Below are 49004 nucleotides of genomic sequence, written 5' to 3' on the forward strand. Positions count from 1 at the left end.
CCGCCGGAGGATCCGGCTCCGGCCACGGCCGCGGCTGCACCGACACCACACACTCCGATCCACCCAGAAGCAGGAAGACCGCCATGATCTCACCACGACAGAAGCCAACTCGCTTACCAAGAAGCTAACTTCGAATCAGCCACCAAGATCCCACACCTCCGGCGCTCCGGGCATGGTGGTGTCGTGAAGCGCTTGGGGACGATACCCACGTCCAGACGAGGTATCAGCAGATCGAGGTGTCACCGGGCCCGAACGACGGCTGGGAGCCTGTCCCGATCGTCTTCCAGGACTATCCCAACCTCGACCGTCAGGCCGAGGCCGCGCAGCGACAGCATTCCCTTGGAGAGTGGATCACATATCTCACCTCACCGGACTGCCATTGAGATCCGAGTAGGTGGACAACTCCGCGTCAGGCCTCGATGGTCTCATCCTCCACTGCCAGTTCGTCGGGGTCCACGCCGAGAGCCTCGGCGATGGCTGCGAACTCGGCCAAGGCGGCCTTCAGGTCCTCGACGATCTCCTGGGCGATGACGCCCGGCGGCAACTGGCTGTCCGCATCGTCCAGCGCAGGGTCCTTCATCCACGTGATGTCGAGGTTGATCTTGTCCCGGGCAATCAGCTCTTCGTAGCTGTACGCCTTGAACCGGCCCGAGTCGACCTCCGTCCGCTCGCCGTGCGGTTTTCCCGGCAGGTAGGCTTCCACGAACTCCTGGAGATCCGCACGGCGCAGCGGGCGTGCCTTCAACGTGAAGTGCTTGGCGGTGCGTAGGTCGTAGACCCAGGTGGTGGACGTGTGGGGCTTCCCGTCTGCGCGCGGCGCCTTCTTGTCAAAGAACAACACGTTGGCCTTAACCCCGCCGGCATAGAAGATGCCAGTGGGCAGCCGCAGGATGGTGTGAAGGTCGAAGTCCTGTAGCAGGCGCCGCCGGATCTTTTCGCCGGCCCCACCTTCAAAGAGGACGTTGTCGGGCAAGACCACCGCAGCACGACCGTTGATGGCCATCAGTGACATGATGTGCTGCAGGAAGTTGAGCTGCTTGTTGGTGGTCGTGACGCGGAAGTCATCGCGGTCGTAGGAGATGTCTTCACGCTCGGCCTTGCCGTCGGTGCCGACGATGGTGATTGCGGACTTCTTGCCGAACGGTGGATTGGCTAGGACGAGGGAAGCATGCCGCAACGGCTTCTTCGCGAGTGCGTCGCCGACCTCGATCAGGGAGTCCCCGTCACTGTGCCCGATGCCGTGAAGAAGCATGTTCATCGCGGCGAGACGGGCAGTGCCGGGCACCAACTCGGTGCCGAAAATCTGCTGCTCCAGCTCCAGTCGCTGCTCACGGCTCATGCTGTCGCCATAGTGCTTGCGGATGTACTGGCGAGCGGCAATGAGGAAGCCGCCAGTGCCGCAGGCAGGGTCGGTGATGGTGTCTCGGAGGGTGGGCTGGGTCACCTCGACCATCGCGTCGATCAGCGCGCGGGGCGTGAAGTACTGGCCAGCACCGGTCTTGGTGTCCTCGGCGCCCTTGGCCAGGAGCCCCTCGTACGCGTCTCCCTTGAGGTCGGTCCCGGTGCCAGTCCAATCCTGGGCGCCGATGAGGTCGACGGCGAGCTTCTGCAGCAGCGCGGGCTCGGTGATCCGGTTCTGCGCCTTCGCGAAGATCGTGCCGAGGGTGGTGCCCGGGTGCTTGGCTAGCTCGGTGAGAGTGCGGCGGTACTGCTCCTCCAGGGCAGTGCCCGTCTTGGAGACGAGCGCCTGCCAGTCGTACTCGGTGGGGACAATGCGTGCCGCGGAGGGGTCGTCGGCAAAGGGGTCGTTGGCGATCTCGTCGGCCATCTTGAGGAACAACAGATACGAGAGCTGCTCAACGTACTCGATGGTGGACAGGCCATTGTCCCGCAGGACGTTGCAGTAGTTCCACAGCTTGGCGACCAGTGCGTTGGTCTGGGAGAAGGTGGCTGTGCTCATGCGTCGAACTCCTGCGAGGCGGTCATGGTGCGGGGTTGCTTCACTGCCCGTCGCCGTGTCGGCTTGGCAAGGGCCTTGCGCTCAGACTCGACTCTAGCGAGGAGCGCTGACGCAGGTTCGTCGGAAGGGTCTTGAGGTACGAGCCGGCCAGCAAAGGCTCGCGACAAGATTGACCGCCTAAGGTGACGGGCCCTTGACTGCGCCTTCGCGCATGATGTCCCCAGCCTCATCGAAGCCGTCATTGAGTTCTCGAATTCGCCCAGAGTCTCTTCCTGCACCCCAATGGGCGGGAGCGGGATTTCGATATCCTTAATCAGCCTGAGATTGAGATTTGGCTGGACGCCCCCCGCTGCCATGCGCCGGAGATCGTTATACTTGACTTCGAGGGCGACTTTCAGCCAATCTTTTCGATTGACATGCTCCTCGTTCAGAACAATTGCAGCGCACGCCTGATTAATGGCCGCTGGGATAGCCAACTCTGAGGACTTGCCTCGCGTCCTCCCCTCCCCGTACATCGCGACGAGGAGGCTACCCGCCGGGAAGATTCGGATCGAGGTCTCGCTTGCAGCAAGTTCCGTGATGAACTTTTCGGAGGCAGTGATCACTGACTCATTAATTAGCGAGCTGGTAACCCAGGGAATTACTCCATCTTCGTAGTAGTCCTTTCGGGATCTACTTGGAGTCGATCCGGTGCCGACTGCTGCGATGTCTTTGATCTGCGCAGTCGTCCATCCTTCCGGGAGAACTTCATGGACGATTACGCCCTGCGGCAGTGCCATGCGAAGCGACTCAAGAAGTCCCATAGCGTGAGAAACGGAACCTTCCGCCGCATCAAGGCGAGACAGGTAATCTTCGAGAGCTTCGACGATGCGCTGCTGCTCCGCGAGTGGAGGGATGTCGATCGGCGCGTCCAAGAGTCCAACTTGGGAGATGTTGCGCATCGAATCCTTGGTGCCTGTCGCCGTATTTGAGATGTATTCGCGGACTTGAGGAGATGACAGAATGTAGAGCAACCATTTGCGGTTGACACCCGCTCCGGGGATCAAGCGGAGACTCTTGTCCGAGAGCAGAAGTCGGGGACGACACTCCCTGACCAAGACAGGCGCTCCGACATACTCCCGCGTGTTGGCTCGACTGATCAGGATGTCCCCAGCGCGGATCTCGTGCTTCTCATTGAAGGCCTTCCCCGCTGGCACAGCTTTGTTCTCGCTAGCGCGAAACGTCCCCCACGTCATGGCGCTCACCTTGATGACTCCCCACTCGTCATCTTCGGCCGGGCGCGGCTCACAGGTAAAGGATTTTCCAGCCTCGATCGTGAGGAGGACATCCCTCAGGTGGCCTCTGACCCAGCCCCCCGGGAGCGGCTGCCCTTCGTCGTTCTTGCTCAAGCGAGTTCCTGGTTCAGTTCCGTCAAAAGTTCCCGTGCCGCCTTGGCGTCTCCACCGAAGGCGGCGATGAAGCCGCGGCTGCCGCCACGCTCGATGAAGGGCTCCTCTCGCAGCGCCTCCACCTCCACGCCGACGTCGCTGGCGACCCTGTGGCAGATCCGCTCCAGCCACCACAGCTGCTCGTCACTGTAGTCGGCCCCGGCCTGCCGCTGGCGCTGCAACCATCCGGCGAACCGCTCCTCCACCGTAGTGCGGTAGGGCCGGAGCTCAGATTCCGCGCCGAGCTCGAACCGGATAAGCGAGATCAGGTCGGGGATACCCGCGGTCTGCCCGCGACGGGACGCAGCGCGGCCAAGATCCTCGTACGCCTGCCACAGGGTCTGCGGGGTCCACTCATACTGGGGGCGCTTGATGTAGGCCGCCAGCTCCTTCAGCGCTGCGTACGCCGCCTTCGGTGCCACCCTCTGTTGCCCAAGCGCAATCTCGACCGCCGTCAGTTCGTCTCGCTTGGTTTCAAGTAGTGCGTGCCAGTCGGCGACGTACTGTCGTGCCCGCTCCTCGCGCGGGACCTCGCGGAAGGTAGTGAGTGTCGCTTCGCTCACCTCGTCGATCGTGAGGTCGTGGTCCTTGTGCAGGTCAAGGATGGTCTTGCGGAGGTCGGCATCGGCCAGCGGCTTGATGGCCTCGCGGATGAGCTTGCGCGCCGCCGCGAGCCCCTGCGCGTCCGCGGTGTCCTGCTGGCGATCCGGGTCGGACGCGTCAACCAGGTCGCGAGTAATCTCCCGAAGCGGAGCACCCCCGGAAGCCTGTTCAACCGTCGCGTGTTGGTCCTCCGTGAGCTGCTTGGCCAAGCGGCCGAGCCGCCGCGCCAACACGGCGGTCTCCTCCGCGCTGATGGCTCCGGACCCGGCCTTGTCCAGGAGTTTGTGCAGAGAGAGGCCCCGGCTCCTGGGCAACGGCTTGGCGTCCACGAGCGGCGAGAGAGTTACTCCGGCAGCGTCGATGAGGACAAAGCGGTCCTTGGTCACCGGCGGCACGGATTCCTCCGCACCGGGGGTGCGCTCGCGCAATTCCTCGTCGTCGATCGACCGGGCGCCGCGCCCCTTCATCTGCTCGAACAGGACCGCGCTGCGCACCGCCCGCAGGAAGATGACGCACTCGAGTGCGCGGACGTCAGTGCCAGTGGCGATCATGTCCACTGTTACGGCGATCCGCAGCTGCGGCGAGTTGCGCAGGTTATTGATCAGCTCATCCGGGTTCTTGCCGCTCTGCCGGCTCTTGTAGGTGATCTTCGTGGCGAAGTCATCGCCGCGCCCGAAGACCTCCTTGGCCTGCTTGACGACCTCTTCTGCGTGCGCCTCGCTGACCGCGAAGATCAGCGTCTTTGGCAGGGCCAAGCGGCCGGGGAACCAACGCTGCCAGTTGTCCCGGTAGGTCTGGAGTACCGTGCGGACCTCGTCCTCAGCGATGACGTTGCGCCCGATCTGCTGACCCGTGTAGGAGAAGTCATCCTCCAACTCCTGCAGCCGCCGCTGCCGGGTCTCCCGGTCGAGTATCGGCACAGTCGTGCCCGCCTCGATAGTGGAGCCCTGCTCGCGGATGTCGGTCAGCAACTCCACCACATCGAAATCGACGTTCACCCCGTCCGCCACAGCCTTGGCGAAGGAGTAGCGCGACACGAGGTTTTGGTGGAAGAAGCCACGGGTCTGCGGAGTCGGCGTCGCGGTCAAACCCACCAGGTGGGCATCGAAGTACTCCAGCACTCCCCGCCACAGCCCGTAGATCGAGCGGTGGCATTCGTCGACCACAATCAGGTCGAACGACTCGATGGGCACGTCGGGGTTGTAAGCGACCTCCACCGGCCGCTCACGCCGGTATGCCGTTTCCGATTCCGAATCGTCTGCCTGCTCATCGGCCGCGTCGTCGTCGACCAGCGCCTCGCCCCGCAGTAGTGCATACATCTTCTGGACCGTGCAGATGACCACCGAAGAGGTTTCCTGAAGCCCGGCCGCGCCAAGCCGGTCCACGCCGTACAGCTCCGACAGTTTCCGGCCGTCATCCGGAGTGGTGTAATTGCGGAACTCGGCCAATGCCTGCTTGGCGAGGTTGTTCCGGTCCACCAAGAACAACACGCGCTTGGCCTGCCCGTACTTCAGCAGCCGGTAGGTCTCCGTAACGGCGGTAAACGTCTTGCCCGCCCCAGTAGCCATCTGGATCAGCGCGCGGGGCTGGTCCTGCGCCAGTGAGTCCTCGAGACCTCGGATCGCCTCGACCTGGGCATCGCGCAGGCCACCCGTCTCCAGACTCGGCAGCGCACGCAGGGCCGCACGGAACGTTGACGCCTGCTTCGAGTCATCTGCCCGCTGCATCCACGCAGCCAGGGTATCTGGCTTATGAAAGGTGAAGACCTCACGCGAGCGAGCGTCGGGATCGATGCGATTCAGGAAGTACGTCTCCGCGCCAGTCGTTGCGTATCGGAACGCGAAGGGCTCCTCCTCGCGCCACACGGCGAGGCGGAACTCCTTGAGCACCCCGCGCGCGTAGCGGTCATTCTGGGTGAGGGCGTGGCTGAGTACCTCTCCCTCTCGCTTGGCCTCAACCACTCCAACGATCATGCCGTCCACGTAGAGCACGTAGTCCGCACGCCCGGTGGCAAGGGTGAACTCCCGTACCGCTACGCCGACACCCGCCCGCGGGTTCAGGTCGTCGCGATCCTGAACCAGCCAGCCGGCCTCTACCAGCATCTGGTCGATGACCTCGCGCGCCTGCACCTCGCTGAGTGGCTTGGGGCGCTGCGCCCGCTCAACGATCGCTTCGCGTGCCGCGCGCCCCACCGGAGCCGGCTGCTTGCGGGCCAGCTGGTAGTCCTGCTGCTGGACCGCGCGCAGCGCGACGATCTCGGCTTCCATCTGTTCAAGCCGGGCCGCCAACTCGGCGCGAGCCGCCTCGGCGCTCTCGACCATCTGCGCAGCTTCGGCCTGGGCACGTCGCTCCGCTTCGGCCTGTTGCTGCCGGGTCTCCGCTAGCCGGGTGCGCGAAAGGGCCAGCGCCCGCCGGTGGCTTTCCAGCGCTTCATGGAGTTCCGCAACTTCCGCCGGATCCGTGACCACCTGCTCCATGGCCGGCGGTGTCGGCGGCACGAAGGCACTGACTGTCCGCTTGCCGGAGATCGCCAGGTGAAACCAGTTGCCCAGCTCGAAGCAGGTCTCGACAGCCTTCAGAGCCCGCGTGGTGTCGAAGAGATGGCGATGAGCGGCTCTGTTCCGCTCCACGCGCAGTTCGTCGAACGCGTCCCTGACGCTCGGGGTGAGCGCACCGATACCGGTCAGAGCTCGGAGCCGGTCGATCTGACGGTCGCCCTCGACCCGCAGGCCCACACGCTGGACCAGCTCTTCCGCCAGGACCTCGCCGAACTGGCCAGCCTGCACCAGCGCCGCGTTCGGGTTCGTGAAAACCATTGTCTCGGCCTGCGCCCCATAGAGGGCAAGCAGCGGCTCGTATTGGAAGAGCACGCCGAAGTTCGCCGAACTCTTGGCCAGATCCCGCAGTGCCTCGTCCACGCGCCCCCGCCATCTACCGCTCGTTCACATCGCCACCGCTGCTTCACGTGCAGCGACTCAGACTACGCAACAGATGCAACTGCGCGCACGATCAACGCCCAACCGAGCGAACGGACCTGACCCCAGGCCAGGTCCACTTGGCGATTGGATGCTCAGCTGGCTTTCAGATCCTCCAGGCGTGCCAGAAGGCCAGCGGCTACGGCGACTGCGGCAACCGCATCGGCCCGAGTCCAGGTGAAGTGCTCGGTACTACCAGCATCGTCGTGCGGTGCCCCGCTGAAGAGTTGGAAGGCCGCCTGAATCAATATCGCCCAGCGCTCCAACTGGTCCCGCTCCTCCGGCTTCTTCTTCACGGCGCGGGCGAACACGACCTTGTTGTCGCAGGCGTCTCGGACGGCATCAAGTGCCGCACGTGAGAGCGTCACGGCGTGTTCGTACTGACCGTTGGTGATCGCCAGCTTGGCCTCACGGATGCGCCTCGCTGCGGTGGCACGGCCCTCCACCAACGTGATCGGCACCAGGACGTCCACGTAGGCTCCCAGGTCGATCTGGCTCAGTGCCTTGCCCCACTCGGCATGCGGGATCGTGATCGTCTCCTGATCCTCGGCGGCCGGCCACCCGAGGTCGCCGCCCAGTGCTACTGCATGGAAGTCCAGCGAGACCTGAAGGTCGCGGCCAGCCCGTCCCTTCTCCAGCCGCCGGAGCTGCTCCTCAGTGATCGGCAGCACCATAGTGATGGTCGTCTCGAACTCGCGCCCCGGCTGCGGCCGGTCGATCTGCGCCGTGCCGAGCCACCCAGACACACCCGGGACGTCACGAACCCACACCTCGGCGCCGATCTGGTGAAGCACACCCTTGGGATAGTCGCCGATCGCAGAGAGCTCGAACCGCACGCCGAGCCGATGCACCCCGAAGCCGGACAAGAGGTTGGCCGCCTCGCGGGCGGGCTTCAGGTTCAGGCTGTACCGCCGGTTGTCGAATGACAGCTGTGCCATGGGTTCCTCCTCGTTCAGGCACGAAGCCAACCTTCGATCTTGCCACTCCGGACTGACAAGGGGGAGCGAATTTTGCAGCATCGGGCTGCGCGAGGGGCTGAAACTCCAACCCAGGGTCTTGCGATGTCGTAGACGACACCGTACTTTCGGTATGAAGTCGTCTACGAGTTCGGAGGTCGGCATGGATCGGTCGGGGCTACGTGCAGCCGTAGTCGGCGCGCTGGCTGATGCGGAGGCGCTCCAGAGGAAGCTGACAGACCTGCTCGCGTCGATCGACGGGACCGGCGAGCTGGTGGCCGTCCCGAGGCAGGGCGAGTGGACCAAGGAACAGGTTGAGCTGCTGTGGACACAGGCCAAGCACCTCGACGGCGTGCGGGCGCTCTTCGAGCTCACGGCCAGCACGCCGGGCGAGACGATCACCTACGCACAGCTGCTCGCCCGATCCGGCTTGGATGAGGGCCAGCAGCGGACCGAGCACGCGCGCCTGAGTCGGATCTCGACACAACTCTTCGGCGAAAAGCGCTGGCCGATTGAAAACTGGCAAGGCACCTTGAATCAGAAGACCGGAAAGGAAGAGATGGTCTACCGGATGGACCCAACGATCGCCAAGTGGTGGACCGAACTCCAAGGCTAGGCCGCGCGATGGCGGCCCACCGCTGGGCGTTGCACCCGCCCACCAAGGGCACGGTAATCTGCCCGTGCCATCAGACGCATTACCCGCCCTCTTGGGGCGAAAGCTGAAAGGTAGAACAAGTGGCTCAGAAAGTGACCGTCCAGCTCCTGGACGACCTGGACGGCTCCGAGGCCGCAGAGACGGTCAGCTTCGCACTGGACGGTCGGTCGTACGAGATCGACCTCAACGAGGCGAACGCCGCGAAGCTGCGCGATGCGGTAGCCAGCTTCGTTAAGGCCGCGCGCCGCCAGGGCGCGACAAGTGCCCGCAAGACGGCCTCAGTGCGCGCAACCTCGGGCGATGGACCCAGCGGTGCCGAGGTCCGCAAGTGGGCCGCTTCGCACGGCATCGAGGTCGCGGCCCGCGGCCGGGTGCCGGCCGAGATCGTCGAGCAGTACCAGAAGGCTACCGGCAAGTAAGGCGCGCCCCTTGGGAAGCGCCCGATGGCTGGGAGGGTATTAGCACCTGCGTGCCCCCGGCGGGAACCAGGTGCTAGACCGTCCGCCTATGGCTTCCTACGCTGGGTGAGTGTAGACAACCCAGGCCGACAGACCGTTGGCTAGCAATCCAAGGTACGTGACCGGTGTGATTCCCACTGGACTCAAGCGATCATAAAGCACGGGATGGGGTCCTGCAGCAACCATGAGCAGACACAGCAGTGCCCCAACCAATGGCGCAGCCAAGAGTACGAGAAGTTGCCAGCTCGAGAAGACGTATTGGTGACTTGCCAGGACTGCGGCCACGCCAACGGTCGGCAGGAGGGTCGCAGCGAACACCTGGTATGCATCAAGCTGATACAGAACGAAGGTGGCAATTCTGTCTGGGTGGAATTCGTCTTCGAGCCTCAACGCGTCATCGGAACCCTCTAGCCCGAGCTTTTTGTCACTTTTTGCGTCCGCCTTGCGATAGAAATTGTTGACGGTGACCTCGAACTTCCGTTCAGTATCACGATAAAAGGCCTCGATTTGATGCCTCAAGATGCGTGAAAGGAGCGGCGTTAGAAGCAAAAGGCCCCCTGTCGCAATGAAGGGGGCAATGTCAGCGAAACTTCCTTCTTTGGTCACAAGAAATTCCACTAGGGTCGCAGGTCAACGTCCACGGAGAGCTGCAGGGGATTGAAGGCACCCTTTCTATTGATGCCATCGATACGATAGTACGTGAGGTCGAAGCACAGGGCAGCCGTGTCATTCAGATTGGGCGGAATAGCCTTGACTGCCCACGGACCGGCTTGGTGCTTGTTGCTAACAAAGAAGCCTCTCCTGCGCCTGGGCAAGGTAACAGTCTTATGCGGCGGATTCGGGCCGTCAATCCGTCCAGCCCGATCGGACGACCAATGAATCTCGACGGCAACTCGGTAGTTGTCCAGGTTTAGGAGCTCCAGTTCCTGATCTTGTGGGTGCCGAAATCCCTGTCCGGGCAGGTCAAGCGGCATGCCGGTACTCGTGGAGGACCCCGCCGAGTCGGTCCCTCCGGCGTATGTCCAGGTGTTCGACCTGGCGCGGTTCGAGCCGCCCTGGCAGGGCCCGCAGGGGTGCGGCGCCGACCAAGGTCCGGTGGGGACGGTGCTGGTTGTAGTGCCGCTCATAGATCCGCAGCACTCGACGCAGGTGGGCCTCGTTCCAAATGAGGGTCCGGTCGAGGAGCTCGGCCCGGAGCGTCCTGACCCAACGTTCCATGACCGCGTTCATCCGGGGCACCTGCACGCCCGTCAGAACCGTCGCAATGCCCGAACCCTGCAGGATCTGGTCCATCAAGGCGGGGTACTTGGCGTCACGGTCCCGGATCAGGAACCGCACGGTGGCGAGCTGGCCGGCGTCCTCGAGGTCCATGAGCAGGTTCCGCACCGCCTGAGTGACCCAGGCGTGAGTCGGATGGGCGGTGGTACCGACGATCCGGATCCTGCGGCTCGCGTGGTGGATGACGGCGAGAACGTACTGGCGCTCCCCGGTGAGCGTGACGGTCTCGATGAAGTCCATCGCCAAGATCGCCTCGGCCTGCGAGCGCAGGAAGTCCGCCCACGTGACGCTGGACCGCTGGGGCGCGGGGTCGATGCCCTCGGCCTTGAGAAGCTCCCAGACCGTGGACGGTGCCACCCAGATTCCGAGGACGGCGAGCTCGCCATGGATGCGGCGGTAGCCCCACGACGGGTTCTCCCGCGCCAACCGCAGGACCAGGCGGCGGACCGAGACGACCGTGCGCGGACGCCCCGGACAGCGGCGGGCGCTCGCGCGAGCGTGTCGCCCCCGTAGCAGGTCACGGTGCCAGCGCAGGACCGTGTCTGGGCTGACCAGCAGCCGAAGTTGCCGGAGCGTCTGCCGTGGCAGCCCCGACAGCAGCGCTGCCAAGAACGCCCGGTCCTCCGCCCGGAACCTCGGACGCTCGTCACCGAGCTGCCGGTGCAGGACCGAGAGTTGGTGACGCAGGGCCAGGATCTCGACATCCTTCTCGCGGTCGCCCATCGGAAGCAAACGCAGGGCCGCGAAGGCCTGGGAGACCGCGAGATACGCGAAACGCATGAGCACGAAAGGCGATCATGCCGGATCGGAACTCTCCGAGCGCAGGACGGTCCTGACCTGCTTGGACGAAATAATCGGCACCCACAGGGTCAGGCCCGGAGCACAAAAGCACTCTGAGCTGCATGGACGCAATATTCGGCACCCACAACTGCCGCGAGCGTGCCGGCGCTTGATCAGGTCGCGATGCCAGCGCAGGACCGTGTCCGGGCTGACCAGGAGCCGAATCCGACGCAGCGCCTGCCGCGGCAGCCCTGACAGCAACGCTGCCAGGAACACCCGGTCCTCTGGCCGGAACCTCGGACGCTCGCCGCCGAGTTGCCGCTGCAGGACCGTGAGCTGGTGACGCAGGGCCAGGATCTCGACATCCTTCTCGCGGTCTCCCATCGGAAGCAGGCGCATGGCCGCGAAGGCCTGGGAGACCGCGAGATACGCGAAGCGCACGAGCACGAAAGGCGATCATGCCGGATCGGGACAGCCCCGAGCGCAGGACGGTCCTGACCTGCCTGGACGCAATTATCGGCACCCACACGGTCCGGGTCATGGTTGGCGTCGGCCGTGTCCAGGGCAGGGCCGGGTTGTAGGGAAGCCGCCGCGCGCGGACCGCAGCCTGCAGTGCAGCGCGCAGCGTTGATCCGGCGCGGTACACGATGGGCTGGCCCCTGAGCGCGAGCTGGCCCTGCTGCCACTCCTGGATGTGGCGGGAGCGCAGGTTGACCAGGCGAATCCCCGCGAAGGCCGGCAGCAGGAAACGCTGCACGCTGTCGCGGGAGCCCGCCCAGGTCGTGGGCTGGAGCGAGCTGCGCCGGCCAGCGAGCCACTCCTCCAGATAGTCACCGGTGCGCAGATGCGGGTCGGCGTACACACCCGTGCTCTCGCCGGTCAGCAACAGGCCCAGCGCTTCTTCAGCCGCCTCGCGCGTCGGGTGGCCGGTACGGCGGCAGGTAGAGCGCTTGCCATCAGGGCTGGGGAGGTCGACAGCGAAGGCCCATGAACCGTGCTCGGGGTCGGTGGCCAGGAGCGGGCATCGCGGCCCGTACAGCGCCGCACACTGTCCCGGCAGCCACAGGCCCGGTAGATGCGCCCCCGGGCCGAGGACGACGGGACGACTGGGAGACGGGTTGGGAGACTCACGACAACCTCCAGATGTGGAGCTGAAGTTGATGTCTCTCCCAGGCTCGGGGCGTGGTGGGCTGCCCGGCAGGGCGTGGCGGCCAGCGCCTGGAGCATGGACAGGCCGATCGCCCAAGCAGGTGGCGCACCGAATGTCCTCGTACTCCCGCTGCCAGGCCGCCCGACCTCGCGCTACGCCGGGCGTGGCAGCGCCAGGAATTGGCGGCCCCGTTATTCGGCTGCGCCGTCGCTGACTTGCCGTAGCGAGCGCGTCCAGCGGCGGGCTTGCATCTCGCTCCGTCCGGCCGCAGACCACCCTGACACAGCGAGCCTGATCCCGGGCGTCGATGATGGCATCTACGTGGTGGGCGACCGCTCCTGGTCGATCGACATGCAGCGCTACAACTTCCAGTTCACCGGCCAGCGCGCCTACCGGATCCGCGGCGGCAAGCTGGCCGGGCAGGTCAAGGACGTCGCCTACCAGGCCACCACCACGGACTTCCGGGGTTCCATGGAAGCAGTTGGCTGACCGTCAACTTACGTACCGGGTGGTGCCTTTAACTGCGGAAAGGCTCAGCCCGGCCAGGTCGCAGCCGTCTCCCATGGCTGCCCCTCGGCGCTGTTCCGCGGGGTCAACGTCCTCAATACCGTCCAAGAGACCGGCCGCTCCTGAGGCAAGATCGGGCCATCCAGTTCTGCACGATGTTCACTGGTTAGACAGCAAAACACACCTGGCCAGAACCCCTCACAGGCCGGGCGGCACAAGGGTTCCGCCGTTCACGGCCTGCACCGGCCGGACCCGCGAAGTCGCCACCAGGTCACCACCGCATCACGCCGTCCCAGCCGCGGTCCACATGAACCGGCTCCGACGACTCGACAGCACTCGGAAGGAGTCCATCCCACCAACCGCGTAACCGCAGCATTGGCCCTCCAAGGAACCCGGAACGGTTCACTTCCGCGAGGACGCCTCGAAGATCCGCACCGGCTACAGCCCCGAGAACATGGCCGCCCTGCGCGACCTGGCCATCAACACCCTCCGTGACGCAGGGCACCAGAACGTCGCCGCCGGCCTCCGACACGCCTCCTACGAACCGTTCACGACGCCGCCCGCCCAGGCCGGAATCTCCGCTCGCTCACAATGCAAATGGCCGATACTCACGGGCCCGCCGGACAACGTCCTCATCTGAAAGCACTGGCTTCTCATGGAACATGAGATCAACCAGCCCAGGATCTATCAGGTTCTTGCGCAGCTCAACGAGTTTCTCATCAGATTCGAGCTCCGAGAACGCGCCTGACCAAATCTCGGCCACGAGTCGCACAGCGATCTGATCTTCGTCGCTCAACTGTGACATATCCCATCACCTCTGGTAGTGATAGTTCGGATCTAGGATCTCGGCATGGTATCGAGGCCGGCCACAGCGACCTAATTCCAGGCCTCGGTCAAGGACCGGGCCGACACCTCACAAGCCGTTCGTGGCACCAGCTCACCGCACGGGTCCCGGTCTATTTGGGAGCTCAGGGCTCGGGCTCTTCCTGGTGACTACCGGGACTACGTGGCTGCCTACGGGATGGGCACGATCAACGAGACACTGACCATCGTCACCCCACCGCCCAGTGACTACCCCTTCGTCCATCACCTGCTCTACGAACGCACCTACCCGCCGGCCGACGGCCTACTGTTATGGGGTGCGACGGACTACGCCGACGACTTCTACTGGCGCTGCACGGACAGCGATCCGGACCGATGGACCATAGCTGTCCACTCCCGCACCCACGGCTGGCACGACTACCCGCTCGGAATGGCCGACTTCCTCGTCAACCCGCTGACCGGCCAGATCAAGCCCGCGCTGCACGCCGGCCTCGGCATCGAGCAGCCAGCGGCCTTCGAGTCGTGGCGCGAGGAAGCCCGACAGGCGCGCGAGTCCGACGACTGGGGCTCCAGGCAGCACCCGGCAGGTGCCGACCGACCCCCCAGAACCGCCCCTGAGTAACTCCTCAAAGCGCAGATCACAGGCGTCTTGGTCATGCGGAACAGCGATCCGGCTGCCCAAGTCATGAAATGCCGAGACTAAAGCCCCCAAGCCTTGTCGACCGGGGACCGAGGTGCGGTCAGCCGCCGCGGGCGCGGGTCGTGATCCCGGGCTGCAGCAACCTGCCATCGCCAAAGCGTGGGGCACCCGTGAGCCCTTTGCAGCTTGGTGCCACCTGGATCCCTTGTTCTGCGGGAACGCCGACCGGAGGATGTTGACCACTCCGGGCTCCGGAGCTTCCTGCCGTCAGTTCGCCGTACTTCCGGGGGCTCCACCGGGTGTTCTCCGGAGGAGTCGTGCTCCGGACCGTGCGGCCCGGACCGCGCGGCAGTCCCTGAACGACACTCGAGTAGAGGACTGGTGTGCCATGAGCGTGGATTTCGCTGTTTTCGACCTGACCGAGCTGGCCGTGCTGGACGCCGACACGGTGTCGAAGCAGCCTTCCCCGACGGGGTTTTTCGCCGACGGCGTCGACGACCTGATGGGCAAGCCGAGCATGGACTTCGTGGGCGAGATGTGCTGCTCCTGCTCGTCGTCCGTCTCCTGCTGCTGCAGTCAGTGACCGACTCCGACTGATCCTCGACGCCCACGGCCCTGAGGCCGGCGTCGCTTTCTTGCCCGGCAACGCCGGGTTGGCCCCTGCGGGGCCCGGCTCACTGGAGGCGGGGCACCGCGTTCCACCTGGAGTCACCATGAGTCGACTTGGACCAGGTCAGGCCACTCTCCCGACAGACCACCCGCCCACCCGCGGCGCCGGGCCGATGCCCGGAACCGCGGGTTCGGTAGCGGGCCTGGTCGGCCTGGCGGACACGGCTGTGCTGCGCATCAATCCGCTGCCGGGCCGCCGCCTCGGCACCCCGGAACTGACCGCGGCGATCGGCGTCCTGGTAGAGGCGGAGCGGCTGTGCGCCTCACTGGCCGACGCCGCCTGCGCCGAGCTGTTCGACCTCGCCGCGTCGGCCACCGGCCGGGATCTTCAACACATCCTGGAGCTGAAGCGGGCCGTGTACAACAGCCGCGCCCCCAGAGCGTCGGCCCACGCCCGCGCCTGGCCCGCCACGACCACCGCGTGGCTGGCGGCCTGGCAACGCAGCGCCCTCGCGCGCAGCGTGCTGACCACGGGGTACGAGACCCATCTGGCCGAGGAACGGGCCGCGCTGGCCGAGGCCGTCGGAGCTGAGCCGTTCCAGTTGTCGCTGGCGCTCACCTCTCCCCAGGTTCTGGAGGCGGTGCGCCGCTACGCACGCTCCGCCGGCCGCCCCTCCAAGCAGGACCGAAGGTCCGAACGGGGCATTCTTCAGCATCTGGCCCGGGCCATGGTGCGCACCTCACCGCTGTCCCGGCTCACGGCGATCGGTTTCGCGTCCTGGTCCGAGCAGGGCGTCGCGCTCGACCGGGTCGTCTTCCGGCGCCGCCGGACGCACTCGGTCCCCTCGGTGGACCGGGCGCTGTTCTCCCAACTGGTCGGTGGCCTGATGTCGGGAGCCGTCGCAGCGGGCGAAGGCGGCGCGCCGGGAGAGGGCGTCGGGCCAGGTGAGGGCGTCACCCGTGGGGGCGGCGTGTTGGTGACGGTGATGCAGAACCCGATGCTTCGCACCACGCAGGACACCGTGCGCTTCCACCAGCGCGACGGATCGCAGATCCGGGTGGTCTCCACCGCGCTCACCGATCAGTTGCGGACCCTGCTGGACCTCACCGCGCTGGGGCCGGTCGCCGTCGCGGAGCTGAGCCGGGCGCTGGCGGACCGTCTTGCGGGCACCGTGCAGCAGACCGAACGCATGGTCCGCGCCGCGTGCGCCGTCCAGATCCTGGTCCCTGGGCCGGTGTTGGACGAGCAGAGCCCGGACCCGTTGCCGGTAGCCACGGAGCTCCTGCGTGAGCACGCCCCGGTCGCGGCCGCGGAGCTGGCCCAGGTGTCCGGTGCGCTCGGCCGACTCGCCACGGCGACAGTGCACGAGCGGGTGGCCTTGTTGAAGCGGCTGGAGTCGGCGCAGCAGCGGCTGGACGCGCTCGGTGCGCAACCGGGTCCTCGGCTGCGGGTCAACGAGGACTACGTGATCGACCCGTTCGAGGTCTCGGCCGCCGGCTACCGGCAGGCCCTCGACGGCCTCGCCCGTACCGCCGAGTTCGCCGCGCTCTTCGACCGTCATCACGAGTACCGGGCGATGGCGTGCGGCCTGTTCGTGGAGCGTTTCGGTCAAGGTGCCTCGGTCTCCTTGGTCGACCACGCCGCTGGCCTGGTGGCCGGCGTCCTTGGTCGCGAGGCCCGGATCGGCGACCCGACGGTCGGTGGCCCGGCAATCGGCGATCCGGCGGTGGTCGATGATCCCGCTGCCCATGACCTCGCCCAGGGCTTCGGCCCGCGTGACGGTTCGCTGACCGCGTTGCTGAGGCTGCGGACGACTGCAGTGCGCACGCTCGCCGAGCAGATCGCCCGCCATCGGACCGAGCGGGCGCAGGCCGAGGAGTTGGCGCTGGATCCCGGGCTGCTGGCCGAGTTGGTGTCCGCGTTGCCCGAGAGGTTCCGGCGGTCGGCGGCCTCGTACGCACTCGTGGTCCAGCCGGTCGGAGGGCGGCTGGTGCTCAACGGCTGCTACCCCGGCCACGGCCAGCTCGGTATGCGTTTCCTCGGCGCGGACCGCGATCTGGGCGGCCGGGCAGCGAAGTCGGTCGCGCGCCGTGCGACCGCCCTCTTCTCGGCGGACGGGGCCGACGTGCGGGAGGACCGCGGGCTGCACGGAGCCAACATCAACCACCGGATCCCGCTGCTGGAGCGCGCCGTCACCCCCGAGGACTGGCTCGGGGTCCGGCTGGCGCACGATCCGGTCCAGGACGAGCTGGTGCTGCTGGACGCGGACGGCGAGCGGGTGCGTCCGGTCTCGCTGGGAATGGGCTGGCCTGAGCTGCACCCGGCCCCGCTGCGACTGGCCACCTGGCTGTCCGACGTGGGCCGGGTGAACATCGAGTCCTTCGGTTGGGGACAGGCCCCCGCGGCGGACCGCACCTGTGCCGTCCCCCGGCTGACGGTGGGTCATGTGGTGCTCCAGCGCCGCCGCTGGTACCCCGGGGCCGACTTCCCGTCCGCTCCCGGGCCCGACGGGCCGGCGAGGCATCTGGTCGACCTCACGGCCTGGCGGGCGGCGAACGGCGTCCCGGACGAAGTCGTGATCAAGACCGGCTACGACGCCGCCGTGATCACGCGTGCCATCACGACCGGCGCCTATCCGGCGCATCGGCATCCGGAGAAGCCGCAGTACGTGGACCTGGCCAGCGCGCTGGCCGTGCGGACGCTGCCCCGGTTCCTGGACCGCCGCCCCCCCGGCAACTACCTGGAAGAGGCCCTGCCGGGGGTCCGCCAGGGGCAGCACGCCATCGAGTGGGTCATCGAGCTCGACCGCCCCGCAGGGGCCCGATTCCAGCTGAGGAAACCATGAGGGTCAAACTGCGTCCGGACGCGCACTGCGCCCCGGTCCCGCAAGGGGTCTACTGGGCCCGGGGCGAGCACACGTTCGTCCTGTCCGGTCCGCCCGCGCTCCACTTGGTCGTCGACTCCCAGCTCGACGCCCTGCTGGGCGGTACGAGCCTGGACGAGATGGTGGCGGCGGCCGGGGACGAGCGGGCCCGGCCGGTCCTCGAGCATGTCGTGCGCGTACTGGTCGCCCAGGACGTGCTGATCGACCTGGACGCGGTGGAGGGCCCGCTGCCGGACCGGGAGACCGCCGCGCGCCATGCCGAACTGCTCTGCTATCTGGAGACCAACTGCGCCGAGCCGTACCGGGCCTTCGCCGCGGTGCGCGCCGCCCGGGTGGCGGTGGCCGGTGACGGAGCGGCGGCGCAGGCCGCGCGGCGCGGACTGGCCGCGAACGGCACGGGTGAGACGACGGAGCTTCGACTTCCCCTCGCCCCGGACCGCTCCGCGACGGCGACATCGGTAGCGGTAGCGGCGGAGACGGCGACGGTGGTCGTGCTGGTCGACGACCACGACAGCCCGTTGGATCTGTCCGCCACCGCCGCGCTGCTGGCTTCGGGCACGCCCGTGGTGCCGGTCGTCGCCGGGGCGGCGCTCGCCGTGGTCGGGCCGGTGTGCACGAACCCGGAGGAACTACGGGCCTTCCAGGCCGTTCAGGCCCGAGCCGCCGCCTGGCAGGAGGCCGGGACACAGTCCGCGGCGCCGCGCCCGCTGAGCGCGGTGCTGGCCGGCGCCCTGGCCGCCCAGGTCGTGCTGGAGCGGCTCTCCGGCACCGACCACGGTCGGCATACCGCGTGGGTGGTGCACGGCCATGCGGTGCAGACCGAGGTCGTTCCGGTCCCGGACGCCGGGCCGGGGCCGTCCTGGCGCGCGGTGGGCCCGACCGAGGTCCTCGTGGCGGCGCTCGCGACAGCCGATCGCGCCGACACCGCGCCCGGAACCGACGGCGGCGGCCCGGTCGGCGCGCACCCGACCGGCGACGCCGGAGGCGACTCGGAGTCCACCGGCCCGGCGCAGTTCCACCTCGACGCCGCAGTCACCGCCCGGTGGACCGGTCTCGCCCGCTGGGGCCGGGATCTCGATCTGCCGCAACTGCCCGTCAACCTGGTCACCGCCGAGTCGGCCGCGGGCCCGCACTTCCTGGGGTGGGGCACGAACCGCGCCGCCGCCGGCGTGACGGCCGGACTGTCGGTACTGCGCCACCGCGCCGCCCAGGAACGGACGGACGAATCCGACGCCGGGTGGCTCCCCGCTGCCGGGCTCACCCCGGCCCGCTGGCTGGCGGACGGGCTGCTGCGCCGGGCCGGCCAGGACGAACTGGCACCCTCGGGTGGCACGTCCCTGGCCTGGGAAGACCTCGGCAGCATCGTGGTCCGCTCGCAGTGGAGCGTGCTGCGGGACTTCTTCGGTGTCCCCGCCGCGCTGCGACTGCACACGGTCTCGGGGCTGGACTGGCAGCTGGTCAGCGCGACGGATGAGCTCACCGGCGAGGTGCTGGACACCCAGTGGGGACCGAGCCGCGCCTCCGCCGCGTACGCGGCCCTGCTCGCCGCCACCGCCCGCGCGCAGTACCGGGCGGCCGGTCCCACCGCACCGCAGGCACCAGTCCTTCCTCCGGACCCGGTCGGCACCTGGGCGCTGGAGGTCGTCCCGGAACACCGCATCCATGACTGCCTGCGTCAACTCCTGGCGCGGGCAAAGGACATGGGACTGCGCCCGGGCGCCCGGCAACTCGTGCGCGACGAGGCGCTCGGCGAGCTGCCGCTGACCTGCGGTTGGGTGGGACTCAGATGAGCGCGCCGACCGACGGCCGCCCCGCCGCGTCCCGGGTGCTGCCCGGCCCCGACGCGCCGGACGGCCTGCTGGCCCTGCCCTGGCACAAGCCGTGGGACGGACGAGCGGACGCACCGCTGATCGCCGTTGCCGCAGGCTATGACGTGCGCTGGGAGCGGGAGGTATTCGGCCTCGCCCGCGCGCAGGGCAGATCCCTGCTCTCCGTCCGCGCGACCCCGGCGGAGATCCTGATCGGGCCGCTGTGGACCCCTGACGGCACGTCGGGCTGCGCCGGCTGCGCGCAGGCCAGGGACGCCGACCGCGAGCCGGCGGGGAGCGCTCACGGCCCGCACCACCACCACCCGGAGCGGCATCCGGCCGCCGTGGCGGTGGACGCAGCGGCCGCGCAGCTGGCGCCGCGGCCCACCTCGCCGGTCCTCACACCGGTCCTCGGGCAGCTCCTCGCCGAACTGACCGACCAGAGCCGGCCCTTGCTCGCCTCGGGCGAATTGCTCTCGCTCACCCCCACCGGCGTCCTGCGCCTGTACCGGGTGGCGCCGAGCATCCGCTGCACGGTGTGCACCGACAGCCCGGGCCCGCGGCGCGGCGATCCGGCCGAGCCGCCGAGCTCCCGCACGCTTCGCGCCCGGCCCACCGCCTCCCCGGTGCCCGACCGGGGCGAGCCGCCCTTCCAGCTGGATCCCGAAAAGATGCGCGACGCGCTGGCCGATCCTCGGTTCGGACCGGTGCTCGCCATGCAGCGCGCCGTGCGGGTCGGCATGGCGATGACCGAGACCCGCCTGCTCGGGGCGAGGTTCGCGGGCCACGGCCGCGGGTCGACCTTCCGGCACGCCGATGCCGTGAGCTGCCTGGAGGCTTTCGAGCGCAACGGCGGCTTTCCGCACGTCGCGCCGGTCGTGTCGGGCGCCACAGCACGGCAGTTGGGAGACCGCGCGCTCCCGCTGGACGGGCTGGGACACTACACCGCGCGGCAGTTGGACTCGCCGCAGGCCCGACTGCGGCCCTTCGACGAGGACACCCCGATGGACTGGGTGTGGGGCCACCGGCTGGACGACGGCCGGCCGCTGCTCGTACCGGCCGAGCTGGGCTTCTACCAGTACCAGTACCCCGACGACCCGGACGCGCCCGAACAGGCAGGCGGGAGGCACTTCTTCCATGACACCTCCAGCGGCTGCGCACTCGGCGGCAGCTACGAGGAGGCCACGCTGCACTCCCTGCTGGAACTGGCCGAGCGGGACGCCTTCCTGCTCTCCTGGCACCGCCGCCTGCCGCTGCCGCGGATCGCGGCCGGGGACATCACCGACCGGGAGTGTCTGCTGCTGCTCCGGCAGGTCAAGGACCAGGGTTACCAGGTGCACCTGCTGGCCGCCACTGCGGATCTCTCGATCCCGGTGGTCTGGGCGCTGGCGTTGCGCGAGGACGGCCGGATGCCCGCCACCCTCAGTGCCGCCGGTTCCGGGGCCGATCCGATGGGGGCCGTCAGGGCCGGCTTGTGGGAGCTGTCCCAGATGGTCGGCGCGGGGGCGGACTGGGACGTCGAGGCGGCCCGGCCGCTCGTGAACGATCCCTGGCTCGTCCAGGAGATGTCCGACCACCACAAGCGGTACGCGTACCCGGAACTGCTTCCCCGCGTGCAAGCCCTGCTGGGTGGACCGACAACGAGCCTGGCCGAGGCGTTCCCCGGCTGGCCGGGAGTCTTCACCAGGGCCGCCCAGGGGGACCTGACGCAGGCGCTGCGCTTCGTCGAAGGACTGTTCCGGCAGGCCGGTCTGGACCGCATCGTGGTGGTGGACCAGTCCACGCCCGAGCACACCGCCGCCGGCCTGTCCGTCGTCAAAGCCGTGGTGCCCGGCATCCTGCCGATGTGCTTCGGGCAGGCACGGCAGCGGCTGTCCGGACTGCCGCGGCTGACGAACGCGATCGCGGACGCCCACGGAGCTCCGCCGGGTGACGCGGACCTCCCGCTCGACCCCCACCCCTTCCCATGAGCGCCCTCGGAAAGGCAGCGTCACCGATGACGACGACCGACGTCCGACTGTTCGCCTACCGGCAGGGAGCCTTGCGGGTCCGTCTGACCGAGCAACCGGGGACCGACGACTCCGCGCCTTCCACGGCGATCCTGCCGCCGGCCGGGGCGCGCAGCCCACTGGGGCGGCCGCTCCCGTCGGGCACCCACCATTTGCTCGACCGGGCCCGGTACCCGCGGCCGCTCACCCGGGATGCCGTCTCGGCGCTGCCGCCCGAGGACGTACTGGGTCACCTGCTGGTCGCCGCCGTCGGACTGCAGCGGCGGGAACCCTCCCACCAGTTCAACGACCACCGCTCGGTCGCCTCCGTCCGCAGCAAGTTCCCCGTGCACGTCTTCGTGCTGGCTCCTGAAGGGTCGTTCTCCTACCTGGACCTCTACCGGCACGCGCTGGTCGATCTCCCCCACACCGCGGTCACCCCGGGCGATGCCGCCGGCCTCCTGCCCGCGCCCGGCGACCTCACCGTGCTCCTGGCCGCCCGCTTCACCGACCTGCCCCAGCCGTACGGCCGACTACGGTGCGCCCTGAGCCTGCTGGAACTGGGCATCAACCTGCGGGCGCTGCACGTCGCCGCGCATCTGCTGGGCGTCCCGGTCCGGCTGCGGTCGGACGGCACGGTGACCTCCGCGGCCGGCCGCCTGCTGGCGGGCAGCGGTCCTGGGACCTGGTCCCCGCCCCTGGTGCTGACCCTGGAGGGTGTCGGCCCGCTTCCGTCCAGCCGCCTCCTGCCGGGCCCGGCCGGCGCCGCCGAGGCGCAGGACGGTCCGGCGCAGTACGAGGCGGAGGCCGCGCTGCTGGCTCAGCAGTCCGGCCACGCCTCGGTCCTGGAAGCCGTGGAGGTGACCGCGCCCCTGGCTTCGCTGACCTGCGCCACGGCCGAGCCGGTACGCGGCGTGCCGTCCCTGCCGGACCTGCCCGCACCAGACGCCGTCGCGGCGCGGCCCAGCTGGGCGCAGACACTGTGGAACCGCTCCGCCGGCCGGTCTCCCGCAACGGTCATGGGATTCTCCGCCCGGCCCACGGTGCTCGGCGGGGAGGTTCTCGCGGACATGCTGGCATGGTTCGGGGAGCCCGCGCCGGAGCCGCTGCTCGCCGAGGTGGGTCGCAAGGTGCGGATCAGCGTCGCGCTCCAGCGCCTGGCCGGGCTGCCCACCGGCCGCTACGGGGTGGTGGAGGGGCGGATCGAGTCCGAGCAGCCGGACCCCGGGCTGATGCAGTCGCTTCAGGACGCCTTCAGCTATCCCCTTGGGCCCGATGTGGACTGCGGGTTGCGCCATGCGAACGCGATGTGGGTCTTCTCCGCCGACCTCGACGGGATTCTCCAGGAGTTCGGGCCGGCCGGCTGGTCACTGCTTCAGCTGTGGTGCGGCTGGGCGACGCACGGTTTGGCGATCGCCGCCGCCGCGCACGGCCTGTTCGCCCGCCCGGCCCGCTCCGTCGACGAACTCTGGCTGCAGCGGACCATGGACCTGCCGCGGGAGACGCTTCCGGTGTTCACCGTCATCTGCGGCCGTTCGCGGTTCGCCGAACCGATGTTGGACCTGCGGATATGACAGCTCGGAAGATGCCGGACCCACAGAGCCGGCAGGGCCTGCCGAGCGGGCAGGGCTGGCAGAGCTGGCACCTGCACGTGGCCACGTTCGCCCCGGGCGCCCTGGACGCCGTCGTGACCGATGTGGTGGGGGCACTGGCCGACCAGCTGTGCCTGCTCGAACCCGACGGCCGGCCGTGGTTCTTCGTGCGGTACTGGCAGGGCGGCCCGCATCTGCGTCTGCGCGTACGCGCGCTGTCGCCCGGCGAGAGTGACCGGGTCGAGTCGGTGCTGGTCGACCGTCTGCGCGCCCTCGACGCCGCCGTACCGCCGACGCAGCGGCTCGACCAGGACAGCTATGCCCTGGCCGTGCAGCGGCTCGCGACCGCGGGCGAGCAGGAGACCCCGCTCCCGATCGGGGACCTGCTCGCGCCGGGGGTCCGGCGGGCCGTCTACGAGCCGGAGTACCAGCGGTACGGCGGCCGTCACCTCATCGCGCTCACCGAACACCTCTTCCACTGCTCCAGCCGCGTGGCCCTGCGCGCCTGCCTGGCCAGACAGGGCACGCCTCACGCACTGGGCTCGGGACTGGAGGCCTTCGCCGCTGCGTGCTCGGTTCTCGACGGCGAGGGACCCGGCGGGAGCCGACGCCGCTTCCTGGCGGCGCAGCGCGATTCCTGGCTGAACTGGGCCCCACCCGCGCAAGGCCCGGCCGACGGCGCCGATCCGTGCGGCAGTTCCGGCGACATCCACCGCCGGCGTGCCGCGCTCGCCCGGACGCAGGTCGCCGCGCTCGGAACGATGGCCCCCCGGCTTCGCGGCGCGATGCGCGCCGGCGACCCGCGCTGGGCGCCGTGGACCGATCCGCTGCACGCCGCCCTGCGGACCTGGACCGAGGAGTTCGGCTCCGCCCGCGCCATGGGCGTTTTCGGCTCGCACCTCCACATGACGGCCAACCGGCTGGGGGCGGGTCCCGGGCAGGAGGCCCGCATCGCCGAACTGCTGCTGGACCTGCTCGACTGAAGGGGCCTCAGGCCTGGTTCAGTGCGCCCGCTCGGCACCTCGGCCCGGCCTGTACGAGCCCGGCCCGGCGGCGACGGTTCCCGGCGCCGCCGCCCTGACCCCGGCCTGGAAGCGGCTCGACGCACCCAACTGCGTCAGGATCTCGGCTATGTGGCGTCGGCAGGTGCGCAGCGAGATACCCAGGCGGCGGGCCACGGTCTCGTCCTTGGCCCCCTCGGCGAGCAACTGGACGATCCGGTGCTCGATCTCGGTGCCGTCCGGCAGGGACACCGGCTCCTGGGGGCAGGCCGCCTGAATCCAGGCGGCCTGGACGAACTGCGCCAACTGCCGCACCACGGCAGGCTGCCGGACCACGCTGACCTGCAGGTCTCCCCCTCCCGACGAGGGGATCAGGGCCACGGCGTCGTCGATGACGAGGACTTCGCCCAGTCTGGTCCAGGTCGTCCTGACGAGACGCCGGTCCTGCCCTGCCTCCGCGACGCGCGTCCCGGCCGGGCCGCTGATCAGTTCCCGCACCGAGAGCCGGGGGTCCGCACATTCTGCGTCCCGGGCCTTCAGGCGGTCCAGGAACGGCGAGTGGAACGAGCGGACGTGCGACATCCGCCGGGCTCCCCCGGCCACGGCATCCACCACGAGTTGAACGGCCTCCTCCTCGGACAGCACCTCCGGGGGCGCGTCGTCCGGTTGCGGGTCGTCCGTAAGGCGACCGGACCGGCCGCCTTGATCGGTCAGCGTCGTCACCAGTGTCCGGACCTGCGCCAGCTCGGTCTGCCACCGCTCCACCTGTTCGGACAGCCCGGCCAGCAGTTCACTCACCCTCGGCAGGAGATCTCCGTCCTCGACAGCGCCGTCGCCGTAGCCGGTCATCCGCAGCAGCTCCGAGATGTCCACCCGTGCGACGTCGGCAGGCATCGACGGCACGGAATCCGGGACGAGGACACTGGGCACAGCGGACACGCTTCCTCCTCGACAGGGCGTCATTCAGGCCGGTCAATGCTCGACCTGCTCGCCGGAGTGCGCCTCGAGCGAGTACTGGACGGCCAGTTCGAGGTGACCGCCGCTCGGACTACGGTCCGGGTTTGCGGGCCACCGCGGCAGCCGGTGTTGCCGGGCGGCAGGCTGGGGATCGGAGCCTGGGTATGGGTGCCAGTCGGGCGCCGGGACGAGCCCCGGGGGCACCAGCTCCCAGCCACGCAGGAAGGCCGCAATCTCGGTGCGATCCACTCGCCGACCGCCAGTAGCGACGTCGCCCCCGACAGCACCGCGCACGCTGTCAGGGCGAGCACGCCAGCCAGCCCGCGCCGCACACCGCGTGGATCTCTCGCGCGAGCGTGCCGGCGTTTGATCAGGTCGCGGTGCCAGCGCAGGACCGTGTCCGGGCCGACCAGGAGCCGAATCCGACGCAGAGCCTGCCGCGGCATCCCTGACAGCAACGCTGCCAGGAACGCCCGGTCCTCTGGCCGGAACCTTGGACGCTCGCTGCCGAGTTGCCGCTGCAGGACCGTGAGCTGGTGACGCAGCGCCAGGATCTCGACATCCTTCTCGCGGTCTCCCATCGGAAGCAGGCGCATGGCCGCGAAGGCGTGAGAGACGGCGAAGTAGGCGAAGCGCATGAACACGAGACGCGATCATGCCCGATCGGAAAAGTCCGAGCACAGGACCGCCCTGACCTGTATGGACGCAGTATTCGGCACCCACAGCTCCATGATCGATTTCATCCCGGGGCACGCGAATACCAGTGGATCACCTTCCACCACGACACCACCCCACCGCCCGGAGCCACACTCCCACCGCCCGGAGCCACACTCCTCGAACTGGCGGAGCCCGCTCAGGCGGTCACCGCCATCGCCCGCACCGTCACCACCACCATGACCGGCACACACTGAAACCCGGTCGGGCCGTCCTCCGCAGCGGCTCGACCTGGCAACCCTCAGGTCTATGCGTCATCGAGCGGCTCCAGGAGAGAGAGGAGCACGGGCCGTTCCGGCCTGCCGCGGCGACAGGTCGAGGGCAGGGCAGCAGGGTCAGGGCAGATGGACGACGGGTGGCATGAGGGTGTAGACGCTTCCCGTGTTGGTCTCGGAGACGACGTGGCCATCGCTGACGCTGAGCCAGGCAGCAGTCTCGGCCACGGCTTGTGAGGTGTCGTTGCGGATCGCGCTGATCCACAAGGGTGTTCCCGTGGCCGCGTCCAGACAGGTGACCTGTCCAGTGGAGGTGGGCACGTAGATGCGTCCGTCGGCGTAGACAGGTCCGGTCCCATCGCCGGGGGCCGCGGACAGGGACCGAGTCCACCTGATCTTGCCGTCGGTAGTGCGTACCGCCGTGATCTGCCCGTCAGGGCGCTGAGCGACGACGAGGGTGGGGGTGGCGATGACCGTGCCCATCAGCGGCTGCTGGAACTTCACGCTGGTCACCGTAGCGTTGGTGGTTTTGAAGTAGTCGATCCCGGAAAATTGGAGACCGTCCACGGTGGCGTCGCCACGGGGATACGTGGATATCAGCAATGGGATCGAGTCCGAGGCACCGGTTTGGTCGTCGACGGCGAACAGAGCGGTTCCGGTTGGGACCTTCGCCTGCCACAGGGTCTTTCCGGTATTGGGCGACAGCCCACGGACTGTGCTGACCGGGATCTTCCAGTTCGGTATGAGGAGGACTGCAGTCGAGGTGGCTGTGGCGGGCTGATAGCCGGTCTCTGGGACTTGCTGCCATTCGATGGCGCCGTTGCTCGGGTCGAGCGCGACCAGGATGCCGTCGTCGTCGACGGTGATCGTGTGCAGACTGCTCGGCGGAAGCACCGTTATGGGGCTGCAGTCGTCGACCATGTGAGGCTGGGTCCAAATCAGCGCCCCCGAGGCCGCGTCGTACGCGTAGACGGTGGCTGGGCCCCGCCGGGTCATATGTCGGCCACCGGAGATCGAATCGACGCAGCCGTGGGATGCGTACAGGACGACCCCCGTCGCAGGGGCGAAACCGATCAGGAACCTCGACGACGATGATGAACGGGGCGGGTCCGCTTGAACAGTGCGCAGGACTTTCCCGCTCGCCAGGTCAAGACGCTGGAACTCTGTATCCGACAGGCAGTCGAGCCCACCGTGGTACACCACGCACCGCGGCGTCGTCGCCATCTCGCCCACGCCGTTTCCCGTCGCAGGAGCCGACCAGAGTGCCCAGCCGCGCGGCCGCAGCGCCGCGGCCGGTTCCAGAAGCGGGAGGGATGGTGATGCGGTGGAGCTGGATGCCTTTCCGATGCCGTGGGCATGGCCGCTTTGGGCCCAGATCCACGTACCGGAGCCGGCCAGCAGCAGGGCGCCGGCGAGAGCGACAGCCAGATGGCGCCCGGACAGCTTCCTGCGCCCAGCCATGGCAGGGGCTTGTCGTGTGTTGAGGGGGAGTCGGCGTCGTTCGCCGCGCCTGCCCAGGAGTTGGAGGATCCGGTCCGGGGAGGGCCGGTCGCTGGGGTCCTTGCTCAGGCACATGCTGACGATCGGGGCCAGTGAGTCCGGGACCCCACTGAGGTTGGGCGGCTGGTAAACCGCGTTGTAGCCCATCACGACGTCGTGGTCGGAGTCGAAAGGCCCGTGCCCGGTGGAGGCGAACACCAGCACCGCACCGAGGGCGAACACGTCTGCGGCCGGCCCGACCTCACCGGGTGCCATCCACTGCTCGGGCGCCATGTACCTGGGGGTCCCCATGAAGTGCCCGGTCGTCGTCAACGATTCCAGGTCTGGCAGCCGCGAGATGCCGAAATCGATCACCTTGGGCGCGGCCTGGGCCATCAGCACGTTAGCGGGCTTCAAATCCCGATGGGCGATGCTGGCCTGGTGGATGTTCCGCAGGGCATCGGCCAGCCCGTAGGCCAGCAGCCATACCTGGTCAGCGTCCAGCGGCCCGTCCGTGCGCACCTGGCGGTCTAACGTGGGCGCGTCGACGAACTCCGTGGCGAGCCATGGCAGCGGCCCATGCGTGTCGAAGTCGAGCACCGCCGCCGTGTAGGCGCCGCTGACGGCCTTCGCCGCCGCAACCTCCCGGGCGAAGCGCTTCCGGAAGCCCGCCTCTCCGGCGAGCTCGGCCTTGATCACCTTGACGGCAGCGAGCCGGCCCGCCGGATTTGCGCCCAGGTACACGACTCCCATCCCGCCCTCCCCCAGTCGGCGCTCGATCTGAAAGGGCCCGACGTTGTCGGGGAGGGTCGGATCCGGGTCCAACGTGTGTACTCCTACGTGCGCCGCAACTGCTGTCACTGCCCGAGCACGGGCCGACCCGGCGTTCCCGTTGCGGAGGGGTAGTTGAGGAACCGCTCCGCCTGGCTCCGGACCGTTGCAGCCTTCCAGCGGTCAAGGGGCAATGCCATAGGGGCCCTGATTCTGTTTCGGATCTGATGCACGGCGAAACCCGTGTGCCGTTTGGCTCTCTTCTCCGAACTTGGACAGCGCTTGCTCCTGCGTTCCGTCTCGCATGTGCCCCCGCCACTGCAGCCGACCGACTGCCCGATCGCCTCGTGCTGATTCCTCCGCGCCAGCCCGTCTCCCGACGAACCCCTCCTCCCCAGCACTCTGTGGGTACCGAAAACTCCGTCCGGCCAGGTCAAGCGGCGTGGTGGTACTCGTGGAAATGTCCGCCGAGTCGGTCGTGCCGGCGTGTTCGCCGAGGTACGGGGCCAGATAGCGACGGTAGGAGCGGTCGTGGTTGTAGTGCCTGTGTCCGCCGGCGGGCAGGCGGGTCCCACAGTGCCAGGCTGACGCACTGGCCAGCATCCGCCCAGGACGGCGGGGTCCGGAGCGAGGAACGCAGGTCAGCCAGGTTGCGTCAGCCAGCTTGTGAGGGGCCCGACCTGGAGCCGGGCCCCTCACAAGCGAAGAGCCCTACGCGGGCCAGAACTGGAGGACGTGTTCCTCCACCTCGAAATTCGCGACCAACAGGCGTGCCCTCCACCGGTAGGGAGCTTCCTCTCCAGGCCTGTTGAACAAGTGGTCCGGGGGCAGCGGCGGCGCGAACATGCACTCGTTGGAAGTGCCGCTGGTGAAGGCCGCAGGGCGGTCCGTGGCGGTGCAGGAGAACTCTTCCACGTGGGTCCACTCCCCCGCGAGCGGCTCGGGTTCGGCTTCGTAGACCAGGAAGCTGATCTTGATGGAGTCCCACTCGGTTCCCGCGACGACGGTGACGCAGCCGCCACCGGGGGTGACGGTCACCCATCGACCACCGTCATCGGAAGGCAGTTCGACGCCCTTGGGGTCCCCCACGCCAAGGTAATACAGGGCATACGTCAGCTTGGCCATGCCGCTGTACTCGTCGACGGGAACCTGGTCGGTCATGGGCGGGGAGTCCTTTCAGACACGGGCAGGCCCCCTGCCGTCGGAGCACGGTAGGGGGCCCGTTGAGACTAGATCAAGCACCGACGTTCTCGAAGAACTTGTCACCGGGCAGGATGTGGTAGCGGCCGAAGAAGGTCCGCAGGATGCCGCCCTGGGCGCGGTTCTCACCGAGCGGAACCCACTTGATGGCACGGTTCGGCGGCCCGTAGGTGAGTCCACCCTCCATGACGTCCGCGAAGGGGTACTCATCGCAGCTCGGCGTGGTGTTGGTGTTACCGGGGATAACCGTCCACCAGATGTCACCCGGCTTCGGCTTGGCCTTGCCGCACACGTCATCCCGGTTCTTCGTCTGCTGGGCCGCGGTGGCACGGGTCAGCAGAATGCCCCCCGGCTTGCCGACGTGGAGGCCCGCACGCTGCACCTTGCGAATGTTGTCGCCGATTCCCTTGAGGGCTGCCATAGGCGACAGGGCGTTGAAGTCAGCGTCCACAGCGATTCGCTGCGGGTAGACGCAGCCCGCACCGTACTGCAGGTCCTCGTCGTCACAGCGGTAAGTGGCGCTCTTGGCCACCGTCATGCCAGGCGTGTAGCCGGGCTTGAGGTAGTTCATCTCGTAGCGGGAGGCGCTCTCGCGGGCCAGACCCTTGCTGACGGTGAAGTAGTAGTTCAGTGTGCCCGTGTGACTGCTACGGCCCAGGACGAACGGCCGTGCGAGCGCCCCGCTGGCGCTGACGTGGCACGAGGAGAAGCACGCAGGGATGAATGTGGTCTCGATCCCGCCGGCCGCGCCGACGATGGCGGCAGGGCCGACCGTGACCTTCTCGCTCCACTTGACGCCCGCCAGATTCAGGTGCGTCTCGTGGTAGACGGAGAACTTCGCGGTTCCCTCGGGGACGCCGTTGCGCAGCGCGACGACCGTCACGTCTTCGATGGCGCAGTCCATGGTGCGGTTGACCGTGTTGGTGAGGGTCTTCGGGACGACGCAGAATCCGGCCGGTGCCCCGACGACCTGCGCGTGTGCCCTCGCGACGCTGGCGATGTCGATCTGCCGGGTGGCGACGTGGGTGGTGATCGTCTGCCCCTGGGCCGGTGCGGCGGCCACGGTGGCTGCGCCGCCGGCGACGACGGCGAGAGAGGCCAGGACGGTGGTGAGCTTGCTAGCGGCTTTCACTGCTGACTCAGGCTCCTAGCTGGTCCGATTCGCTGACGCACCCCCTGCGCGCCGCTGCGGGACCAGGTGATCGAACATAGTCACGAGTTGCTGTTCGTATCCACAGGAACCATGGAGAGTGGCGTGATTCGTGCTGCTTGGCGAGAACGTGCCGCTCGCCACCGGACGACGTAGGCCACTTCACCATCAACGAAACGCTGCCCCCGGGATCGGCCGGCACCAGCCGCGTGGTCGTCGACCAGAATGGGACACACCAGGTGGTCGACGGCAACGGCGTCCGGGCCGTGCTGAAGGACAACAAGGACCTGAACCCGCCGTTCTACGTCTACACAGCCTTCCCGACCCGGAACGGAAGCTAGGAACAGAGAGACGCGTGGAAGACAGTGAGGCGGGGACTGCCGACACGGCCCTGCGTTCCGCATTCCTCGCGGCTCTCGGAGTGGCGGCGGATCGTTGGCAGGCAGATCTGCTCCAGCAGGAGTTGGAGTGGTTTGCGCACCCGCGCGTCAGGACGGCGGCGGCGCGGATGGAGCCACTGGACACGCTCGTCGAGTTCCTGGCGGCGACCCGGCTGGCCCTGCCACCGGAGCCGTTGCGGGTGTTCCGTGCGGAGCTGACGGCACCGACGACGTCGTCCGGGGCGCCGCGCGAGCGCGTGATCGCCCGGGTGCGGGAGTTGTTGGGCGCCCCTGCGGCCGTGCTCGCGGAGCAGCTCGATCGCTTGATTTCGCGCTGCGGTCAGGCGCAGCGCCCCCTCGACAGCGCCACCGTGCGCCGGCTCTACGCCGAGGCGTCCGACCTGTGCGACGTCTGGGTGCTCGCCCTACACGAGGGGCTCGTCACGGACGTCTCACCCGTGGGCACGGCCGACGAGTTGTACGCCACCGAGGGCGCGGTCCTCTCCGCTTTCGACCCGGCGGACCCGACGGACATCGCCGGACGACGACTTGCACTCGCGGACTGTGTAGGGCAGTTGACGGAGCTGGTGGCGCTCGACCGGTGGGGTCTGCTGCCTCGGCGCGACTGGCCGTCGGCCGAGGTTCCGTCCTTGGGCTGGCCCGCGGTGCTGGCCCAGGCCCAGTACCGGCTCCGCCAGATCGGGGCGGTCGGCGCACCCGCCGAGGTCGCGGACGGTGCCGGGCGCCGCGCGGCGCCCGTTGGAGATCGCCGTCACGCCGGGGCCCTGCACCTGCTGGCCGCTCTCGACCGCACGACCGGCCTGACGCCAAAGGACCTGGAGGCCGGACATCAGCGCATCCGACGCTCCCTGCGCGCGGTGATGCCCTGGGCGACCGGACTCCAGGGAGCCGACCTGGCCTGGGCCTTGCGTCGGCGACCGGAGCTGATGACGGACTACGGACTCGGACCACGCGAAGCAGTCGAGGAGACGGCGGCCCTGCTGCCCGGCCTCGTCGACTGTCTGCGGTACGCCGGTCCGGGCCCGGGGCCGGACCGTCTGCCGCTGAGCGGCTGGGAGCTGCGCGAGCTCTTTCCCGAGCTCGGCCGGCTTCTCGCGCTCTACCGCGACGGGCTCGCTCACGGGGATCTCGGCGAGTACCGGGAGTCCCAGAACCCTGAGCTCCTTCCGGCCCTGGTGGCCGAGGCCTACGTCGAGGCCGACGTCGAGGCCCGTGGCGGCTCCGGTCGGTTCGCGCCGCGCTCTCGGGTGAGCTTGCGGCTTTCGGCCTGCTCTTCGCCGGGGACGAGGCCACCGACCGGGCCCTCGGCCTGCTTGGCCAGGAGGCGCGCGACAAGGAGCCGGGACACCCCTGGTGGGATGATCTGACCTGGCACGCCTGGCTTCGATCCGCGGCCGCCGAAGTGATGTGGCACGCCCGGACGGGCTCCGACGGAACGCGAGGTTCCCGATGACCGTGGTGCTCCGCGCGTCCACGTTCAGCAGCCGGTCCGCAGCACAGGGGTATGTCCAGCGGGTGGTGGACCGCAACCACGACAGGATCGCGCTGTGGTTGGCCGGCGGGCCGGGGAACCGACTGGTCGTCACAGCCGCGTTCCCCGGCGAGGTCACCGGTCGTCTGCTCCCGAGTGCGACAGCCCTGGCGGGAGGCGGCCCCTTCGACGTCTCGGCGGTTCGCGTCGTGCTCGAACGAGCCGCCGACGCTGCCAATGGGTTCGTGGTCCGTTCCGCCTACCCAACCGAGGACTGAGCCGCCATGCAGCCGACCGGCACCAGGATGGGAAGGCGGCCACAGCCATGACCGAGGGTCCGCCCCGGGACCTGTCACCCACGCGCTGGCAGGGACGTCACGCCGCCGTGGGCGATCTGCTGGAGGCCTACGTGGGCCTGCCCGCTGACGATGCGCCGGGTGCGCCGAGCGCCGCGCTGGCCGAGTACCTCGGCGTGCTGCGCCTGGTCGACCCGGCCGGTCCGAGCGTCACTGCCGTGCAACTGCGGCGACTGCTGGACGAGGACGGGTTCGGCCTGTCCGGCCCGACGGGGCTCGCCTGGCCGCCCGTGCTCGACCGCCGCGCCTGGCTGGCCACCGTCGCCGAACTGATCGAGTCGGACTCGGGCTCCGGCCCGCTCGGCGGGATCCCGGCCACCGCCTGGGGCTGGCGGCGCCGCTTCCCCCAGCTCTTCCAGCTGTTCGGGGGCGGGTTCGGCGAGGACTTCCCGCTGGAGTACCCCGACCTGCCGCCCGTGGAGGCCGAGGCCCGGACGCTGTCCCACTGGCTCGTCGGCGCACCGGACGCGATCCGCGCCCGCGCTGTCGGAGAACTCCACGAACTCCTGGCTCTGCGATTGGACCGGACCGCTCTCGAGCTCGCCCTAGGGGCTCTCGGCCGCGACGTCGAACTCGCCCCGGATCCGCATGTGTGGCTCCGTCGGGTGGTCGCCTATCTCGAAGCAGCCTGAGCGGCACGGCCTGACCAATCAGGGGGCAGGTAGGCAAGGCGCAGCAACACGACGGGTGATCATCTTGCCGCAACCGCCTGCAAGGCCCTGAACTGCGTGGATGACATTCTCGGCAGGCGCACAGTCCGCCCTGCCTCAGAACCCGGGCATCTGGAAGTCGTTGAAGAACCACAGTGCGCTCGTGTACCAGATGACGACGACCGCAACCACCAGGAGACCGCCGGCGAGCGGTAGAAGCCATCCGACCCCCAGCCGGGAGCGAACGAATACCACCTTGGCCGCGAACGCGCCGTAGAAGAAGCAGGCGGAGAGGGAATGGACGGCCGCTCGCACGGGAGTGAGTTCGACACCATAGGTCTGAATGCAGTGGACGGTGATGGGGATCGTGCCGAGGAACACGAGGGCGCCGATCAGCCGGTGTGCGCGTGGAACGGCCTTCGGTACGGTCCTGACGCGCGGAAGCCGCCGGTACATCCACAGCGCCAGGAGCAGCTGGACCATCGCCAGCCCGAGGATGGCCGTGGCCAGTCTGGCCTTGAGCCGCACCGCGTCGGTCAGATGCTGCCCGAAGAGGCCGGTGGCGTAGTCGGGTGTGATGTTGCGGCCGACCAGGAACAGCGCCAGCGCCACAGCAAGGGCCAGGGCCGAAGCCGAGCCCACCACGATGCCCGTCCTGCGTCGGTGCGCATCCGCGTCCACGGCCCATCCTCCGTCCAAAGAGCCGGTGCGAGGGGGCGGACCGGTCGACCGACAGCCCCCTTACGGATGTCTGCCCAGGTCAGCGGTCCGCACCGAGTGCCGCGCGGGTCGCGGCGTTGATGGCGGTCCGGTTAGTGGAGCTTGTCGAGCTGGTTGGTGGCGTCGTCCACGAAGTAGACGGCGTTCTGGTTCAGGCCCACGGCCAGGCCGAAGAGGGCGCCCGCGCCGGGCGGGGTGCCGCTGGCGTCCAGTTGACGCCAGGCGATCTGGTCACCCTGCGGCGTGGTCTCGACGATGTCACCATCGCCGGCGTTCACGGTGAGCGCGTCCTCGCGGGGCGAGATGGCCAGTCCGGCGGCCAGCATCGGCGCCACCAGCGACCTGCAGCGGATTCGGAGTCTCACGCGCCCACCTCACTCAAGGGGACGGCCACCTCGCCGTCTCGTCACACACGGTCGCGTTCCATCACAGCACGCGCACGGTCGGCCCGACATACGACACGCACACCGGTGCGGCCTCGGCCTGGGCCGCCCTCGGCGAAACACATTCGACGGCCGAGCAGCGGTACCCGACGGCAGTGGCTTCGCGGTCGCGAACGCGTGGCGCCACAAGCCGCTACACCACTCCCGCCTCCCTGCGGCCCGCTCCTGACACACCGCCAACGAGGGAGCACACGCTTCCCCGTTACGACAGTCGGGCGCCGCTGCGGCCGACTGTGTCACCCGCACGCGTGAAGGTCGGGCGTGGGGTCGACGGCCCCGGGCAGCGGGCCGGGCGTCCGTGCGTAACGTGAATCCGCGACTCGCCGTCGGCGGGCCGGTGGCCGGTGTCACCGCTTCCCCAGGGCCAAGAGGTCTGTCATGAATCGTGCCATCACACTGGCTGTCGGCATGGCCGCCGTCGCGGCCTGCTCTTCCGGATGCAGCAGCTCCGGTACCACGGCTTCCTCGACCCCGCCCGCCAGCACCAGTGCCGCGACGACGACCGCCGGCTCGGCCATGCCCAGCAGCGGTGCCGCCACCCCAGCCGGAGGCGCCGCCACGGTGAAGACGGCGAGTTCGCCGCTCGGCCAGATCCTGGTCGACGGCTCAGGCAGGACGTTGTACCTGTTCAAGGCCGATACCGGGACGACCTCGACCTGCAACGGCTCCTGTGCACAGGCCTGGCCGCCGCAGACCACGACGGGGAAGCCCAGCAGCAGCGGAGTGACCGCATCCATGGTCGGAACGATCACCCGATCCGACCACTCCACCCAGGTGACCTACCACGGCCACCCGCTCTACTACTTCGCCGAGGACACCAAACCCGGCCAGACCAACGGCCAGGGCGTCAACGCCTTCGGCGCCTCCTGGTACGTGGTCAGCCCCAACGGCACCCCGGTCACCAGCGCCGCCTCAGGGACCGCGTCAGCATCTGCCGGCTCCACGAGCGGCGGGAGCGGGTACTGAGACCCACACCTCACTTCCGCCCCCTCGATGACGAGAAGCGACGGAGTGTCGCCCGGCGGGTGCCACTCCCCCAGGGACGATCGTCAGATCTGATACTTCGGAGGAGAGTTGGCCAGGGCGACGGGCGCTGAGTTCATCCAGACCAGGCGGAGCCTGCACGGACTGGCCGAGTTGCTGATGGCTGGGCCCCAGTTCCGCCGCAGCGGGACGATCCGGCTTCGGGTGATCCCAGGCGGATTCGCCACCACCAAGGAACCGGACATCAGGGTGCAGGACCTGCGCCTGATCGCCGGCGGACACACACTCTCCCTGGCAGGCAGTTACACGGACCTGGCCCACACCGCCGGGATCACCCCCGGAGCCCCGGTGGACCTCTACCCCCAAGGATGCGACATCGCCATCGAGGACACCATCGAGGTCGATCCGCAGTCCGCTGGGCGGATCTCCGACGGCCTCGCACTCGGCCTTCAGGCGCTGGGCCACTTCGCCCCGCACGAGACCGCCGTGCTGTGGCCCGAACACTTCGACCTCAGCATTACCTGGGACGAGGTCAACTTCGGCATCTCCCTCGGCGACGCATTCGCGGACGAGCCCTACGCGTACGTCGGGCCGTGGACCCCGCCGCAGTCGGACGCGTTCTGGAACGCGCCGTTCGGCGCCGCACGTCCCCTGAGCGAACTCTCCGACGCCCCCGCACTCGAAGCCTTCTACGCAGAAGGCCGTCGCCTGGCCCACCAGGCCCGTTCGGCCTGATGACGCTGCGCCTGCCAACCACCTCATCCGCGCCAGTTCAGTCGTCATGTTGGTACGCGTGGATGACGCCGGCGAGCCGGTCTGTCCGGCGTATGTCGAGGTGGGCAAGCTGCCCGAGTTCGAGCGGTGCAGGCACCGGACGTAGTGGCGCCGCCGGGTCCGCCCTCAACTACGTCGGATGATCCGGCACTTGTTCGAACGATCCGGGCAGTATCAGGCCCGACCGAATGAGCCGTACAGTCTGTTGTGGAATACCTGCTCCTTGGTTGGTGTGAGCGTGCGAATCCGTGTTCGTGGGTGACTGCTCGGCCTGACCGATCGACAGGGTCCGCTTCGGCGGCGATTGTTCCTGCTGCCCCAGCCCCCGGCGGCGTCCCACAGAGACGGCCGAGGAGACCTGGATGGGCGCGCGCGATATCAATGCCCGATCGACGGCAGACCGCCAACACCTGCGCCGGTGCGGGATCGGGAGGTCGGCCGCACTCGCGGTTGAGCGTCACGACGGGCCGGGCAGGACGACGATCAGGTTGACCGGCGAGCTGGACCGGGACTCGGGCCGCTCCTGCGTCGGGTCCCTGTGCCCTTCATCGACGGACTCTCCCGGAGTAACGAGCGGAAACGCGGGCGGTCGAGCAGCAGCACCGTCCGTCATGGCGGTGCCGACCGGGACGAGCTGGGGCTGTCTGAGGTGAAGTCGGAGACCGACATGACAAGGCTGACTGTCTCCCAGGTGATCGCCTACCTGGTGCGGGCCGTCCGGTGCGGCGACGCGCGGATGGCCCAGGAACTTCTGTCCCGGTTCAGCACGCTGGCCGAGTTGGAGGACCTGATGGAACTGCGGGCTGCACTGGAGGCGGACCTGCGCAGCGGACCGGACGGCCCCTCGCTCAGGACGTGAGTGGCTTCGATGCAGGACAGGGGGAACGCGGCCTCGGCGGAAATCAGGTGTCCAGGCGGCCCAGTACCGGTCTGCTCCCGCAAGCCGTACAGTCCGTATCGGATAGTGGACTATCTGTTCTTGGCTAGTGCGGGCATTCGAGCGTCCTGCGTCGAGGTGCCCCCGGCTGACCGACTGAGCTGACCGCTTCGGCGGTGATCGTTCCAGCTGCCCCAGACCCCGGCGGCATCCCGGAGGAGACGGCCGAGGAGATCTGGATGCCCACGAACCACATCACCGGCCGATCGATGGGAGCCCGCCGTCGCCCGCCGCCCCAGCGTGGGGCCGCGATGCCGACGGAGACACTCACCGTCGAACGGCACGACCGGTACGGCAGGGCCGAGATCACACTGGCCGGCGAGATCGACATGGCCTCCGCGCCGATCGTGCGCCACGCACTGTCACGCTGCCTGGCCGACGGTGTGCACGCCATCGAGGTCCACCTCGCGCAGGTCGGCTTCTGCGACTGCAGCGGGCTGAGCGCGTTGCTGCAGGCCCACCGTCAAGCCGCTGCGGCTGGGGTGTCCCTGCGGCTGCGCGACCCGAGACCCGTCGTGGCCCGACTGATCGCGCTGGCCTGCACCGACACCCCCCTGCTGCACCTGGGAGGCGTGGGAGAGGACTGCTGACGGCGCTCGGCCCCACGGACGCCGGCGCTGCGCGCGGCAGGCGCCCCCTACCCGGTCTCGTCCTGCGCGGCTCCGACGACGGCACGGTGGACCGATGGCGACGCCTCCGGCGACGCCGACCGATGCTCGGGCTGTTCCTCGGCCGCTCCGTGCGCTGTCAGGCTGCTGCAGCACGGCGTAGAGTCGATGGCGGAAATGCGTTGTCGGCGGGTTCGAACGCCCGAAGCCCCGTGCTCCGGCGTCTCGGACAGACCGACTGAGCCGGCCGCTCCAGCGGCAAGCGCTCCAGCTGCCCCAGACCCCGGCGGTGTCCCAGACAAGGCAGCCGAAGAGTCCGGGTGTCCGCGAACAGCGTCGCCGCCCGATCAGGGACGCATGCGGGCCGCCCACACACCAGACGGGCGTTGTCGGCGAAGGGGGCGGGCGTGGTCAGGTGGTGTCGAGCTCTGCGGGGCCCCGCAGATCGCGCAAGTGACGACACTGTCCGAACACACCGGTTGCGGCTGCTCCCAGGAATCTCGGCCGGGCTGGTTCGATTTCCTGCCGACGTGTTGTCCGCGCCTGAGCGCAGAACCGGAACGCGGGAGGCGCACACGATGCTTTCCCAGCACGAGCGACGCGCATTGTCCGACATCGAGGAGCACCTGCGCGCGAGCGAACCCGACCTGGTGCACCTGCTGGAGTGCTTCCATGCCTGGGCTCCGCCGCGACACCGCCGCCGCGGTGTCCGCCGCGTGGTCGGGCCGGCCGGACTGGCGCTCGCCGCCGTCCTGCTCGCCGTGGCGTTCACGGTGCGCAGCGCGGACGCGCTTCTGCTGGCCGTCACGCTCCTGCTGGCGGACGCGGCCTGGTGGACGCTGCTCATCGCGATGGCAGTGGCCAGACAGCGAGGCCTGAACGGCCGGGGGCCTCATCGTCGGTGACATCGGGTCACGGAGTGAGGGCGGTGATCGACCGCAGGCGTGCCGCTTGCGCCTGCGGATCGGCAACGGAGAGGGAGACGCGGCTGTGCGACGGAACCCCGTGCCGGCGGGCTCGGCCGGTGCGGTTCGGCGCGATGCGCAGCCCTGTGCCGATGGCAGGGCGGCACGCCGTGACATCGGGCGGAGCCTGCCTCCACCGCGTCCGCCAGGACACCCGGACGCGGATGCCGGAAGATGTTCCTGGTCAACCGGTGCTTCCCCGGGACGGCCCGGACGAAGGTGGACCAGGGCGGCGACGAACAGGACGACCGGGATGACCGCCGGCAGCCCGACCTGGCGGCCTGGTGGACTGGTGGACTGGGCCGGATCGGACGCCCCGCATCGGTTCACGACGCCGCCACGCGGGGTATGAGAGGGGTACCGAGGGTCTTCCGCACACCGGCTGCATGCCCCTGTCGTTCTCGGCGAACGCCGACGCCGGGCCTGCGCGCGGGTCCGGGGACAGGACGCGCATCATGTCCGTGCCACTCATGCGACCTCCTTCGGTCGCCCTTCCCCCGCCCCGCACGGAATCCCCCGCGCTGCGCCTCGCCCTGCGGCCCGCCGCCGGAGGCGGCGGCCTCCCCGTCGGCGCCCTGGACGGCGCCTGGTGGCCGCACTCCGACGACCTCCTTCGCGAACTGCCCTCCCTCATCCCCACGTTGGACCGGCTGTGGGGGCGGATCACCAGGGTCAACGTCAACCCTCGCAACTGGGAGTCACTGCCCCGCGAGGTTCCGGTCCAGGGACACGTGGTCAAGGTCGGCTGGTTCACCACCGAGCAGGACCCGCACAAGCTCCTGCTCCTGTCCTACCGCACCGGCCGCTGGGACGTGCTCGTCATCCCACCGCAGACCGGCCAGGCGGCCGCCGCCCGGCTGATGGCCGCCGCGGGCGACCCGGCCGGCTCGTCCACCGCGAGCGCCCTGCTCGCCGCCGAACGCGACCGCAGCGTCAACGACGCGGCCGACGCGGGCGACGCCCCGGCCCGCGACATCAGCGCGGAAGCCGCATGGGAATCCGAGGGCGGCGCGGCACGGTCCGTTCCGCTGATCATGCCCATCGGCCGCATCAGCGTGTCCTCAGGCAGGTGAGAACGATGACGACGCTCCTCACCGTGCTCGCGATCGCCGCCGTGATCTACGCCTGCGTGCTGCTGATCCAGCTGGCCAACGCCCGTCACACCGCCCTGCCGACGACAGTCCAGCCGCACCGTTGGGGCCTCCACCGACGTGGCTCTGCGGCCCGGCACACGGTTCACCGTCCCTGACGGCGGCGCGCCGGGTGCTGTTCCTGAACCTGCTTCGCCGCGTGAACCGGCGCTTCCTGCGCCGAAAACACCCGTCCGCAGCTGCGGACGGGTGTCCGCGCAGCGGAGCGTGACGAACCATCGAAGGGAATCGCAGACGGCCTCGGCACGTCGAAAGAGTTCCCAGCAGAACACCTGTTTGCCTGGTCGACGCGCACGGTCGAGGCTGCTACGACGCAGCTCCCCCAACGCCCGGCCTCAGGTCGCAACTGCGGCCTTGCTCCGGCTGCCCCAGCCCCCGGCGGTCTCACTGACGAGACAGCCGAGGAGATCTGGATGTCCGCGGAGAGCGTCGTGACTCGACGCATGACGGTCAGCCACAGCCTTCCCGAGCCCCGAGCGGGGGCGGCGACGTTGGCAGTCGAGCGGCACGATCGCGGGAGCAGTGCCGAGATCACCCTGATCGGCGACATCGATCTGGATTCCGCCTCGCTGGTCCTCCGAGCCCTGACGCGGTGCCTGCTCGACGGCGCGCGCACCATCGATGTCGAGCTCACCCACGTCGGCTTCTGCGACTGCAGCGGCCTGAGCGCTTTCCTGGACGCCTTCCAGCGCGCCGCGGCCATCGGAGCATCCGTGCGACTGCACCACCCAGCACCGCCGGTTGCGCGATTGCTCGCCCTGACCGGCACCGGGAGCCTCCTGCTCGCGCCGCAGCCCGCGCGCCCGAGGTAGAGCCGCCCCGCCTCCGTCGCCTCCGCCGCGAGGCAGGGCCGGTACCGCACGTCCCCGACTACTCTGTTGCCATAAGTTCTCTGTGTTGCACGGGGAGTCCCGCTCGGCGCAGCGAGGAGGTCGCGATGGGCCGCATCAGCGAGACTCGCGCCCTGCTCCCCTCGGCGTCGTCGCCGCTGCGGAAGCTCCCCCCGTTGCCTGGTCACCGGCGCGACGGAGAGCGCGGTACGGTGGTCGCACTGGTCGGGAGTTGTAGGGATACGGGGGTACGCGCTATCGCCGTCAACTCGGCAGCCCTTACGTTGTCGGGTGGCGACCTGCGACGCCCCAGGGCCGGCCGTCCGGAACAGGACAACCGGTGATCAGTGACGGTATGGCCGAGGTTCTGCGGCTGCTTCAGCGCGACGAAGGGTTCGACGCCGCGGCGGACGTCGCCGTGCTGGCCGCGGTGACCCTGGGCGTGAGCGGGCTGACGGTCTCCCTGGCGACCGGGGGTGACCGGGCGGAGCTGATGTGGTGCACCGACGAGGCCGCCGGCAGCTTCGAGGACCTGCAGTTCACTCTCGGCGAGGGCCCCGGCCCCGAGGCCGTGCGCGGCGACGCGATGGTGCTGGTGCCCGACCTCGCGCTGGTGCGGCCCGAGCGCTGGCCGGCTCTGAGAGTGGAGGCAGCCGGCCTGGCGGCCCGCGCGGTGTTCTGCTTCCCGATGGGCATCGGGGCGATCCGCGTCGGTGTGCTGACCCTGGTACGCCGGACGGCCGGGCCGCTGACCGACGGGCAGGTCGGTGACGCGCAGGTCCTGGCGCATGCCCTGGCCGGGCGCGCGCTCGGCAGCGTCGTGCCAGGCCCGAACGGGGCCGCTCCGGCAGACTCCGCGGACGCGCTGTTGCACGCCGTCGTGCACCAGGCCACCGGCATGGTCAGTGTCCAGCTCGATGTGTCCCTGCCCCAGGCTCTGCTGCGGCTGCGCGCGTACGCCTACAGCAGCGGCCGGCCACTCACCGACGTCTCCCGGGACGTGGTCGCGCGGCGGCTGCGCCTGGACCTCAACGGCAACGGCGACGGAAACCCGTTGCCCGTCTCAGACAAGGACTGATCGCCATGGCCCGCGAGCAGCAACTGACCAAGGTCTTCGTGGAGGTCGCCGACTCACTGATCGATGACTTCGACCTGATCGACTTCCTCCAGCGGCTGTCCGAGCGCTGCGTGGAACTGCTGGACGTCGCGGCGTGCGGGGTGCTGCTGGCCGACGAGCACGACGTGCTGCAGGTGCTGGCCGCCTCGGACGAGAACACCCGGCTACTGGAACTCTTCGCCCTGCAGTACGACCAGGGTCCCTGCGTGGAGTGCTACCGCAGCGGCCGGCCGCGCACCAACATCGACCTGGCGGACCCGAACGTCTCGCAGGCGTGGCCCGAGTTCACCCCGGCCGCGCTGCAGTCCGGCTTCCTGTCCACCAACGCGATCCCGATGCGGCTGCGTGGGCGCGTCATCGGCGCTCTCGGCCTGTTCCAGACCAGGGGCAACACCCTGAGTGACGCGGACACCGCCCTGGCCCAGGCGCTGGCGGACGTGGCGACCATCGCCATCCTGCAGCAGCGCACCCTGGCCCACAGCGAGACCGAGCGCGGACAGCTCCAGTACGCACTCACCAGCCGGATCGTCCTGGAACAGGTCAAGGGCATCCTGGCCGAGCGCTGGCAGGTCACCCCGGACCAGGCGTTCGCAGCGTTCCGCGCCTACGCCCGATCCCACCATCACCAGCTCTCGCACCTGGCCCGGCTGATCGCCGACGGCGAGTTCGACACCGAGCAGATCCCCCGATCACCCCGGCATCGCTGACCTCACCGACTTCGGGGCCCGAGGCGGCTTGCCGCAGCGTTACCAGCGCCGCGCCGGCTTCAGCGGAGCCGACGCCCTGCACATCTACCGTGCCCTCTTCGGCTTCCTTCACGGACACGTCCTCAACGAACTCCAGGAGCTCGTCGAGAACCCCGAGGAGACCGACGACCTGCCACATCGCGGGAAGCATGGCGTGGCCACGGCGGAGCACCGCCCGCGCCGGACCGGAGTTCGTACGGCGCCGGTCAGCTGTGCGTCGGGGTCGCCCCGGCCTCGTGCTCCCGTGAGGGGCCGGCAGCCGGCCTGGCCCGAGCCGAGGTGATCTCCTGCTCGGCCGCCGACCGGCCGAGCCAGGAGGCGCCGTCGAAGGACTTGCCGGGTTCCAGGTCCTTGTAGACCTCGAAGAAGTGCTGGATCTCCCGGAGGTCGTGGGGGAACACGTCGTCGAGCTCGTGCAGGTGGTTCATACGGGGGTCGGTAGCCGGGACGCACAGCACCTTGTCGTCCTCGCCCCGCTGGTCGTTCATGCGGAACATGCCCAGCGCACGGCAGCGGATCAGCACCCCCGGGAAGGTGGGTTCGCCACCCAGGACGAGCGCGTCCAGCGGTTCACCGTCCAGTCCGAGAGTGCCCTCGACGTAGCCGTAGTCGGCCGGGTAGCGGGTGGAGGTGAAGAGCATCCGGTCCAACCGGATGCGCCCGAGAGCGTGGTCCATCTCGTACTTGTTGCGGGACCCCTGGGGGATCTCCACGACCACAACGAAGTCCATCTCCCGCTCCTGCCGACGGCACGGATCAACGGGCGAGGCTGAGCCGCCCTCGACGCCTCACCGCGCAGCCGCGGAACACCGGCGCACCATGACGGCCGACACCAGGCTACGGCCGTGGCTCCCCTGCCGACGGAGCGACACCGCGCGGAACGGAAAAGCCGGCCCCGGTCGGCAGCCGGGTATCGCCGATCTCGCGCATCCGGGGCGAGCCGCGCAGGCTGGGGTGCATGACGATGGACATCGACCTGGAGGCCCTGACCGACCGGATCATGGACGACGCCCGCAGGGGCGACCGGGCGGCCGTGGAGCAGGCCCTCGCCGCTTGGGGGATGAAGGGCATGGCAGCGGGATTCCTGGTCGCGCAGCAACAGGACGTCCGGCTTCTCCTCGACGGCCAGGTCGAGCGGCTGCTCAACTATGCGAGGGCGAACGGGGCCACGCCGGAAGCGCTGAAGTGGCTCCAGGAACAACTGGACGGGGCACCACCCCCGCCCGGCTAGCACAGCCGTGGTGCCTGCTTCCCGCGCCCGACGTGGGCGTCAGCACTGGGCCTGGCGCCCCCCGATCGCCTCCAGCGCCAGCCCTGTGGCCCCCGGCCCCGCGAGTCCTCAGGTCCGGCCGTACCGGATCGTGTCGTCGGCGAACTCCCGGGCCATCTCCTCGGTCACCGTCGCCCGGGTGCTGCCGATGGCGTCCAGGTAGTCCGCCGTGGTGGGACGTGCCCGTTCGCCGGTGTCGAGAGTGCGCTCGAAGACCGTCTGGGCGACCCCCCGGGCGACCTGCTTGATGTCGGCGGGAGTGAATCCGTCGCTGGCGTCCGCCAGGGCTTCCGTGTCGGCGTCCGTACCCGTCTTGGCGATGTAGCCGGACCACAACGCGATGCGGGCCTCCCGGTCCGGCGGGCCGACCGGCAGGACGTAGTCGAAGCGGCCATGCCGCAGGAAAGCCGGGTCCAAGGCGGAGACCGCGTTGGTGGCGCAGACGAGCAGCCTGCCGTCACGCTCACGGAAGCGCACGATCGACTTGAGGAGCTCGTTGACCACACCGACCGACGCCGGGTCGGCGAGGTTGCGCGTACTGGCGACCTCTTCGACCTCGTCGATGAAGACCAGCACCCGGTCGAGCTCCGCGATCTGCCCGAAACGGTGCCCGAGGCCCGTGGCGAGCCCACCCTCCAACGCCAGCCGTGAGGGAAAGAGCTCTACGAACGGCCACCCGAGCCGACCGGCCACCGCTCTGGCGAACGTGCTCTTCCCCGTCCCCGGAGGCCCGAACAGCACCACCGCGCGGGGAGGTTCCACGCCGTGCTCGTCCGCGACCTCGGGATTGGCCAGCGGGAGCACCAGGCGCCGTTCGATGAGCCGCTTCTCGTCGGTCATCCCTCTCAGCTGCCCCCAGAGACCGGCATCGGGCACCGATCCCCCCAGCGACGCCAGAACCGCCGAGCCCTGTGCGCTCACCACCGCGACCTTCTCGAAGTACGTCAGGCCCTGGTGGTGGGAGAAGCCCGAGTTGCCCAGCGCCGTGGCACCGGTCGCCTCCGCCGAGAGAACGGCGGCGACGATCCTGGCTCCGGCCGCCTGGAGACGATGCTCCAGGGCGGAGACCAGCGCGGTGCCGAGGCCCAGGTTGCGCCAGGCCGGATGCAGGGCGACGCGCAGCACCCAGGCCCGGTCCCCGTCCACCCGGCCCACCGCCGCGCCGACGAGATGTCCCTCGGCCACCGCGACGACGCTCGGATTCCCGGCCTGCAGCGCGGCCACGACCTCCGAGAGACGGAAGACAGCGGGCGGGTCCGCGCCGGCGTTCTCGCCGTCGAGCCGCACCACTGCTTCGAGATCGTCCGGCGTGGAGTCACGCACGTGCCACACTGCCATGGCCGGCCCTCGGGGGTCGTGGTCCCGGGGCTTTCCCGTCGTCCGGCGGTCCACTGGGTCACACCGCAGGTGCGATGCCGGTCTTGACGAAGATCTGCCGGGCCGAATCCGAGGCGCCGGCCAGCACCGCCGCGGCGACGGCGGCCTGGGCGGCCGCAGGGTCCGTGCCCGGGGGCACGACCAGGAGCACGAAGTGGTCGTGGTCGCCGCAGGTGAGGATCACCGTGTCGTCGCCGACCGGGAACCGGTCGATGTGGACGACCCGGTCGTCGACGGTCATCCGTCCCGGCACCTCGTCCCACGCGGCGGCGTCCAGGCCCACCCGTTCTATCGGTCCCACGGACTCCGTCACCGCCGTGATGAGTGCCGGAAGCTCCGCAGCCAGGTCGCGTGGGCGCGGCCACCAGGCCCCGTCGTGCGCCCTGAGCCGCGACGCGGTCGTCTCCAGCCGCGGCACCACCGCACCCGGCGCCCGCGGCCAGTCGTTCCCGTCCAGCAGCCTTCCCGCTGACGGCGTGGTGGAAGGATCGACACTCATGGGACACCGCCCTGTCCGCAACGGACCACCCCGCCCGACGGCCGACGTCGCTCCGCCGGGCAGAGGCCGACGCGCCGAGCCGCTTCGGGGGCCAATCCCACGCTACTCCGGTACCGACCGTCGGCTCGTCCAGCACCAACAGCTCCGGTGCTCCCAGCAGAGCCGCGGCTGCGCGTCGGCGACCGACCCCCGCATGAAGCACCTGCGCGAACTGAACGACGCGTTCGCGCACGACCTTCCAGGGATCCAGCACTTCTTCGAGGTCTCCAGTGGCGAGGGTCGACGGTCACGCGGGTGATGCGCCCCCGATCACGATCCAACTCGGCTATGAGCAGCGGAAGTTCGTGCGCCGGAAGGTCCGTCAACGGCCCGGTCCACGCCATTCGATCAGGAAGATCGTCGCGTCGTCGCTGGTACGCCCGCCCCGTGCGGCCTTGAGGGCGTGGGAGAGGGCCCGCGTGGTGGCCGCCAGGCCGTTCCCGGCCCGCCCCACGCGTGCGGCGATGTCGATGAGCTGCGTGCGGCCGAACTGGATGCCGCCCGAGGTGTGCTCCTCGACCACGCCGTCGGTAAAGCAGACGATCCGATCTCCTGGTTGCAGGTTCACCTCGCTGACCAGCGGCTTCTCGCCGCCGAAGCCGACAGGCAGGGTGGTCGGGCCGTCGAGAATCCGGACGACGTCGTGGTCGCGGACCAGCAGCGGCGCCGGGTGCCCGGCGTTGACCCACTGCAACCGTCCGGTCGGGACGTCCAGCCGCATCATCTGCGCCGTGGCGAAGTGCTCGGGGTCGAACTGGTCCGCGATCACCTCGTCCATGTAGGCGTAGATCTCGGCCAGGCCGACGCCCGCACGCCGCGCGTGGCGGTAGGCGCCGATCGCCGCGGTGGCCATCACCGCGGCCTTCAGACCGTGCCCCATGGCGTCGATCACGGCGGCGTGCAGCGTGTCGCCGTTCAGGGCGTAGTCGAAGCTGTCCCCGGCGACCTCGTAGGCCGGCTCCAGGAAACCCGCCACCTCCACCTCGGGGACCGACATCGTCAGCGGAGGCAGCAGGGACCACTGGATCTCAGCGGCGACGGTCATCGGACGGCGACGGCGTGCCCGGGTGAACAGGTCCGTGGACCGGTCCCGCGATGTCAGGAGGCTCGCCACCAGGGTGGCGAGCCTGGTCAGGTCCGCTCGCTCCCGGTCGTCGAGGCGGTCCACGGACAGGGCCAGCACGCCGAGGCTGTCCCCGCCGTCCGTCAGTGGGAGGTAGACCCGCAGCCCGTCGGCCTCGGGCCGCGCGACCAGGCGCTCCTCCACGAAGGCCTGGCCCGCAGGTGAGCCGACGATCGGCTGTGGGCCGGTACTTGCGCAGCCGTCGTGGGACAGGGGGCTGAGGAACAACTGCTCGTAGTCCTGGAGCAGTAGCACGGCGTCCCGCCCGCCGGCGGCGGAGAGCTCCTGCGTGACCACCGAGGCGAAGAGCCGCGGCTGCACGGCGGCCGCACGGTCCAGGAGACGACCGAGCAGGTGCCCGCCGAACCGTCCGGCGCCCCCGCCCTCGGGCGCGGCCCGATCTCCGTGACGCTCCTTCATAGAGCCATCCGACCACGCATTCCCAGCGACCGCGCCTGCTATCAGGACGCGTCACACGCGTGGGTCAGGCCGGAGTAGTGTGGACGGCCATGTGGACAGGGAGTCCCGTAGCCCAGGGAGGCTGAGGCGGCGGATCGGACAGGACTCGCCGAGGCGCAGCGGCGCGGAGGACGCCGCGCCAGTGGAATCCCTCGATCGGCTCCCGAGCAGTCTGCGCGCCCCACACGATGCCGTAGCGGGCCTGGTTCAGGCAGGACAGCGGGCCCATCAGGCCGCGGACCTCGGGTCCGGCTCGGCCAGGCCGAAGCAGCCGAACAGCAGGAGCCGCGATCCGATCGCCTCCGCACCGCTCCCAGCCCCCGTACGAGGGCCGTCTCGACGGTTGGCCCTTCGGGAGGGGCCGTGATCGGCACCCGGCTCAACACCCGCGGGCTCACCGAGTTCAGCGCCCTCAACGTCGGGGCCCAGCCGGATTCAGTGCTGGCCGTCTGCGAGGCAAGGTCTCAGCTCTGGTCGTCGGTCTCTCTGGGAGCTCGCTCCAGGGCGGTACGGCAGTGCGGACACAGCTGACTGACTTCGATGTCTTCGCCGTCGGCATCGGTCATCGGGCGCACCTCTGCGATGGATGACAACAGTCTGTGGCAGAGGGCGGCGCCGTTGGCGTCGGGGACGATGTGCCACAGTACGGCGGTCGCGACTCCGAACTCGGCCTTCAGCGTGGTCATGGCCGCTGACCTGCTTCTCCTCTTTCTTGGCGCACTCCGGCGTGGACGGAGCGGATGAGTCGCTGCTGGGGTTCGCTGAGTCCACACAGGCCGATCATGGTGTCACCGGGTACGTCATGGGTGCCGCAGATGGCCAGGGCGCCGTGGATCGGCGGATCGGGGCTACCGAAGGCGGCCACGAGCGCCTGGCCGACCGGGTTGGGTTGCCGGCCAGAGGCACGGAGGCCGTCCTCTGTGTAACCACACAACCCCTGGGCTGTGCCCTGGGCACGCAGAATGGTGAAGGCGACGGTGCTCGCCTGCGCGGCGTCGGGGTCCATGAACATCGCGCGGGTATCGCCGTCACGGAAATGCAGCCGTCCGTCGGGATCGATGAGGGCATAGATGCCAGGCATGGCGAACCGTCCTCCTGTTCCAGGAGGTTTGGGCGCCAGTTCCAGGCGCGGCGACGTGCCCTCCCGTTCGCTGACCTCGACGTCGATGTCGTCGGCTTTGGTCCAGGGCAGCTCGGCCTCGACGAGGGAGGCGTATCCGGTCTCGTGCGTCTCGGTCGCGGTCGGCCGGACTCAGCGGAGATCTGGGTCCAGGATCCACTCGAAGAGGTCGTCGTTCGGCAGCGATCGGCTGGCCTCAGCCTACCCCTCAAGTCCACCACAGCCACGCCGGACGCCAGGTGATCAACCTGGCCTGCCAGTGCCTTCTCGGCCCGCAGGCCGGGGCGGAACGCGTCCACCCCCGACACCGCGAATGGCACGCCCAGCAGGCCAACAACGTCCGCGAACGTGGGTCCCGAGGTCAGGTCGCGACCTGACCTCGGG

The 49004-nt window shown here is 69.2% G+C and carries 46 protein-coding genes and 4 pseudogenes; 27 read left to right on the forward strand and 23 right to left on the reverse strand.

Going from position 1 to position 49004, the window contains the following annotated elements; all coding sequences use genetic code 11:
• Positions 1–409: 409 nt before the first annotated feature.
• From DN069_RS07755 to DN069_RS07770, 4 genes are all read right to left on the reverse strand, one after another.
• Positions 410–1960, reverse strand: a complete 1551-nt coding sequence (locus DN069_RS07755) for a type I restriction-modification system subunit M (protein WP_111500112.1) — start codon at positions 1958–1960, stop codon at positions 410–412.
• Entirely contained in the window at positions 1957–3348 is a 1392-nt protein-coding gene (locus DN069_RS07760) for a restriction endonuclease subunit S (protein WP_111500113.1), read from the reverse strand. The genes DN069_RS07755 and DN069_RS07760 overlap by 4 nt, the downstream gene beginning before the upstream one ends.
• Positions 3345–6908 (reverse strand): DEAD/DEAH box helicase family protein, encoded by a 3564-nt coding sequence (locus DN069_RS07765; protein ID WP_111500114.1) that lies wholly within the window; start codon positions 6906–6908, stop codon positions 3345–3347. Before DN069_RS07765 ends, DN069_RS07760 begins: the two co-directional genes overlap by 4 nt.
• A 152-nt stretch (positions 6909–7060) precedes the next feature.
• Positions 7061–7903 (reverse strand): hypothetical protein, encoded by an 843-nt coding sequence (locus tag DN069_RS07770; protein ID WP_111500115.1) that lies wholly within the window; start codon positions 7901–7903, stop codon positions 7061–7063.
• A gap of 181 nt (positions 7904–8084) precedes the next feature.
• Between DN069_RS07770 and DN069_RS07775 the strand changes: the two genes are divergently transcribed.
• Both DN069_RS07775 and DN069_RS07780 read left to right on the forward strand, forming a co-directional pair.
• Positions 8085–8537 carry a hypothetical protein gene (locus tag DN069_RS07775; protein WP_111500144.1) on the forward strand — a complete coding sequence of 151 codons (453 nt, stop codon included), beginning with the start codon at positions 8085–8087 and terminating at the stop codon, positions 8535–8537.
• A gap of 119 nt (positions 8538–8656) precedes the next feature.
• Positions 8657–8995, forward strand: a complete 339-nt coding sequence (locus DN069_RS07780) for a histone-like nucleoid-structuring protein Lsr2 (RefSeq protein ID WP_111500116.1) — start codon at positions 8657–8659, stop codon at positions 8993–8995.
• 96 nt (positions 8996–9091) lie between these two features.
• Here the strand turns inward: DN069_RS07780 and DN069_RS39345 are convergent, their stop codons facing one another.
• The 4 genes and pseudogenes from DN069_RS39345 to DN069_RS42810 all read right to left on the reverse strand — a co-directional run.
• Entirely contained in the window at positions 9092–9640 is a 549-nt protein-coding gene (locus tag DN069_RS39345; protein ID WP_133259849.1) for a hypothetical protein, read from the reverse strand.
• Between the two features lie 357 nt (positions 9641–9997).
• Complete coding sequence (locus DN069_RS07785; RefSeq protein ID WP_111500117.1) at positions 9998–11098, reverse strand: integrase core domain-containing protein; 1101 nt, start codon at positions 11096–11098, stop codon at positions 9998–10000.
• Between the two features lie 9 nt (positions 11099–11107).
• Positions 11108–11539 carry a hypothetical protein gene (locus DN069_RS07790; RefSeq protein WP_243638987.1) on the reverse strand — a complete coding sequence of 144 codons (432 nt, stop codon included), beginning with the start codon at positions 11537–11539 and terminating at the stop codon, positions 11108–11110.
• Positions 11540–11780: 241 nt separating this feature from the next.
• Positions 11781–11954 (reverse strand): annotated as a pseudogene (locus DN069_RS42810) (tyrosine-type recombinase/integrase); the annotation flags it as partial.
• Between the two features lie 485 nt (positions 11955–12439).
• Here DN069_RS42810 and DN069_RS07800 point away from each other — a divergent pair.
• A pseudogene (locus tag DN069_RS07800) lies at positions 12440–12875 on the forward strand (metallopeptidase TldD-related protein); the annotation flags it as partial.
• A gap of 460 nt (positions 12876–13335) precedes the next feature.
• Here the strand turns inward: DN069_RS07800 and DN069_RS39350 are convergent.
• The gene (locus DN069_RS39350; RefSeq protein WP_133259850.1) at positions 13336–13554 is read right to left on the reverse strand and encodes a hypothetical protein; all 219 of its coding nucleotides are present in this window, start codon (positions 13552–13554) and stop codon (positions 13336–13338) included.
• 201 nt (positions 13555–13755) lie between these two features.
• Here DN069_RS39350 and DN069_RS07810 point away from each other — a divergent pair, with 201 nt between their 5' ends.
• The 7 genes from DN069_RS07810 (at position 13756) to DN069_RS39915 (ending at position 24076) form a co-directional block, all read left to right on the forward strand.
• Entirely contained in the window at positions 13756–14193 is a 438-nt protein-coding gene (locus tag DN069_RS07810) for a hypothetical protein (protein WP_133259851.1), read from the forward strand.
• Between the two features lie 406 nt (positions 14194–14599).
• Positions 14600–14794, forward strand: a complete 195-nt coding sequence (locus DN069_RS07815) for a hypothetical protein (protein ID WP_111500120.1) — start codon at positions 14600–14602, stop codon at positions 14792–14794.
• Between the two features lie 199 nt (positions 14795–14993).
• Positions 14994–17666: a lantibiotic dehydratase gene (locus DN069_RS07820; protein ID WP_111500121.1), complete on the forward strand. Its 2673-nt coding sequence runs from the start codon at positions 14994–14996 to the stop codon at positions 17664–17666.
• The gene (locus DN069_RS07825) at positions 17663–19495 is read left to right on the forward strand and encodes a serine/threonine-protein kinase (RefSeq protein ID WP_111500122.1); all 1833 of its coding nucleotides are present in this window, start codon (positions 17663–17665) and stop codon (positions 19493–19495) included. Before DN069_RS07820 ends, DN069_RS07825 begins: the two co-directional genes overlap by 4 nt.
• Positions 19492–21483: a TOMM precursor leader peptide-binding protein gene (locus DN069_RS07830; protein ID WP_111500123.1), complete on the forward strand. Its 1992-nt coding sequence runs from the start codon at positions 19492–19494 to the stop codon at positions 21481–21483. Before DN069_RS07825 ends, DN069_RS07830 begins: the two co-directional genes overlap by 4 nt.
• 26 nt (positions 21484–21509) lie before the next feature.
• Positions 21510–23075, forward strand: a complete 1566-nt coding sequence (locus DN069_RS39910; protein WP_165845412.1) for a hypothetical protein — start codon at positions 21510–21512, stop codon at positions 23073–23075.
• A gap of 11 nt (positions 23076–23086) precedes the next feature.
• Complete coding sequence (locus tag DN069_RS39915; protein WP_165845413.1) at positions 23087–24076, forward strand: thiopeptide-type bacteriocin biosynthesis protein; 990 nt, start codon at positions 23087–23089, stop codon at positions 24074–24076.
• 18 nt (positions 24077–24094) lie between these two features.
• On the opposite strand, the gene DN069_RS41385 is transcribed toward DN069_RS39915, so the two are convergent.
• On the reverse strand, positions 24095–25033 hold the full coding sequence (locus tag DN069_RS41385) for a helix-turn-helix transcriptional regulator (protein ID WP_243638988.1): 939 nt from the start codon (positions 25031–25033) through the stop codon (positions 24095–24097).
• Positions 25034–25563: 530 nt separating this feature from the next.
• Here DN069_RS41385 and DN069_RS42570 point away from each other — a divergent pair.
• On the forward strand, positions 25564–25962 hold the full coding sequence (locus tag DN069_RS42570; protein WP_165845414.1) for a hypothetical protein: 399 nt from the start codon (positions 25564–25566) through the stop codon (positions 25960–25962).
• Positions 25963–26100: 138 nt separating this feature from the next.
• Here DN069_RS42570 and DN069_RS07855 read toward each other — a convergent pair whose 3' ends face one another.
• From DN069_RS07855 to DN069_RS07865, 3 genes are all read right to left on the reverse strand, one after another.
• Positions 26101–28284, reverse strand: coding sequence for a serine/threonine-protein kinase (locus tag DN069_RS07855; RefSeq protein ID WP_111500124.1), 2184 nt, complete (start codon positions 28282–28284; stop codon positions 26101–26103).
• Between the two features lie 657 nt (positions 28285–28941).
• On the reverse strand, positions 28942–29391 hold the full coding sequence (locus DN069_RS07860; RefSeq protein ID WP_111500125.1) for a hypothetical protein: 450 nt from the start codon (positions 29389–29391) through the stop codon (positions 28942–28944).
• A gap of 73 nt (positions 29392–29464) precedes the next feature.
• Positions 29465–30562, reverse strand: a complete 1098-nt coding sequence (locus DN069_RS07865; RefSeq protein ID WP_111500126.1) for a NucA/NucB deoxyribonuclease domain-containing protein — start codon at positions 30560–30562, stop codon at positions 29465–29467.
• A 526-nt stretch (positions 30563–31088) separates the two neighbouring features.
• Here DN069_RS07865 and DN069_RS07870 point away from each other — a divergent pair.
• The 3 genes from DN069_RS07870 to DN069_RS07880 all read left to right on the forward strand — a co-directional run bounded on the left by DN069_RS07870 (position 31089) and on the right by DN069_RS07880 (position 33440).
• On the forward strand, positions 31089–32348 hold the full coding sequence (locus DN069_RS07870; protein WP_165845415.1) for a hypothetical protein: 1260 nt from the start codon (positions 31089–31091) through the stop codon (positions 32346–32348).
• Between the two features lie 82 nt (positions 32349–32430).
• Positions 32431–32730: an RNase A-like domain-containing protein gene (locus DN069_RS07875; protein WP_111500128.1), complete on the forward strand. Its 300-nt coding sequence runs from the start codon at positions 32431–32433 to the stop codon at positions 32728–32730.
• A 47-nt stretch (positions 32731–32777) separates the two neighbouring features.
• The gene (locus DN069_RS07880) at positions 32778–33440 is read left to right on the forward strand and encodes a hypothetical protein (protein ID WP_111500129.1); all 663 of its coding nucleotides are present in this window, start codon (positions 32778–32780) and stop codon (positions 33438–33440) included.
• A 135-nt stretch (positions 33441–33575) separates the two neighbouring features.
• Here the strand turns inward: DN069_RS07880 and DN069_RS07885 are convergent, their stop codons facing one another.
• From DN069_RS07885 to DN069_RS41395, 3 genes are all read right to left on the reverse strand, one after another.
• A complete protein-coding gene (locus tag DN069_RS07885) occupies positions 33576–34139 on the reverse strand; it encodes a DUF6529 family protein (protein ID WP_243638989.1) in 564 nt (187 codons plus the stop codon).
• A 131-nt stretch (positions 34140–34270) separates the two neighbouring features.
• On the reverse strand, positions 34271–34543 hold the full coding sequence (locus DN069_RS07890; RefSeq protein ID WP_133259853.1) for a hypothetical protein: 273 nt from the start codon (positions 34541–34543) through the stop codon (positions 34271–34273).
• Positions 34544–34968: 425 nt separating this feature from the next.
• Positions 34969–35139: a hypothetical protein gene (locus DN069_RS41395; RefSeq protein WP_243638990.1), complete on the reverse strand. Its 171-nt coding sequence runs from the start codon at positions 35137–35139 to the stop codon at positions 34969–34971.
• Between DN069_RS41395 and DN069_RS41400 the strand changes: the two are divergent.
• From DN069_RS41400 to DN069_RS07935, 11 genes and pseudogenes are all read left to right on the forward strand, one after another.
• Positions 35138–35251, forward strand: a pseudogene (locus DN069_RS41400) (hypothetical protein); the annotation flags it as partial. The gene DN069_RS41395 and the pseudogene DN069_RS41400 sit on opposite strands and share 2 nt — an antisense overlap.
• Positions 35252–35356: 105 nt before the next feature.
• The gene (locus tag DN069_RS41405) at positions 35357–35587 is read left to right on the forward strand and encodes a COG4315 family predicted lipoprotein (RefSeq protein WP_243638994.1); all 231 of its coding nucleotides are present in this window, start codon (positions 35357–35359) and stop codon (positions 35585–35587) included.
• Between the two features lie 108 nt (positions 35588–35695).
• Entirely contained in the window at positions 35696–36340 is a 645-nt protein-coding gene (locus DN069_RS07900; protein ID WP_207892082.1) for a hypothetical protein, read from the forward strand.
• Between the two features lie 706 nt (positions 36341–37046).
• Positions 37047–37238 carry a hypothetical protein gene (locus DN069_RS39355; protein WP_133259854.1) on the forward strand — a complete coding sequence of 64 codons (192 nt, stop codon included), beginning with the start codon at positions 37047–37049 and terminating at the stop codon, positions 37236–37238.
• 257 nt (positions 37239–37495) lie between these two features.
• Positions 37496–37906, forward strand: a complete 411-nt coding sequence (locus DN069_RS07910; RefSeq protein ID WP_243638991.1) for an STAS domain-containing protein — start codon at positions 37496–37498, stop codon at positions 37904–37906.
• Between the two features lie 596 nt (positions 37907–38502).
• Positions 38503–38829, forward strand: coding sequence for a DUF3040 domain-containing protein (locus DN069_RS07915; protein WP_111500133.1), 327 nt, complete (start codon positions 38503–38505; stop codon positions 38827–38829).
• Positions 38830–39344: 515 nt separating this feature from the next.
• Positions 39345–39962, forward strand: a complete 618-nt coding sequence (locus DN069_RS07920; protein ID WP_243638992.1) for a DUF5994 family protein — start codon at positions 39345–39347, stop codon at positions 39960–39962.
• A 5-nt stretch (positions 39963–39967) separates the two neighbouring features.
• Positions 39968–40138 carry a hypothetical protein gene (locus DN069_RS39925; RefSeq protein ID WP_165845416.1) on the forward strand — a complete coding sequence of 57 codons (171 nt, stop codon included), beginning with the start codon at positions 39968–39970 and terminating at the stop codon, positions 40136–40138.
• Positions 40139–40453: 315 nt separating this feature from the next.
• Positions 40454–40852, forward strand: a complete 399-nt coding sequence (locus DN069_RS07925) for an STAS domain-containing protein (protein WP_243638993.1) — start codon at positions 40454–40456, stop codon at positions 40850–40852.
• 358 nt (positions 40853–41210) lie between these two features.
• On the forward strand, positions 41211–41948 hold the full coding sequence (locus DN069_RS07930; protein ID WP_133259855.1) for an ANTAR domain-containing protein: 738 nt from the start codon (positions 41211–41213) through the stop codon (positions 41946–41948).
• 5 nt (positions 41949–41953) lie between these two features.
• Positions 41954–42694 (forward strand): GAF domain-containing protein, encoded by a 741-nt coding sequence (locus tag DN069_RS07935; RefSeq protein WP_165845417.1) that lies wholly within the window; start codon positions 41954–41956, stop codon positions 42692–42694.
• Positions 42695–42939: 245 nt separating this feature from the next.
• Here DN069_RS07935 and DN069_RS07945 read toward each other — a convergent pair whose 3' ends face one another.
• Entirely contained in the window at positions 42940–43464 is a 525-nt protein-coding gene (locus DN069_RS07945; RefSeq protein ID WP_111500136.1) for an inorganic diphosphatase, read from the reverse strand.
• A 227-nt stretch (positions 43465–43691) separates the two neighbouring features.
• Between DN069_RS07945 and DN069_RS07950 the strand changes: the two genes are divergently transcribed.
• On the forward strand, positions 43692–43964 hold the full coding sequence (locus DN069_RS07950) for a hypothetical protein (protein WP_111500137.1): 273 nt from the start codon (positions 43692–43694) through the stop codon (positions 43962–43964).
• A gap of 108 nt (positions 43965–44072) precedes the next feature.
• Here DN069_RS07950 and DN069_RS07955 read toward each other — a convergent pair whose 3' ends face one another.
• The 6 genes from DN069_RS07955 to DN069_RS07980 form a co-directional block, all read right to left on the reverse strand.
• Positions 44073–45341 carry an ATP-binding protein gene (locus DN069_RS07955; protein WP_111500138.1) on the reverse strand — a complete coding sequence of 423 codons (1269 nt, stop codon included), beginning with the start codon at positions 45339–45341 and terminating at the stop codon, positions 44073–44075.
• 58 nt (positions 45342–45399) lie between these two features.
• Entirely contained in the window at positions 45400–45879 is a 480-nt protein-coding gene (locus DN069_RS07960; protein ID WP_111500139.1) for a DUF5994 family protein, read from the reverse strand.
• Entirely contained in the window at positions 45876–46262 is a 387-nt protein-coding gene (locus DN069_RS42815) for a DUF5994 family protein (RefSeq protein WP_424556265.1), read from the reverse strand. The genes DN069_RS07960 and DN069_RS42815 overlap by 4 nt, the downstream gene beginning before the upstream one ends.
• A complete protein-coding gene (locus DN069_RS07965; protein WP_111500140.1) occupies positions 46241–47461 on the reverse strand; it encodes a PP2C family protein-serine/threonine phosphatase in 1221 nt (406 codons plus the stop codon). Before DN069_RS07965 ends, DN069_RS42815 begins: the two co-directional genes overlap by 22 nt.
• Positions 47462–47964: 503 nt before the next feature.
• The gene (locus tag DN069_RS07975) at positions 47965–48186 is read right to left on the reverse strand and encodes a hypothetical protein (protein WP_111500142.1); all 222 of its coding nucleotides are present in this window, start codon (positions 48184–48186) and stop codon (positions 47965–47967) included.
• Positions 48183–48581 carry a hypothetical protein gene (locus DN069_RS07980; protein WP_111500143.1) on the reverse strand — a complete coding sequence of 133 codons (399 nt, stop codon included), beginning with the start codon at positions 48579–48581 and terminating at the stop codon, positions 48183–48185. Before DN069_RS07980 ends, DN069_RS07975 begins: the two co-directional genes overlap by 4 nt.
• 251 nt (positions 48582–48832) lie before the next feature.
• Between DN069_RS07980 and DN069_RS42575 the strand changes: the two are divergent.
• Positions 48833–48997 (forward strand): annotated as a pseudogene (locus DN069_RS42575) (phosphorothioated DNA-binding restriction endonuclease); the annotation flags it as partial.
• Positions 48998–49004: the final 7 nt, after the last annotated feature.

It is taken from the genome of Streptacidiphilus pinicola (assembly GCF_003258295.1).
GTDB lineage: Bacteria > Actinomycetota > Actinomycetes > Streptomycetales > Streptomycetaceae > Streptacidiphilus > Streptacidiphilus pinicola.

What these genes read in the sequence shown, in the direction of transcription:
- DN069_RS07755 (WP_111500112.1), bottom strand. Translation starts at nt 1,960, where the DNA reads ATGAGCACAGCCACCTTCTCCCAGACCAACGCACTGGTCGCCAAGCTG.
- DN069_RS07770 (WP_111500115.1), bottom strand. Translation starts at nt 7,903, where the DNA reads ATGGCACAGCTGTCATTCGACAACCGGCGGTACAGCCTGAACCTGAAG.
- DN069_RS07775 (WP_111500144.1), top strand. Translation starts at nt 8,085, where the DNA reads ATGGATCGGTCGGGGCTACGTGCAGCCGTAGTCGGCGCGCTGGCTGAT.
- DN069_RS39350 (WP_133259850.1), bottom strand. Translation starts at nt 13,554, where the DNA reads ATGTCACAGTTGAGCGACGAAGATCAGATCGCTGTGCGACTCGTGGCC.
- DN069_RS07815 (WP_111500120.1), top strand. Translation starts at nt 14,600, where the DNA reads ATGAGCGTGGATTTCGCTGTTTTCGACCTGACCGAGCTGGCCGTGCTG.
- DN069_RS07820 (WP_111500121.1), top strand. Translation starts at nt 14,994, where the DNA reads ATGCCCGGAACCGCGGGTTCGGTAGCGGGCCTGGTCGGCCTGGCGGAC.
- DN069_RS07825 (WP_111500122.1), top strand. Translation starts at nt 17,663, where the DNA reads ATGAGGGTCAAACTGCGTCCGGACGCGCACTGCGCCCCGGTCCCGCAA.
- DN069_RS07830 (WP_111500123.1), top strand. Translation starts at nt 19,492, where the DNA reads ATGAGCGCGCCGACCGACGGCCGCCCCGCCGCGTCCCGGGTGCTGCCC.
- DN069_RS39910 (WP_165845412.1), top strand. Translation starts at nt 21,510, where the DNA reads ATGACGACGACCGACGTCCGACTGTTCGCCTACCGGCAGGGAGCCTTG.
- DN069_RS39915 (WP_165845413.1), top strand. Translation starts at nt 23,087, where the DNA reads ATGCCGGACCCACAGAGCCGGCAGGGCCTGCCGAGCGGGCAGGGCTGG.
- DN069_RS07860 (WP_111500125.1), bottom strand. Translation starts at nt 29,391, where the DNA reads ATGACCGACCAGGTTCCCGTCGACGAGTACAGCGGCATGGCCAAGCTG.
- DN069_RS07870 (WP_165845415.1), top strand. Translation starts at nt 31,089, where the DNA reads ATGGAGCCACTGGACACGCTCGTCGAGTTCCTGGCGGCGACCCGGCTG.
- DN069_RS07875 (WP_111500128.1), top strand. Translation starts at nt 32,431, where the DNA reads ATGACCGTGGTGCTCCGCGCGTCCACGTTCAGCAGCCGGTCCGCAGCA.
- DN069_RS07880 (WP_111500129.1), top strand. Translation starts at nt 32,778, where the DNA reads ATGACCGAGGGTCCGCCCCGGGACCTGTCACCCACGCGCTGGCAGGGA.
- DN069_RS41395 (WP_243638990.1), bottom strand. Translation starts at nt 35,139, where the DNA reads ATGGCCGAGCCGGCGGTCGTCGTCGCGGCACTGGTGCTGGCGGGCGGG.
- DN069_RS41405 (WP_243638994.1), top strand. Translation starts at nt 35,357, where the DNA reads ATGGTCGGAACGATCACCCGATCCGACCACTCCACCCAGGTGACCTAC.
- DN069_RS39355 (WP_133259854.1), top strand. Translation starts at nt 37,047, where the DNA reads ATGACAAGGCTGACTGTCTCCCAGGTGATCGCCTACCTGGTGCGGGCC.
- DN069_RS07910 (WP_243638991.1), top strand. Translation starts at nt 37,496, where the DNA reads ATGCCCACGAACCACATCACCGGCCGATCGATGGGAGCCCGCCGTCGC.
- DN069_RS07915 (WP_111500133.1), top strand. Translation starts at nt 38,503, where the DNA reads ATGCTTTCCCAGCACGAGCGACGCGCATTGTCCGACATCGAGGAGCAC.
- DN069_RS07920 (WP_243638992.1), top strand. Translation starts at nt 39,345, where the DNA reads ATGTCCGTGCCACTCATGCGACCTCCTTCGGTCGCCCTTCCCCCGCCC.
- DN069_RS39925 (WP_165845416.1), top strand. Translation starts at nt 39,968, where the DNA reads ATGACGACGCTCCTCACCGTGCTCGCGATCGCCGCCGTGATCTACGCC.
- DN069_RS07925 (WP_243638993.1), top strand. Translation starts at nt 40,454, where the DNA reads ATGTCCGCGGAGAGCGTCGTGACTCGACGCATGACGGTCAGCCACAGC.
- DN069_RS07935 (WP_165845417.1), top strand. Translation starts at nt 41,954, where the DNA reads ATGGCCCGCGAGCAGCAACTGACCAAGGTCTTCGTGGAGGTCGCCGAC.
- DN069_RS07945 (WP_111500136.1), bottom strand. Translation starts at nt 43,464, where the DNA reads ATGGACTTCGTTGTGGTCGTGGAGATCCCCCAGGGGTCCCGCAACAAG.
- DN069_RS07950 (WP_111500137.1), top strand. Translation starts at nt 43,692, where the DNA reads ATGACGATGGACATCGACCTGGAGGCCCTGACCGACCGGATCATGGAC.
- DN069_RS07955 (WP_111500138.1), bottom strand. Translation starts at nt 45,341, where the DNA reads ATGGCAGTGTGGCACGTGCGTGACTCCACGCCGGACGATCTCGAAGCA.
- DN069_RS07960 (WP_111500139.1), bottom strand. Translation starts at nt 45,879, where the DNA reads ATGAGTGTCGATCCTTCCACCACGCCGTCAGCGGGAAGGCTGCTGGAC.
- DN069_RS42815 (WP_424556265.1), bottom strand. Translation starts at nt 46,262, where the DNA reads ATGGCGTGGACCGGGCCGTTGACGGACCTTCCGGCGCACGAACTTCCG.
- DN069_RS07965 (WP_111500140.1), bottom strand. Translation starts at nt 47,461, where the DNA reads ATGAAGGAGCGTCACGGAGATCGGGCCGCGCCCGAGGGCGGGGGCGCC.
- DN069_RS07975 (WP_111500142.1), bottom strand. Translation starts at nt 48,186, where the DNA reads ATGACCACGCTGAAGGCCGAGTTCGGAGTCGCGACCGCCGTACTGTGG.
- DN069_RS07980 (WP_111500143.1), bottom strand. Translation starts at nt 48,581, where the DNA reads ATGCCTGGCATCTATGCCCTCATCGATCCCGACGGACGGCTGCATTTC.